Genomic DNA, 57671 nt, shown 5'->3' with positions numbered 1-57671 from the left:
CACGCCGGGTGTGCGTCTGTATCTTGGCCACTGCGCCATGTGCCACGGCGCGGATGGCGCCGGCACTCAGGATGGCTACTACCCGTCCCTGTTCCACAACAGCGTGACCGGCAGTGTCTATCCGGACAATCTGGCTCAGGCGATCCTCAATGGCGTGCAGCGTGAGAACAATGGCCACAGTGTCTTCATGCCGGCTTTCGATGACAGCCTGACCGACGATGAGCTGATCAACCTGATGGACTATCTCGAGAATCGCTTCGGGGAAGGTCATCAGTCCGAAGCGCTGGCATCGCCCGACACGCGTCGTCAGCAGCTGAGCGACAAGCTCGAGGACTGGCGCAAGCACTGAGTCCAGGCACTGATGTCTCTGCTGACAGGCCTGAACAAGTGCTTTGTAACCGCGAAAAAGACAGTCCATGAAAACGGGCTGTCTTTTCCGTGACCTGCGCCATGGCGCCGAGAGTGTGGTTGCCGTGTGCGTTCAGTGCCGTCTCATCCAGCGCACAGTCTCATCCAGCGCACAGTTTCATCCGAGACTGGATCATCCGTGACTGGCGATGTCACACAGTTGGGGTAATATTGCCCCATGCAGGACCTCCGATTCACATTCATCCCGCTCGGGTTGCGCTCAAATGCAGCACAAACTGAAGAACTGCGGTAGAATGTGCGCCCAGACTTTAGCTCTTTATCAATTATTCGAGGCAACATAGCAGTATGACCGACGCTAATCTTGACGACCAGCTTGCATCCCTGTTTCAGGAGCAGGACACCAAGCAGGACCAGAACGCCCGCATCAAGGAGCTGGAGCGTCAGCTGCGTGAAGCCAGCAAGGAAGCCGACAAGCTCCGTAATGCCCGTGACAAGGCAAAGAAGGAAGTCGAAGACCTGCGTGCTCGCAACGAACGCCTGAGCGAGAAAGCCGCAGCTTCTGACAAGCACCGCAAGCAGGTCGAACACGAATTCAACCAGAAGCTGGTGCAGTACAAGGCACGTCTGGCACGCGAACAGGCCATCGCCCAGTCTCGCATGATGCCGATGGGCGCAGCCGTCGAGGAAGCGACCGAAGAAGCCGACGCGGCCTCTCTGGAAGACCTCGGCCTCAACGCTGCCGCCATCCGTGCCCTGACTGACGCTGGCTATGACGACGTCGCCAAGGTTCGCAAGGCTCACGCTGATGGCGTGATCTCTGAAGTCAAGGGCATCGGCCCGAAGGCTCAGTCCCAGATCGCTGAAGCCCTCGACGCCTGATCGTTGCCGTTGATCGAAAAAACCCGCCAATCGGCGGGTTTTTTTGTGTCTGTGATTTGCCCTGTGGCAGGCGTGACTGGTGGGGCTACTGCCGGGTCTGCTTCTGAAGATCAGGCCAGCTGACCGCGGCCTGCTGCTCACCCAGCCAGTCCTTGAGGGCGGTGCGCATATCGGCGCTCGGGATCGAGCGCCCATTCAGCGCATGTACCACCCTGGGCAGGCTCGGTGCCTCACCGGCATCCGCCGGCCAGGCCTGCTTGAGCGTGAAGGCAAGCTTCATCGGCTCCTCGCCATGCAGGCTCTGCTGCATGCGGGCGTGCTCAACGGCCAGCGACTCGAGCTCGGCCTCAAGGCTCGCATCCTCGATATCGGCGCGACTCACCAGCAGCATGCGCGGCAGGTCGAGCATGTCGGCGCGTGGCAGCCAGTCCTTGGACAGCGGATGCAAGGCCACCAGACGCGTCGCGTCATCGCCGTTGAGGAAGGCAGCGTGCATCTTGCGGCTGTTGATCAGCGCCTGGGGCGCATCCCCGACATATTCATCGCCTTCGAGCTCTTCCAGCGAGCGCGGGCTGACCAGCTGCATGCTGGAGCCGACCTTGACCTCGACCCATTGCTTCAAGGCCAGATGCGAGCGTGCATCGTCATCGCTCATCACCACTCGCACTGCACGCGTGGTGTCATTGAGGAAGCGGATCAGCAGCTCCTGCGGCTCGAACAACTCGGTGTAGCGGATCAGCTCGTCACGCGCGACCAGGCTGACATCGTCGAGATCCGCGCCATCCAGCACTCGCAGTGACATGCCGCCTTCGGCCAGTGCCTTGAGCATCTGCGGTGTCAGGTAGGCGGCGTCGAGGCTACCGTCGCTCAGCCCTTGCTCCACGGCCTCGTGGCTCGAGAACTGCTTGAGCATCAGCGGGCTGCTCAGTTGGTCATCGAGGGTGCCCTCGGCTTCGAGCATCACGGCGGGACTTACGCTGACACCGCCATCGGCAGGCATGCCGATCTCCAGCGCGCTGGCGTGCTGGGCGAGGGTCAGGCTGGCAGTGGTGAGCGACAGGGTGGCGAACATGCGCGCCAGACGCGGGCGAGATATCGGTAGCGATATTGTAAGACAGGACAGCGCAGGGGAAAGCAGGGACATCTGGCACTCCGGCAACGGTAACAGGGTGATGGCGTACGGCAGCAATGACAGCGCTCGCGCGTGGGCGCCAATGGTAGCCGTTTGGCCTGTGGGTGTCAGGCACGGCGCGGCGTCATGTCTCACCTCGCCGCCATGCCCGCCATCATGCAGCGCGATTGCGGACATGAAAAAGCCCCGCCTCCGAAAGGAGGCGGGGCTTTTGGTGATTGCCAGCACGTCTCGTATCAATCAAGAGGCGTCTGACTGACAGGGCGAACGGCCCAGCTCACGGCTGTGAGCGTGCCACCGGGGCTTCACCGGTCGCGGCATCCGGCTCCGGCGTGGCCACTACACCATCGCGGCGTGCGAAGTGATCGACCCACAGCGCGATCACGCCATCGCCGGTGACGTTGGTGGCGGTGCCGAAGCTGTCCTGGGCTAGATACAGCGCGATCATCAGGCCAAGTTCCGCCTCGCCGAAGCCAAGCATGCTGCCCAGCACGCCAAGCGCCGCCATCACCGCGCCGCCCGGTGCTCCGGGCGCGGCGATCATGGTCAGGCCCAGCATGATCAGAAACGGAATCACTTCGCCGAGGCTTGCGAGTGCCAGGTTGTGGCTCATCATCATCACGGCGGTGGCACAGGTGACGATGGTGATGGTGGAACCGGACAGGTGGATGGTGGCGCACAGCGGCACGCTGAAGTTGGCCACTTCATCGCTGACGCCGTTGGCCTTGGTCTGACGCAGGCTGACCGGAATGGTCGCCGCCGACGACATGGTACCCAGCGCCGTCAGGTAGGCTGGCAGCATGTTGCGCAGGAGGCCCAGCGGAGAACGACGCTGGATCAGGCCGGTGATCAGGTAGGCCGTGCTCAGCCAGATCCAGTGCATCACGATCGCCAGCACCAGCACCTTCCAGAAGGTATCTAGAGTCGATAGCGCCTTGCCCTCGTAGGCCATCTCGGCAAAGGTGCCGGCGATGAACAGGGGCAGCAGCGGGATGATGACGCGATTGAGGAACACCTCGACCACTTCACGCGATTCGAAGACGGCGCTTTTCAGGGTCGGCAGTTCGCGGCGGCTGATGACCACGCCGAACACGAAGGCCAGCACCAGGGCCGTCATCACCGGCAGTGCCGCGGGGATTTCGAGATCGAGAAAGGGAGTCAGGGCATCGCGGCCTTCAGCGACCGGCGCCATGCCGGACAGCATGCCGGGCAGCAGGTTGCTGGCCACCAGAAAGGCGAAGATGCCGGCCAGAATCGTCGACCCGTAGGCCATGCCGACGGTACGACCCAGCATGGCGCCGGAATTCTTCGGCAGCGACGCGATGCCGCTCATGACGTAGAACAGGATGATCAACGGGATGGTGAAGTTGATCAGCTGGCCGATGATGACCTTGGCGGTCAGCGCGGCACGTACGAGGGCATCCGGGGCCATCAGGCCGATCAGCAGGCCGGCAATGATGCCGAGGATAAGTTTGACGATGAGCTTCATGTGGATCTCGAGGGTTTGACGGGTTCTTGCCCCGATAACGGGTCGTGAATCGCGTACCACGTCGGCGACGCACCGAAATGGCGCGCAGAGTTTACCTGAATTGCGCCACCATTTCAGGCGCCTGGCCAGCTGCCGTGGCATGGGGTGTGAATGCCCATGACTCGACGTGCTGACCAGGCGCCATCTCAGGCTCTCAGCCGTTCATCGCTTCGCTTTCATCACTTTCGCGCTTTCTCTCCTTCGCGCCTCGCTTGCCCACCCAGCGCTTCGCTTGCGCTCTCGTCTCACTGTCTTGATCTCACTGTCCTGATCTCACTGTGTTGAAGAGGCCGAGCGACGCTGCTTCACACCATGATGCACCAGTGCCACTGCTGCCAGTGCCAGCCCGAACAGCGACATGCCCTGCCAGCCATACACGCTCATCATCTTGACGCCGATGGCGGAACCGGCTGCCGCACCGAGGTAGTAGCACAGCATGTAGACGGCGTTCATGCGGCTCTGGGCCTTGGGGTCGATCGAGAACACGCGTACCTGGTTGGGAATCTGGGCCGCGAAGACGCCCAGGTCCAGCAGGATGATGCCGACGATCAGTCCGGCCAGGCTGTCACCCCAGAGGCCGAGCACCGCGAAGGACGCCGCCACCATCACCAGGGCGAAGCTGATCAGGCGCCCCGCGCCGACACGATTGACCAGCCGGCCCGCCGCCTTGGCACCGAAGATGCCTGCCAGCCCGATGATGCCGAACAGTCCCGCCTGCTGGACGCTGTAGTCAAACGGCGCATCGGTGACGTGAATGGCCAGCGTCGCCCACATGGCATTGAAGGCCGCGAACCACAGCGCGCCGGTCAGCGCGGATTCTCGCAGCAGGGCATGTTGCTTGAACAGCGTGCCCATCGAGGCGATCAGTCTGGGGTAGGCCATCTGCACGGCTGGCGCACGGCTGGGCAGGTGGCGATGCAGCAGCACACCGATGATGACGGTGATGATGGCGGCGACCAGGAAGACGCTGCGCCAGCCCCAGTATTCACCGATGCTGCCGCTCAGGGTGCGTGACAGCAGTATGCCGATGGTCAGCCCCGTCATCAGGGTGGCGATGTTCTTGCCGCGGGCCTCGGGGGTGGACAGCGAGGCGGTCAGCGGAATCAGCTGCTGGGTGATGTTGGCGCCCAGCCCGGCCACGAAGCTTGCCAGCAACAGCGGCCAGAAGCTGGGGGCCAGGAAGATGCCCAGTGAGGCCAGTGCCAGGGTGATGGACAGATTGCGGATCAGCTGGCGCCTGTCCATGGTGTCGCCCAGCGGCGAGATCAGCAGGATGGCGGCGGCGTAGCCGAATTGGGTTGCGGAGGGAATCAGGCCGACCATGCCATGGCTCACACCCAGTGAGCTGGCCATCTCTGCCAGCAGCGGCTGGTTGTAGTACAGATTGGCGGCGGTCGCGGCGACCGCGATCGCCATCAGCAACAGCAAGCCGCGGCCAATGGCGGGCGTACTGTCGGCGTCTGGTACCGATGTCGGCGTGTCAGTGCCTGCCTGGACAGTATCTGTTCGCGCAGTGCCCGAAGGGAAAGTGCTCGAAGGGGAAGTGCCTGTCACTAGCGTGTCCTCATGTTCGTGCTGCCAGTCGTGGCAGCGGTGTTTCATGAGAGGCAGAGTAGGCAGTGTTCACCTATAAGAGAAATGTTGTTGTTTGATATGTTTGATGCTGATCCGGTATGGATGCTGTCCTCTATTCTGGCCGCGCGACACTGTCGCGTTCCACCAGTCTCGGGGCCAGTTGGGTCTGGCCCGGGAAAGGAGTGCCCTCCAGGCGCGCGATCAGCTGATCGACTGCCGTGGTGCCCAGCGTATAGATCGGCTGGCGGATGGTGGTCAGCGCGGGTGAGAGGTAGGCACTGATCTCGATATCGTCGTAGCCGATGATCGAGAGTTGCTGCGGTACTTCAATGCCCAGGTCCTGGGCGGCGCGCAGACAGCCCAGCGCCAGCAGGTCATTGAAGGCGAAGATGGCATCGGGCCTGTCGGCCGGATTGGCCAGCAGCAGGTGGGCCGCGCGATGACCGTCGGCCAGCATCAATTGGGTCGCGATCTGCCAGTCCTCCGGTACGCCCAGGCCGGCAGCCTTGAGTGCCCCGAGTGCTCCGCTCAGGCGTTCTCGGGAACGGGCATGATCACGAGGCCCGGTCAGCAGGGCGATGCGCTCGATCCCGCGGCCCAGCAGATGCTCAATGGCAAGCCTGCCCCCCAGGCGTGAATCATCATTGACCACCGTCATGTCCCAGCCCGGCTGGGGCTCGGCGTCCATCATCACCGTGGGCAGCGGCAGGGCGCTGAGCGCCTCGAGAAAGCCGGCACCGTTCTCGGCAGTCATCACCACCAGGCCATCGATGCGGCGGTCCCGCAGCGTCTCGAGATAGCTGAGCTGCTTGGCATCGATATCGTCGCTGTTGCACAGAATCAGGCTGTAGCCCGCCTGGTAGCAGCGGTCCTCGACGCCGCGGATCACTTCGGCGAAGAAGGGGTTGTGCGCGCTGGTGACGATCATCCCCAGGGTGCGACTGCGGTTGGATTTCAGCGCGCGGGCGACGCTGTCCGGTCGATAGCCGAGCGCGGCGATCGATTCGCGTACCCGGGCCTCGGTCGCTCTGGCCACCGGGCGGGTGGCATTCACGACATGCGACACCGTGGTCACCGAAACCCCGGCGTGTGCCGCCACATCCTTGAGTCGAATCACTTTTCTATCCCTGGTGGTGAGCCTGATGGTGAAAGTCGAGCGGGCGTCACTGGCCCTGCGAGTCGAGCAAGATACGCCCTTGATGGAAAGACGCAAAAGACGGAAAAACGCCGGCCAGTGGCCGGCGTCCTGTTTCGCGATGCAGGCGGCGTGAGCCGTGGGATCGCTTATTCGGTGATCAGCTTGAGCGGCACCGAGATGGTCTTCTCGACGTCTTCGCCCTTGAGCAGCTTGTCGGCGGTGTCGACGCCGAGGCTACCGATCAATGCCGGTTGCTGGGCGACGGTGGCATCCATCTTGCCGGCCTGCACGGCCTTGATGCCTTCATCGGTGCCATCGAAGCCGACCAGCAGGATGTCCTTGCCGGCGGCCTGCAGGGCACGCTGCGCCCCGAGCGCCATTTCATCGTTCTGGGCAAAGACGGCATTCACGCCCGGATGCGCCTGCAGCAAGTTCTCCATCACGTTCAGGCCCTGGGTACGGTTGAAGTTGGCCGGCTGGGTGGCGACCAGGCTGAGGCCTGACTGACCGTCGATGGCCTTCATGAAGCCCTCACCGCGATCACGCGTGGCCGAGGCGCCGGCGACGCCTTCCAGCTGCACGATCTCGCCCTTGCCTGCGAGTTTCTCGGCGATGAAATTGCCCGCCAGTTCGCCACCGGCGACGTTGTCGGAGGCGACGTGCGCCGCGACACGACCGCCATTGGCGCTGCGATCCAGTGTCACTACCGGCACATCACGGCCATTGGCGGTGCGCACGCTGGAGACCACGGCATCGGAGTCGGTCGGATTGATCAGCAGCAGATCGACACCGCGGGACAGGGCGTCCTCGACGTTGGACAGCTCACGCGCGGCGTCATCGCCGGAATCCAGCACGATCAGTTCGTGGCCCAGTTCCTCGGCCTTGTCCTTGGCACCCTGCTGGAGGCTGACGAAGAACGGGTTGTTCAGCGTCGAGACCACCAGCGCGATCTTGTCGGCCATGGCGGATTGTACCGGCATCATGCTCAGGCCTGCGGCAGTGATGGCGGTCGTCAGCGTGGAGGTGAGCAGTTTTTTCATGGCGATGGTCCTTTCGTTGTTGTCGGCGACCCGCTGGAGGGCCCCCGTGGTTGGCGCACGGGGGCGAGGGTCTTCGATGCTGCCGGGAATGAAACCGTGTCGTGTCTTACTTACTTGCTCTTCTATTTCTGCGCGCGGCTGTCGATCAGTACCGCGAGCAGTATGACGGCGCCCTTGGCGATCATCTGGTAGTAGCTGGAAACGCCCATGATGTTCAGCGCATTGTTGAGCACGCCGATCACCAGTGCCCCGATCAAGGTGCCGAAGATGCGCCCACGGCCACCCATCAGGCTGGTGCCGCCGATGACGACCGCCGCGATGGCGTCCAGCTCATAGCCGGTACCGGCATTCGGCTGTGCCGAGCCCAGACGCGCGGCGAGGATGGCACCGGCCAGTGCCGCGAAGGCACCCGCGATGGCATAGACGCTGATCTTGATGCGATTGACGTTGATGCCGGACAGGCGCGCGACCTTCTCACCACCGCCGACCGCATAGACGTGACGCCCGAAGCGGGTGTGATGCAGCACGCCCCAGCACAGCACGTAGACGAAGAACATCATGTAGATCGGGATCGGCACGCCGAGCCAGTAGCCGCCGCCCAGATTCCAGAAGCTGTCGGCGGCCTCGCTGACGCCGATGGAAACCGGACGGCCATCGGTGTAGACGAGCGTGGCACCGCGCAGCACCGTCATCGCCACCAGCGTGACGATGAAGGCCTGGATACGACCGAAGGCGACGAACAGACCGGAAATGGCGCCCAGGCCGGCACCGGCGATGATGGTGCCCGGTACGCTCAACCAGGGGGAGAGACCGGCGGCGGTCATCGAGGCCGCGAAGGCCCCGGTCAGCGCCAGTACCGCACCGACGGACAGATCGATGCCCGCGGTGAGAATGACGAAGGTCACGCCCATGGCGATGATGGCATTGATGCTGGTCTGGCGGAGCACGTTGAGCAGGTTGTCAGACGACAGGAAGTTGTCGGACAGGCCGGCACTCACGGCGATCAGCAGGGCCAGCGCGATCAGTGCCTTGTTGTCGACCAGCAGGCGCATGACGTCGAGGCGGCGGCCGCTGGCGGCAGAGGAAGAAGGAGTAGACATCAGTTCGGCATCTCGTGGCGGGAAGCGGAGGAATCGGGGGTAGAAGACGGGCGGACGGTATCGCGTGATGCTGCGCTGGACATTGATGTGCCATTCGCGGCGTCGTTGCCACTGCTCAGGGGGCTCTCGAGGCCCGAGGCCGCGGTCATGATCGCTTCCTGGGTCGCGTTCTCACGGCTGAATTCGCCGGAGATTCGCCCATCGGCGACCACCAGAATGCGATCGGCCAGACCCAGCAGTTCGGGCATCTCGGAGGAGATCAGCAGCACGCACTTGCCCTGGCGCTTGAGTTCATTGATCAGCAGGTAGATCTCGCGCTTGGCGCCGACATCCACGCCACGGGTCGGTTCGTCGAGAATCACCAGCTCCGGCGCCGGCATCAGTGCCTTGGCCAGCGACACCTTCTGCTGGTTGCCGCCGGACAGGGTATCGACCGGCTGGTCGGTATTGCTGACCTTGATCTGCATGCTCTTGACGAAGCTTTCGACGGCGGCGGCTTCCTCGCCATGGCGAATGCGCCCGAACGCGCCACAGAAGCTCGGCAGGGCGCTCAACGACATGTTGCTGGCCACCGAGTGGGCCAGAATCAGGCCCGCCTGCTTGCGATCTTCCGGCACATACACCAGGCCCGCGGCCAATGCCTCGGCCGGCGAGGAAAACCGCACCGGCTGACCATGCAGCTGCACGCTGCCGGCGCTGATGCGGGTATCGCCGCACAGGGCGCGGGCCAGTTCGGTGCGCCCGGCGCCCATCAGGCCGCCAAAGCCGAGCACTTCTCCGCGGCGTGCCGAGAAGCTGATGCCCTTGACGCCCGGCGCCTCGAGATCCTTCACCTCGAGCATCACTTCGCCATCAGGGCTGGCGGGCGTGTAAGGGTAGCGTTCTGCCAGCTCGCGACCGACCATCAGGCGGATCAAGCCATCTTCATCCAGCTCTGCCGTCGGTCCCTGGTGGATCATCTGGCCATCGCGCAGCACGGCGACTTCATCGCACATGCTGAATATCTCGTTCAGGCGATGGGTGATCAACACCAGCGAGCGACCTTCCGCGCGCAGCTCGGCCACGACCTCGGCGAGAATCTCGGTCTCGATGTCGGTCAGCGCATCGGTGGGCTCATCCATGATGATGATCTCGGCGTCCAGCGACAGGGCGCGGGCGATCTCGACCATCTGCTGCTGACCGATACTCAGCTCGCTGACGGCGGTGCGGGAGTCCAGCGATTGGCGCAGGCGATCCAGCAGCTGGCGGGCATCACGATGCAAGCGCTTCCAGTCGACGGTGCCGATTGCCGTACGCGGTTCGCGGCCGAGGAAGATGTTCTCGCCGGCGGACAGGCCCGGCACCAGATTGAGTTCCTGGTGGATGATGGCGATGCGAGAGTCCATCGCCTGGCGCGGGGTGGTGAAGACCACTTCCTCGTCACGCAGCCACAGCGTGCCGGCATCATAGCGATAGACGCCGGAGAGAATCTTCATCAGCGTCGACTTGCCGGCGCCATTCTCGCCGGCCAGCGCATGCACGCGCCCCGCGCGCAGGGTCAGGTCGACACCCTTGAGCACGCTGACCCCGGAGAAGCCCTTGTCGATGCCCTTGAGTGCCATCAGCACCCGCGGTTGTGCATGGCTCTGCATCAGAAGGGCACTCCACAGTGCAGGATCACGTTGGCGTACGGCGTGCACTCGCCCGTGCGCACGATGACGCTCGCCTCGGGCAGCGCCGCCTTCAAGGCTTCATGACTGAGCTGCTGGCGGGTAATCGGTGCCATGGACAGGCGGTCCAGGGTGTCCAGACGTTCGACGATGGCGTCATGGAAGGAGGGGCTCTTGACCGGCAGCTCCTCGGCCAGGGTCGTGGCCTCGATGCACAGCTCGGCCAGCAGGGCGTCCAGCACCGGCAGCATGGCGGGCAGGCCGGGAATCACCGCGAGATCGACACAGGGCACGCCCTCGGGAATCGGCAGGCCGGCGTCGGCGATCACCACAGTGTGGGTATGGCCGAGACGGGCGAGGTGGCCACTGAGAGGTCCGTTCAAGATGCCGTGTCGTTTCACGTCGCAGTCCTTGGGTAAAGCAGGAATGAGTCGATCCAGTGTCTGAATCCGCTGGTTCACAATGGCGCCAATTATGAACCGCAAACGTTTGCGGTGCGGTAAGCGATACGTCGTAGGCGCTGTAGGGTGACTACCTTTCTGTAGTCTGAGGTCGAGCGCGGGGTGCGCTCGGGGAGGGGCAAATCAAAGGTGATCGAAAAGGAGACGATCGAAAAAGAAGGTGATCGAAAGATGAAGGTGCTCACATAGAAAACATCTGAACAAGAAATCCCTCAAGTTCACGAATCCTGTGCCGATAGCCCCAACACTCAGACAGACAAATACGCCCGGTATGCGTGCTTTTTCGCCTGATGGCGGTCCAGCGGGCATGTGAGAATACCTTCACCCTATCGAGAGGTGCATATGGCGACGATTTCATCGCTGGGGATTGGCTCTGGGCTCGACCTCAACAGTCTGCTGACGGATCTGGAAACGGCAGAGCGTCAGAAGCTCACGCCAATCGAGAATCAGCAGGCAAGTTACGAGGCCGAGCTGTCGGCCTGGGGCACGATTCAAAGTCGCCTGGAATCGCTGGATACCGCCGCCGCGGCGCTGGCCGATGCCGAGACCTATGCCGGCATGACGACCACCGCCAGTGGCTCGGGTGTCAGTGCCACGGCAACCTCGGAAGTGAGTGCGGGCAGTTATTCGGTGGCTGTCACCCAACTGGCGCAGGCGCAGAGTCTGGCGACGGCTGGGCAGGCGAGTCGTGATGAGGCCATCGGTGATGGCACCGCGACCACGCTGACGCTGTCATTGGGCACGCTGGCCAGTGATGGCAGCTATACGGCGGACGCCGAGCGCAGTGCCAGCATCGTCATCGACGAGAGCAACAACACCCTGGAAGGCATTCGCGATGCCATCAATGAGGCGGGCCTCGGGGTCACGGCCTCGATCGTCAATGATGGCTCCGACACGCCGTATCGCCTGGTGATGACCTCGGATGAGACGGGCAACGAGGCGGTGATGAGCCTCTCGACCAGTGGCGAGGTGGCAGAACTCGATAGCCTGCTCAGCCATGATCCGGCGAGCTACGCCACGACGGGCAGTGACCCGGCTGCCGGCGGGATGGAGCAAGTCGTCGCGGCGCGCAATGCCGAGTTCAGCGTCAATGGCATCAGCATGCAAGCCACCTCCAATGTGATCGATGATGCCGTGGACGGGCTGTCCCTGACCCTGAGCGAGACGAACACGATAGCCAGCGTGGTCACCGTCAAGGAGAACGTCGAGTCGGTCAGCAAGGCGATGCAGACCTTCGTCAATGCCTACAACGATCTCCAGGACACCATCGACAATTACACCGCCTTCAATGCCGATGAAGGGACGGCGGGGGAATTGCTGGGCGATTCGACGCTGCGCACCATCGAGAGTCGCCTGACCTCGGCGCTGAATTTCACCAGTGAGGGCGATTTCTATGCGCTCTCCTCGCTGGGGGTGAGCCGTACCAACGATGGCAAGCTCGAATTCGACAGCGCCGTGATCGAGGCGGCCGACAGTGAGCAGCTGGCGGCGATGTCGGGGTTCTTCATCTCCGATGATGAGGCGGGCACCAGCGGCTTCGCCAGCCAGATGTCCAGTCTGCTGGAAGAGGTGGTCGGGGAAGATGGCACGCTGGAAAGCACGACGGAGGGCATCGAGGGGTCGCTTGAAAGTCTCGCCAGTCAGTATGAGCAGACCGAAGACACCATCGAGGCCACCATCGAGCGTTATCGGGAACAGTTCACGGAACTCGACATCCTGGTGGCCAACCTGACTTCCACCAGTGACTACCTGACCAGTCAGCTGGAAACGCTGGAAAACAGCTGGGACATGACGGGCTGATCGGGGGGCTGAGACCCTGAGACATTGATCACTTACCCAGGCCTAGGCCATCCGTTTGCGAGATTCGATGCGTCCGGCAATGCCCGCTGTCGAGTCGGCATGCCGATGACGGCTCCATATCTGACAGAGATACTGACAAACGCCATGAACAAGGGAACCCAATCACCATGAGTCGCTATCGTGGCGCCAATGCCTATGCCCGTGTCGGCGTGGAATCCGGTGTGCTTTCCGCCAGCCCACACCAGTTGATCGTGATGTTGTTCGAGGGAGCGGACCGCGCGCTGGCTGCGGCGCGTCTGCAGATGGAGGCCGGCGACGTGGTCGCCAAGGGACAGTCGCTGGCCAAGGCGACCAGCATCGTCACCGAAGGTCTGCGTGCCTGCCTGGACCATGAGCAGGGCAACGAGGTCGCGACCAATCTTGATCGCATGTATGACTACATCGCGCGCCTGATCATGCAGGCCAACCTGGGCAACAGCCCGGAAAAGCTCGACGAGGCGCGTCGTCTGCTCAACGAGCTGGGAGACGCCTGGCGTCAGATTGCCGTACACGACAAGGGAATGGGCTGACCATGGACAGCAATGCACTGCTCGCCGATGACACCTTCAAGCAATGCGATGAGCTGCTGGAGCAGATGAATGCCATGTTGCGCTCAGCACGTCTGGGTGACTGGCCCGCGGTACTTGGCGGGCAGGCCAGCTATATCGAGAAGATGCAGCAGCTGCGCATGCCGCGAGGTGGCAACGCCGAGACGCGCAAAGCGCTCGAACAACGCCTGCGTACGCTGACCACACTGGAGTCAGAGCTGACCGTCCAGCTCAAGGCGCGCCAGAGCCAGTTGCAGGAAGTGCTCGGGGACGTGAGTACGCGCCGCAAGCTGGCACGCAGCTATGGCCAGAATAGTTGTACTCAGGGCAGCTACGGTCAGAACAGCTGAGGCCAGAATAGCCAGGGCCAATCAGGGAAGTCACGATCACGACGGCTATTATCACGGCGGCTACGATCACTGCTGATACGGACAAGGCAGCAAGAGTCTTGATCGCACGCGCCGTGAGTCGAGTCTCCAGGACGTCGCGCATGACTGTCTGGCGGCCTCCTTGGCAATGAGGATTGCACGACATGAGCGGCATCAATCCCTTGATCGATAGTCTGCTCCATCAGGTGTTGGGGAGGGCGGCACAACGCCCGCCGCCGGCGGACTCCGGTGTTGTCTTCCCGACCTCCGCTCTCCAGTCGCGTCAGGGGCTGGGGGCGGAAGACGCCAAGGGCAGTGGCGGCCAGAGTGGCACCAATCTGCTCTTCCAGACAGGCGCGGGAACTGGAATAGGAGCAGGCGCAAGGCCTGCGGCCCCTTCATTGGATGCTGGCGCAGCGTTGCAGACAGCCTCGCAAGCCTCCACTTCTCCAACCGGCGTCCCCGCGTCACCTTCCTCTTTCCTCCCACCGTCCGGTGCTTCCGTCGAACTGACGACACAGACACAGACGATGTCACGTCTGCTCGATGCCCTGTCGCAGCTGGTGGCCAGCGGCTCCGCATCTGCGCGGGTCGGGTTGGCGCTGCCGGAGGGGCAGTCGCTTGTTTCTCTGCTGGTGCGTGGCCAGCCCTTGCCCGGTATTCTGGCCCCCATGGCATTGTCCAGCGCATCACTTCTGAGTCTGTCGGCGGCCTTGAGTCAGCAGATCCACCAGAGTGGGCTTTTCTATGAAGCCGATCTGCTCGCCTGGGTCGAGAATCGCCTGGGCTTGGCCGACCTCGCCGGCCATCCGCAGCTCGCCAATGCCAGATTGGAGGCTCTGTTGGCCTGGCGGCAATGGCCGGTGCTGGCGGAGGCGCGCTTCATCCCCTGGGAAGCGGCACGCGAGGACGCCTTTGTCTGGCGCCTGCGAGACATGCGAGCAGAGCTGCGCCGAGAGGCACGCGCAGGCATCGTTCGCCCGAGCGGTGACAGCTTATTGCCGCCGGATGGCATTGACGCGGCCCGACAGGGCGCGGGTTCCCGTGAAGCCAGTGCGTTGAGCGCCTATCGCGCCAACATGCAATTGGGCGTCGTACAACCTGCCGCCTCTGACGCGTTTCGCTCTGCGTATGATTCGGGCTCCCAGGTCAGCGGGCTGGTACAGCAACAGCTGTTGTTGATACTGGGTCAGCCCTTGCTTTGGCAGGGCCTGTTGATGCCCGGTCTGCATGTCTTCTTCAGCCTCTATTTCCCTGGGCCGCCTTATCGGCATCGCACGCGGGATGAGGAGGAGCGACGTGCAGCGTCATTGGCCGTGACACCCGTGGCTGAGCAGGACGCCACACCCGACAGTCGTCGCAGTGATCACGGCGAGGCTCAGCAGTGGAAGATGTCGCTGACATTGGTGGCGGGCTACGGCGATAGTGATAGTGAGGAGGGTAACGATCGCAAGCCACAGGTGGCTTCCGAGTCGGAGGATCTTGCCGCCAAGGGCAGTGCGGAGCAGGGCGAAGAGAAGATTCAAGCCCCAGTCAGTGCGGAAAGTGGGGATGGTGAACATGAAGATGTTGAGAAAAGCAGGAGCCGTGAGAGCCGTGATGCTGCCGTGCGGGCAACGCTTGCAGTGAAACTGACCTGGTATCAGCTCGATGCGCCTGTGGCGTTGGTGGTCGAGATAGAGCGACTGACGCAACCTGCCAGCAACGCAGGCCAGCGTGATACGGCCCTGCGCGAGATGCAGCATGCGCTGGCGCAGGGCCTGGCCGGGATAGCGCCCAGGGTCCACGTACGCCACGTCGATGCCGTGCGTGACCATGAGGCGCCCGCGCTTTCTGATGGCATATCTGTCGATGCCCCCCGGGCCACGGCAGGGCAAGCGACGGATTTCATGCATACCCAAGGGGAGAGACTAGGGCTGCGTATCCAGCAGCGGGCCAATTCGCTGGGGCTGAGCGTGCATGAAATGCCCGAACTGGTCGAAATGCTGGCTACCGGCTTGCCGGCACGCAAGGAATTGCCCACAGCCTTGATGCAGGTCGTCGTCAAGATCGCCGAGCTATGGGCAGAGAGACATCGCTCATAGAGGAAGTCTTGCGAATAAATCCTCACGTGTCCTGTCCTGCAGGATGATGTTACATCCTTGTACGATTCTTGCTCATTGAGCCCTGGCGAATATTTTTTTGGCATGCCTGGGCGCGGCGTCAGAGGGAGTGTGAAATGACACCTCAGGCGGCACGCCATATGGCATGATATTGAAAAATATAATTTATTTATAATATTCAAATAAATCGCGACTCAATTGTACTGCTTGCGTGGAGACGGTAATGAAACTCCGCCGAGACTTGCCCTCAAGATACGCCCCGATCCTGCATGCTGTTTGTGCCAGGAGCCTTAGGTGCAGTGCTTTATCCTGGTGAAGCGCAGAGAAACGCCCATTTTATGTGAGCTGCTGGCGGATCTTCTTGCTGCGTTGAAATAGCAGATACCCCAGCCTGGACAAGTCCTGACATCGTCTTGTCTCTCGCCTTTATGAATGGCTAATTTGCTGCCTGTTGTCGACCCGTTCGAGACGATTGCTCGATATTGTACAAGGTATGCTCTGGTGGCCAAGAAAGGGGCAGGGCTGCCTTTCACGAAAATGCAACACACTGTGCGCACCATCCGTTTGCTATTGCTTTGTATGACAAATCTGGTGCATCGTGATTATGCAAGTCGTCTTGAAGACAAGATTGAGGGCTTTTCTGGCGCAGATTGCTGCCATTTCGGCTGCTTGATGCAGATTTTGTGCATATAGCGTAGCGGTATGTAAAAAAATGTTGATGAAGAGTCTGGTCCATTACTTGATTAAGTATTAGACTTGCCATCTTAAAGTGGGTGGCTCATTTGGTCATGATGCCTCTAGCCCGCTCGGCGCCATTGGTCCGGCGCCGTTGAGTATTTCGTTTCATTACATCAAAACCATAAGGAATGACGGTCGAGCGCCAGGGTTGGCGGTAGCTCGGGACGATCAGACCACTCAGGGAATCATGATGTCCTCACTGCTCAATGATATACAGAGTGTCAATCTGTCGTATCTTCTGCTTGTGCAGCGCTTGTTGGTCGAAGATACGGAAATGGCGCTGGTGCGCCTGGGTCTCGATCAAGAGATGGCAGATCTATTGTCTGGCATGAGCGTCAGTCAGCTGGTGTCGTTGTCGTCCTGCAATCAACTGTTGTGCGAGCTGGCGTTGGACGATGCCTCGCAGCTGAAGGGGGTATTGCAGGGTGGACGCGACCAGGATTTCAGCGCGATGCACACTGCCATGCTGCTGAATGCGCGCCAGAACGATGCTGGACTTCGCCAGGGAGGAGTCAGCGGATGACCCAGAAAAGTCTCGTCGATGAGCTGCAACAGCTGCAGTTGGCAGTAGAGTTGATCGAACTGGGGGCGCGCTTGCAGGTGCTCGAGACGGAAACGGAGATCAGCCGCGCGCGTCTGGTCAAGCTGTACAAGGAAGTTCGGGGCGTCTCGCCGCCCAAGGGCATGCTGCCGTTTTCCACCGACTGGTTCATGACCTGGCAGCCCAATCTGCATGCATCGCTGTTCCACGGTTTCTATCGTCGACTCAAGGCGCAGGGCGCGTCGCGCATGAATGCCTTCGTCAAGGCGTACCGCTTCTATCTGGAGCATGTCGGCGAGGACGAGCCGGTGCTGGCGCTTACGCGCGCCTGGACGCTGGTACGTTTCTTCGAAAGTGACCTGCTGGAAGTGGCTAGCTGCAAGACCTGCAGTGGCCATTTCGTGGTGCACGCCCATACTCCATCACACGATTACGTGTGTGGCATCTGCCAGCCGCCATCGCGAGCCGGCAAGACGGCAGCCCGCCGCAAGGCCAGAGAAGAGCTGGCATTGGAGCAGTCGGCAGCCGTCGCTAGCCTCGGCTGATAGCTGTCTCGTGTCAGTGAAGGCGCCAGGATTGCGCCAGGCGAACGAGCAAGACGAGCGTGCCAAGATCAGAAGGCTTGCCCATCCCCGGGCAAGCCTTCTTGCGTTGTGCCGCAGTGATCTGACGTCTGTCTCATTGCTGACTGTTTGACCATGGCACTTTGGACAACGACTGTTTCGACCATGGCTCATTCGGCCATTGTGCTTTCCACAACGACTGCCCCAACGAATATTCCGCCGTGACCCTAAAGACGTGCTCAGCGACGCCGATAGTCAGATTCATGCGACGTTGACCGAATGCCAAGGGGGTTATTGTGTTGTTGTTCATAGGCTATCTAGTGGTCATCGGGTCCACCCTGGGCGGGTATCTGATGGTGGGCGGGCACCTGGCGGTGCTGCTGCAGCCCGCGGAATTGCTCATCATCTGTGGCTCTGCCGTCGGCGCCTTTCTGGCGGGCAACAACGGCAAGGCCATCAAGGCTACCGGCAAGGCATTCTCGAAGTTGAAGCGTACGCGTGGCTACAACAAGTCTCTGTACATGGAAGTCATCGGGCTGCTGTATCTGCTGCTGTCGCGTGCCCGTCAGCAAGGCATGCTGGCGATCGAGCAGGACATCGACAACCCGCAGGAAAGCGCCTTGTTCGTCGAGTATCCTCGCCTGCTCTCCGACCCCATTCTGATGAACTTCATCACCGACTACCTGCGCCTGATGGTCAGCGGCAACATGGACCCCTTCGAGCTCGAATCACTGATGGAGCACGAGATCGAGACCTTCAAGCACGAGACCGAGATTCCGGTGCATTCCCTCTCGGCAGTGGCCGATGGTCTGCCGGCCTTCGGGATCGTTGCCGCCGTGATGGGGGTGGTGCATGCGCTGGCCTCGGCGGACCAGGGCGCCGCTCAGCTTGGCGTGTTGATCGCCAATGCCATGGTCGGCACCTTCCTCGGCATCCTGCTGGCCTATGGCTTCGTCACGCCGGTCGCCAACAAGATCCAGCACGAGGTGCATGAAGCCGTGAAGATGATGCAGTGCATCCGCGTCATCCTGATGGCCTCGCTCAATGGTTACGCCCCGCAGGTCGCGGTGGAATTCGGCCGCAAGGCGCTGTTCACCGCCGAGCGCCCCAGCTTCAACGAGCTGGAAGAGCATGTGCGCGAGATCAAGAACAAGGGTGCGGGCTGATATGGCGATGCTGTCACTCGCAAGTGCGTCAGTCGCAAGCGTGTCTGTCACCCGCATGTCAGCGACGCAGTTGTCGCTGGCGTTGGTGGTAGAGCCCGTGGGTGTCTCTGGGGTGAAGGCCGGAGGTCTCGATGAGTGAAGAGCGCAGACCCATCGTCATCAAGCGGCCGCGCATCGTCAAAGGCCATCATGGCGGTGGCTGGAAGATCGCCTACGCCGACTTCATGACCGCGATGATGGCTTTCTTCCTGGTGATGTGGGTGATCTCGAATGCCTCGGATGAGGACCTGCGGGAAATCTCCGATTACTTCGGTGCGCCGCTGGAAGTCTCGCTGCTGGGGGGCGATCGCAATTCGGCCTCCAGCAGTGCCATTCCCGGCGGCGGCTTCATGGCCGAGCAGACCCAGGGCGAGAAGGGCGCTGATCTGCAACGCCTGCAGCGCCAGGCGCTGGCCGATGATTCCCGCATGGCCGCCATTCGCGACGAGATCGATACCACCATGACGCAGCGCATGGCCGATGATGCGGACCTGGCCGAGCTGCGCGAGCAACTGCAGATCGAGCTGACCTCCGAAGGCTTGCGTATCCAGATCACCGATAGCGATCAGCACCCGATGTTCGCGCTGGGCAGCAAGCAACCCTCGCCACAGCTCTCGCAGCTGCTTGGCTTGCTGGCGCCGATTCTCAAGCGGCTGCCCAATCATCTGAGCATCACCGGGCATACCGACAATCGTCCCTTCGTCGGCGAAGGCGGCTATGGCAACTGGGAGCTCTCCACCGATCGCGCCAATGCTGCGCGCCGCGTGCTGGGCAACAGTGGGCTGCCCTATGAGCGCATCGTGCGTGTGGTCGGGATGGGCTCGCGCATCAGCCTCGACAGCCAGAACCCCGAGGCCGCCATCAATCGTCGCATCAGCCTGATGGTGCTCAGCCAGTCGGCCTATCGCGATATCACTGACAGCAATGGCGTCAATCCCCAGCCCGCCGAGGATATTGACAGCCTGCGCGAGCGTCTCGAGCAGCTGGCAAGCCCGGTGCGTGTGACGAATCCCGTCGCTGGCAGTCCCGTCACCGACAGCCCCGTCGCCTCCGGGCTGGACAGCTAAGTGCGCTCAAGGCGCCTCGCGTGAGAACTGAAGCGGCGCCACTTGCCGTGTGATAGCGCAATGACAGCCAGCGAGAACATGCATGGATATCAGTGAGTTTTATGACACCTTCTTCGAGGAGGCGCAGGAGCTGCTGGCCGAGATGGAGCGCCTGCTGCTGGCGCTGGATGTCGAGGCGCCGGATGCCGAGCGGCTCAATGCCATCTTTCGCGCGGCCCATTCCATCAAGGGCGGTGCCGCGACCTTCGGCTTCACGGTCTTGCAGGACACCACACACCACCTCGAGAACCTGCTGGATCGTGCCCGCCGTGGCGAGTTGCGGTTGAGCATTCAGCATATCGATCGCTTTCTGGAGACAAAGGACATGCTCGACGACCAGTTGGCGGCCTATCGCAATGCCCAGTCCCCCGACCCCGAGGCCTACGCGCATATCGTCGCGGTGCTCAAGCAGCTGGGAGAGGAGTCGTCGGTGATGGATGACCCGAGCGCATCAGTGCCATCTGACATTGATGGCTCGGACGCTCCAGGGCCGTCAGGCGAAGAATCTGCGCTAGTCGACAGCGATATGGCCCCGCCGTCTGCGCTCGAGCCACAGCCCCGCGCCGACGCCAGCCTGCCGCTGCTCTCGGTCACTCTGATGTTCGTCGCCGATCGCGAGCGTGAACTGCTGATCGAAGAGCTGGCCAACCTCGGGGAGGTCATCTCCAGCAGCGGTGACGAGCAGGTATGTCGCGTCATCGTGAGTACCACGGTCAGCGCTGAGGATATCGAGGCGGTGCTGTGCTTCGTCATCGAGCCGGAGCAGATTCTGATCGAGCCCGCGACACCTGCTCCACCAGCGGAGGTTGATGAGGTAGTTGATGACGTAGTTGATGGCGTAGTGGGTGGACAGGTTGAAGCACTGGCTGAAGAGCTGACTGAAAAGCAGGTCGAGGACGTCGCCGACGGCATGGCTGACGACGCAGCAAACGAACTTGCTGGCATGCAGCCAGCGCCCGCTGAAGCGACAGTCGATGCAGGCTCTTCGGCAGATGTCTCTTCCACTGGCGCGGCAGAATCGACCTCCGCTGGCATGGAAGAGTCGTCCCCCGCTGCCCCGGCGAGTGGCGAGCGACGCAGCCAGCCGGGGCGGCGCGCCACTGATGCGCCTGCCGAGCAGGGCTCTATCCGTGTCGGCGTCGACAAGGTCGATACCATCATCAACCTGGTCGGCGAGCTGATCATCACCCAGTCGATGCTGGAGCAGACGGCATCGGCGACCACGCCGCCGGATCAGGCGGCGCTGGTCAGTGGCATCAGTCAGCTGCAGCGCAATGCACGCGATCTGCAGGAGGCGGTGATGTCGGTGCGCATGATGCCGATGGACTACGTGTTCTCGCGGTTTCCGCGCCTGATTCGCGACCTTGCCTCGCGGCTGGGCAAGCACGTCGAGCTGGTCAGTCAGGGGCATGACACCGAGCTGGACAAGAGCCTGATCGAGCGCATCATCGATCCGCTGACCCATCTGGTGCGCAACAGCCTCGATCATGGCATCGAATCGCCCAGCGAGCGTGTGGCCAGCGGCAAGAGCGCCCACGGCACCCTGACACTGTCTGCCCGTCATCAGGGCGGCAATATCGTCATCGAGGTGATGGATGACGGCGCCGGTCTCGATCGCGCGCGCATTCTTGCCAAGGCGCGCAGCAACGGCCTGGCGGTCAGCGATGGCATGAGCGACGACGAGGTCTGGCAGCTGATCTTCGCCCCCGGCTTCTCGACGGCCGAGCAGGTCAGTGACGTCTCGGGACGTGGAGTCGGCATGGATGTGGTCAAGCGCAACATCCAGGCGCTGGGCGGGCATGTGGAGCTTGCCTCCGTGACCGGGCAGGGCACCACCACGCGTATCGTGCTGCCGCTGACGCTGGCGATCCTCGAGGGCATGGCCATTCGCGTCGGCGAGGAAATCTACATCCTGCCGCTGTCGGTGGTGGTGGAGTCGTTGCAGCCGCAGGCCGACATGCTGTTCAGCATGGTCGGCAATGATCGTCTGCTGAAGGTGCGAGACGAATACCTGAGCCTGGTTGCCTTGCATGAGGTGTTCGCGGTGCCTGGCGCGAAGACGCAGCCCGAGCAGGGAATCGTGGTGGTAGTGCAGGGCAAGGGGCGCCACTACGCCCTGCTGGTGGATGAGCTGATCGGTCAGCAGCAGGTGGTGGTCAAGAATCTGGAAAGGAATTATCGCAAGGTGCCGGGTGTCTCTTCGGCGACGATTCTGGGCGATGGTCGGGTGTCGCTGATTCTGGATGTCTCGGACCTGCATCGTCTCGCCAATCAGATGCCAGTGAAGCAGAGGCAGCCAGAGGTCGTCGCTGAGTCCGCCATGCCCCAGGGTGCCATCATGCCCGAGGGCGCCGTTGTCAGCTGAGGCGATGGCCGTTCAACGGTCGCATCCTCGCCCCTTGCGCCTTGGCGCGAAGCTCCACCCCATCACAGACAGGAGATGAGCATGTCTCACACGCAAGTTGCCACGGCGCAGACGTCCAATGTCGGCCTGGCGCAGGACCACGCCTCCAAGGTCAATGACGGCGGCGAATACCTGGTGTTCAGCCTCGGCGAGGAGCACTACGCCGTGGATATCCTCAAGGTGCAGGAGATCCGTGGTTACGAGAACGTCACGCGTATCGCCAATGCGCCGGCCTTCATCAAGGGCGTGACCAACCTGCGTGGCGTCATCGTGCCGATCGTCGATCTGCGGCTGAAGTTTCAACTGGGCCAGGCCGAATACACGCAGCAGACGGTGGTGATCGTGATCAATATCGGTGAGCGTGTGGTCGGCATCGTCGTCGATGGCGTCTCCGATGTCATCAGTCTTGCGGCCGATCAGGTGCTGCCGCCGCCGGAATTCGGTGCACGCATGAACAGTGACTTCCTGGCGGGGCTGGCGACCGTCAATGATCACATGCTGCTGATCATGGATATCGAGCACATGATGACCAGTGATGAAATGGCGCTGATGGAGCCCGCGGCACAGCCGGCATGACCTGCTGTCTCACGGCATGAGTCAGGCGCAATGCGCGACAAGTTGGCTGCGGCGTGCGCTCGCCTGATCTCGCAAGCTTTTTCGCCCCTATCGTCTCGAGCGCCGCTGGCCTGCTGGTCAGCGGCGTTCTTGCATTCAAGAACTGCCGACAGCGGCCGATAAGGTGTGCACCACAAGGTCGTGGGCGGCTGTGCCGGGCAATGACGGTCATGCTGTCGGTCAGTGGTCTCGCCGGGTCAATGATGATCACGCTGTGACGAGTACGAGGCTAAGCAAAGGCAATGCGAAACAATCAGCCGGTGACGGCACGGGAATACCCCATTGGTGAGCATGATTACCTGATCTCGCGTACCGATCTCAAGGGACGCATCACCTACGCCAACTCTGTGTTCATCGAGGTCAGTGGCTTTTCGCGTGATGCCTTGATCGGTGCGCCGCACAACCTGGTGCGCCATCCCGACATGCCAGAGGCCGCCTTCGAGAATCTGTGGTCGACGCTCAAGCAAGGCGAAAGCTGGCAGGGACTGGTCAAGAACCGACGCGAGAACGGTGACTATTACTGGGTCGACGCCTGTGTGACGCCGCTGATCGAGCAGGGCGAGGTGATGGGGTTTGCCTCGGTGCGCGTCAAGGCCAGTCGCGAGCAGATCGCCCAGGCCGAGCAGGTCTACGCGGGCCTCAAGCAGGGCAAGCGGGACTATCGCTTGAGCAAGGGCCGCATCGTGCCTGCCGGCCTTGCCGGGGCCTTCAAGCGCCTCACCCAGTGGCGCATGGCGCCGCGCATCGCGCTGCTGGCCGCACTGCCGCTGGTGGTCGGAGCCTTCGTGGGGGGGGAGCTGCTGCAGGTGCTGGCCGATAGCCAGGCGCATGCGCGTACCGTGCTGACCCAGCTTGCCGCCGAGCTACCCGCGTCGCAACTGGCGACGCTTGAGCAGCGCCAGCAAGTGCTTGAGGCGAGCCACGCGCGCCTGCAGTGGGGGCTGTGGGCCGCCTTCGCTGGCGTGGGCGTGGTATCGCTGTGGTTGGCGCTGCGCACCTACCGCAGTCTGGTTCGTCCGCTGCGCAGCACCCTGGATTTCGCGCGCCAGATCGCCGCGGGCAATCTTTCCCAGTCGATGACGCTGGCGGGCAATGATGAGATGGCACGTCTGGTACGAGCGCTGGACAGCATGCGCAAGTCGCTGGTCGGCATCGTCAGCGAGGTCAATGCGGGGATCAATGTGGTCAGGCCTGCCGCTGGCGACATGGCACACGGCAATCAGGAATTCTCGGCGCGGGTCGAGCAGCAGGCGGCATCGCTTGAGGAAACAGCGGCCAGCATGGAGCAGATGACCGGCACCGTGCGCCAGAATGCCGACAATGCCATCCAGGTCTCGCAACTGGCTGATCAGGCCACGCGCTCCTCCAACGAAGGTGGTGAGGCGATGCAGGCGGTGGTGGTGCGCATGCAGGGGATTACCGCCACCTCTGAAAAGATGGCCGACATCATCAAGGTGATCGACTCCATCGCCTTCCAGACCAACCTGCTGGCCCTCAATGCCTCGGTGGAGGCCGCGCGCGCCGGTGAACATGGTCGCGGCTTTGCCGTGGTGGCCGGTGAGGTGCGCAATCTGGCCTCTCGCAGTGCCGAGGCGGCGCGCGAGATCAAGACCCTGATCGACACCACCCAGCGGGAAATCAGCGACGGCGGGGATCAGGTCGAGGCGGCGCGCGGCACCATGGAGGCGATCGTGACCGGCATCTCGCGGGTCAATGATCTGATTGCCGAGATCTCCTCGGCCTCGCGTGAGCAGAGCGGCGGTATCGAGCAGATCAACACCGCCATCAACGAGATGGAGCAGGCCACCCAGCAGAACGCCCAGCGTGTGATGAGCAGCGCCCATCTGGCGCAGGATCTCGAGCGTTCGGTCGCGGGACTGTCGCACGCGGTCAATGTCTTCCGCTTTGGCGGCGAAGGTCCGGAGCAGATTCCCGCGCGCCTGCCGGGGGACGCAGCAGCCGAGCAGTCTTCTTCTGAGCCCGCGAAGGCCGCGACCCGAGCGCATGTGCCTGGCGGTACCCAGGGTCCGCGACGGTGACAGGGCTCACGCCGCCACCCGCCTGGGCCGCCCCGTCACCGGCCTCCCATTCCCTCGGGCGGGACCTGGTGATGACCGATGACGACTTCGAGCGCATCGCGCGACTCATCTATCAGCGCGCGGGTATCGTGCTGGCGCGTCACAAGCGTGAGATGGTCTACAGCCGTCTGTCACGCCGGCTAAGAGTGCATGGTCTGACGCGTTTCCATGACTATCTGACCATGCTGGAGGCCAGCCTGAGCCGCAGTGATCACGACGAGTGGCCTGCCTTCATCAATGCGCTGACCACCAATCTGACCGCGTTCTTTCGCGAGCCTCATCACTTCGTGATGCTCGAGAACTTCCTGCGCGAGCGCCTTCAGCGCCAGGCGTCGGGGCAGCGAGCGCCGCTGCGTATCTGGTGTGCAGCCGCCTCGACCGGGGAAGAGCCCTATTCCATCGCGATGGTGCTGCGCGAGGTGCTTGGGGCCGCGGCCAATCAGGTCGAGCTGATCGCCACCGACATCGACACGGACGCGCTGCGGGAAGCCGAACTCGGCATCTATCCCTTTGAGCGCATCGCCAAACTGGGTGAGCAGCGCTGCAAGCGCTTCATGCTGCGTGGCAGCGGCAGTCGCCAGGGACTGGTGAGGGTGCGCCCGGAGATCAAGCAGCTGGTGCGCTTTCGCCACCTGAATCTGCTGGATAGCCACTGGGACCTCGGTAGCGGCTTTGACGTGATCTTCTGTCGCAACGTGATGATCTATTTCGACAAGCAGACCCAGTCACGCCTGCTGGACCGCTTCGCACTGATGCTCAAGCCCGATGGACTGCTGTTTGCCGGTCATTCCGAGAATTTCTCATGGCTCAATGATGCCTTCACGCTGCGCGGCCAGACGGTCTATACCCTGTCTCGCCGCCGGACGGAGGGCGCGTGATGCGTCGTGATGGTTGGTGTTGATTCCCTTACCCTTACCCACTCTCCAGGAGTGTCTGGATGCCTACCCCCGCTTCATCGTCATGCTCGGTCTCAAGATCACATGCAGGTTCAAGGCCAGATTCGAACTCAAGTGCAGCTGCTGGCGCAGGCATGCCCCGGGGCGGGGCGGGGCGGGGCGCATGATCCGTGTGCTGTGTGTCGATGACTCCGCTCTGATTCGTGAGTTGATGGTCGAGATCATCAATGCCCAGCCTGACATGCAGGTCGTGGCCACCGCGCCGGACCCGCTGGTCGCGCGAGACCTGATCAAGCGTCACGATCCGGATGTGCTGACGCTGGATGTGGAAATGCCGCGCATGGATGGGCTGGATTTCCTCGAGCGCCTGATGCGTCTGCGGCCGATGCCGGTGGTGATGGTGTCTTCGCTGACCGAGCGCGGCGGAGAAATCACGTTGCGTGCGCTGGAGTTGGGCGCGGTGGATTTCGTCTCCAAGCCGCGCCTGGGCATACGTGGCGGCATGCTTGAGTATGCCGAGACGATTGCCGACAAGATTCGCGCCGCCGCGCGGGCCCGTATCCGGCCTGCGCGGCGCGCCGTGACGTCGCCATCGGCTGGTGGTGCACAGGCCTGCTCGGTTCTGTCCAATTCGGCCCTGTCCACTTCGGTCCAGTCCAGTCAGGCCCTGTCCAATCCGGCTCAGTCCAGCCTGTCTCAGTCCAATTCGGCTCAGTTCAATCCGTATTCATCCAGTCTGGCAGACAGATCAGTCGCCGCTTCGGTCAGTCACGACACGGTCGGTCAGGACACGGTCAGTCCGCCTGCGACCGCTGCTGCCAGCCGCCGGCCATTGCTGTCGAGCGAGAAGTTGATCGCGGTGGGGGCCTCGACCGGCGGGACCGAGGCGATACGCGCGGTGTTGCAGTCGTTGCCGGCGGATGCGCCGGCCATTCTGGTGACTCAGCACATGCCGCCGGGCTTCACGCGCTCGTTCGCCGAGCGCCTCAATGGACTGTGTCGTATCGCCGTCAAGGAAGCTGCGCACGGTGAGCGCATCCTGCCGGGGCATGCCTATATCGCGCCTGGCGACGCCCACCTGACGCTGTCGCGCAGCGGGGCCAACTATGTGGTCACCCTCGATCAGCGTCCGCCGGTCAATCGTCACCGCCCATCGGTGGATGTGCTGTTCGATTCCGTGGCGCGGGTGGCCGGTCGCAACGCCGTGGGCGTGATCCTGACCGGCATGGGCCGCGATGGCGCGCGGGGGTTGTTGCAGATGCGCGAAGCCGGCGCCCACACCATCGCCCAGGACGAGCAAAGCTGCGTGGTCTACGGCATGCCGCGGGAAGCCGTCGAGCTCGGGGCCGCAGAAAGCGTATTGCCGTTGAGTCGCATCAGCGGGCATCTGCTCCATCAGGTACAGCTGGCCGGGCGTTCGCAACGTGTCTAGACCGCCTCGATCTGCCAGAGCGCGGGTGTGAGTCGCCGACAACGAGAAGATGGGCGCAGAGGGTAAAGTCTGCCGGCTTGTGGCCGATAACCTCCTCACAAGGCTGGAATTTTCAGCCGTTCCCTCATGTGATTCTGGAAGAGAGCCCGACCGCTGATGGCCGACAAGAACCTGCGAATCCTCGTCGTCGATGACTTCCCCACCATGCGTCGGATCGTGCGCAACCTGCTCAAGGAACTCGGCTTCACCAATGTGGAGGAAGCTGAAGATGGGCAACAGGCCCTGGAGTTCCTTAATCAGGGCAGCTTCGAGCTGGTGATCTCCGACTGGAACATGCCCAACCTCGATGGGCTCGAGATGCTCAGGCGCGTGCGTGCCAATCCCGCCACGGCCACGTTGCCGGTGCTGATGGTCACCGCGGAGGCCAAGAAGGAAAACATCATTGCCGCCGCCCAGACCGGTGCCAGTGGCTATGTGGTCAAGCCCTTCACGGCGGCGGTGCTGGAAGAGAAGCTGGGCAAGGTCTTCGAGAAACACGGCCTCTGAGCCATCGGGCCACGCTGGCCGGGCCACGCTGGCCGCGTGGTTGGTCACATCAAGGAGGGTGTCATGAGTCAACTGGAATCATCATCTGAACCCCAGTCATCTTCGGGCGCTGATCCTGGTGTGATGGCGCGTGATGGGACAGCCAGCCTCGCCAGGTCGGGGGATAGCAGCGAAGACCTGATTCGGCGTATCGGCCAGCTGACACGCATGCTGCGCGACAACATGCGTGAGCTGGGGCTGGATCGGGAGATCGAACGTGCTGCCGAGGCGATTCCCGATGCTCGTGATCGCCTCAATTACGTGGCCAGCAAGACGGAACAGGCGGCAGATCGTGCCCTCAATGCCTGTGAGCGGGCCCAGCCGCTGCAGGATGCTCTGGCCAGTGAGGCGAAGTCTCTCAGCGGGCGCTGGGATGCCTGGTTCGCCGAGCCGGTGGCCCTGGATCAGGCGCGTGAACTGGTGATCGACACGCGTGCCTATCTGGCCGTGGTACCTGATCAGACCAGCGCCACCAGCAGTGAACTGCTCGAGATCATGATGGCGCAGGACTTCCAGGACCTTACCGGCCAGGTGATCAAGCGCATGATGGATGTCATCCAGCAGATCGAGATGCAGCTGTTGCAGTTGCTGCTCGACAATGCCCCCGAGAGTCATGCACGTTCGGCGATGGCGTCTTCCGGGCAGGCTGCCACCACGGCGGCCACTGCAGGGCTTTCTGCAGTAGAGCTTTCACCCTCGGCGCTGGTTGAGCAGGCAACCCCCAGCGCTGAGGAAGTCCAGTCTGGCGCCTTGCTCAATGGCCCCCAGGTGCGAGCCGATGCACCCGGGGTGGTGGCCAGTCAGGATGAGGTCGATGACCTGCTGGACAGCCTCGGCTTCTAGCGACTTTCTTGTTGCTAGCATCTGCTGGGCCTTGCGCTTCGTATCCTTGCCCTTCAACTCTTGTCCGTCATGCCCTTGCCCGTCACGCCCTGCGTGGCGGGCAAGGGCGTTTTTGGGCGCTATTCCGCGCTTTGATCCCTACTGTGCTTGGCACAATGAGGCCCATTCTCGGCATGATGCCTTCGCCGTGCGCGCCAGTGTGAGCGAGAGTCATGCTCCTCGGCCGGTCCAGGCAGATGCGATCAGAGGCGATCAGAGGCAAGCGGAGTAGCCGGTGGCTGACGAGCAGAGCAGCGACGACAAGACGGAAGAGGCCACGCCCCACCGGATACAGAAGGCCCGCGAGGAAGGGCAGGTGCCCCGCTCACGAGAGCTGGCGACCTTTCTGTTGCTCGGCGGAGGCGCGGCAGGCCTGTGGCTGTTGGCGGGGCCGCTTGGCGATACCCTGGAGCGTGTGCTGGGTGCCTCGTTCGGCTTTGATCGCGCTCAGGCACTCGACAGTCGCGTGATGCTCGCCAACGCCTTGATGCTTGGCCAGGAGGCCTTGCTGGCACTGTTGCCGTTGTTCGCCCTGCTGATGGTGCTGGCGCTGGTCGGCCCGGTGCTGCTGGGCGGCTGGATGTTCTCCACCAAGTCGCTGGCGCCATCGCTGGGCAAGCTCAATCCCGTCAAGGGGCTGGGCCGGATGGTGTCCTCCCAGGCGCTGGCCGAACTGCTCAAGACCATTGCCAAGTCGATACTGGTCGGTGGCGTGGTGGTGATGTATCTGCATGCCCAGCGTCAGGAATTGATGGCGCTGATGATGATGCCGCTGGGCAACGCCATGGCGGATGCGCTGGCGATCGTGGCGCGCTGTACGGCGCTGGCGATATTGATGCTGATCGTGCCGACCCTGATGGATGTGCCCTATCAGCTGTGGAGCCACGCCAAGAAGCTGCGCATGAGCCTCGAGGAGATCAAGCGTGAGCACAAGGAGACGGATGGTGACCCGCAGATCAAGGCGCGCATTCGTCAGCAGCAGCAGGCGATGGCGCGCGCGCGCATGATGAGCGCCGTGCCCACTGCCGATGTCATCGTCAACAACCCGACACACTACTCGGTGGCGCTGGTCTATCACGAGGGCGACATGCGCGCACCGCGGGTGGTGGCCAAGGGCCGTGATGAGGTGGCGCTGCGCATTCGCGAAGTGGGCGAGGCGAACGGCGTGCCGATGCTGAGTGCGCCGCCCTTGGCGCGTGCCCTGCACACCCATGTCGATCTCGAGCAGGAAATTCCCATTGCGCTCTATCAGGTGATCGCCGAGGTGCTGGCCTGGGCGATGCGACTCAAGCGAGCCCGCAACCAGGGTGGCCTGCGCCCGAGTCTGCCGACAGATCTGTCCGTTCCCGATGAGTATCAGGTGCCCGAGGAGGCGCAAGGGGCGGGTGAGGAGGCTGGTCCGCCTGGCGCCGTGCGTGATGGCGGGAAGCCGGCAGCCGAACTTGAGGTTTCAGCCGCAGGCGCGCCGCCCTCTGACGCAATGTCTTCTGATCATGATTCTGATGATGCCGATGCCGATGCCGGGGCGGTCTTCCAGCCCAGCGCCAAGCCTGAACCGGACGCTGACGCGACGACGGATCCTCGTGCCGGAAGTTGAAGACTGCAGTCGATGACCGACGCAGATGACCGAACTTGATAGCCGATCTTGATGACCGTGCCTGGCAGCTGATGCTGCAAGCCGAATTCCATGACTGACCGCCATTTCCGCTCCCCAAGCCCGGGCCGCTGCGCGGCACGCGCAACGTCCTTCACGATCGATGAGCCGCTTGCATGAATACCTTGCTGACACTGTTTGACCGCGTGGGGCTCAACACCTCCAGCCAGCTGAAGGTGCTGGCCGGACCGCTGCTGATCATGATGATCCTGTCGATGATGGTGTTGCCGCTGGCGCCTTTCATCCTCGACCTGTTGTTCACCTTCAATATCGCGCTGTCGATCATGATTCTGATGGTCAGCATGTTTGCGCAGAAGCCGCTGGATTTCTCGGCCTTCCCCGCGGTGCTGCTGTTCTCGACCTTGCTGCGCCTGTCGCTCAATGTCGCCTCGACGCGGGTGGTGCTGATGGAGGGTCACAACGGCGGTGACTCGGCGGGCAAGGTCATCGAGGCCTTCGGGCAGTTTCTGGTCGGCGGCAACTTCGCCGTCGGTCTGGTGGTGTTCTCGATTCTGGTCATCATCAACTTCATGGTCATCACCAAGGGTGCCGGGCGTATCGCCGAGGTCGGCGCACGCTTCACGCTGGATGCCATGCCCGGCAAGCAGATGGCGATCGATGCCGACCTCAACGCTGGCCTGATCGGCGAGGACCAGGCGCGCGAGCGCCGCCGGGAAGTGTCGCAGGAATCCGATTTCTTCGGCTCGATGGACGGTGCCAGCAAGTTCGTGCGCGGCGATGCGGTGGCGGGGCTGGTGATCATGGTGGTCAATATCATCGGCGGGCTGATCATCGGGGTCGGTCAGCACGACCTGAGCATGTCCGATGCGGCGCGTACCTATACGCTGTTGACCATCGGCGATGGTCTGGTGGCCCAGATTCCGTCGCTGGTCATCTCGACCGCCGCGGGCGTGATGGTGTCGCGGGTCAATACCAATGAAGACGTCGGTCAGCAGATGATCGGCCAGCTGTTCAAGAGCTCGCAGGTGCTGTGGTTGGCGGCTGGCGTCATGGGGCTGCTGGGTCTGGTGCCGGGCATGCCCAACATGGTCTTCATTCTCTTCACCTTGCTGCTGACGGGGCTTGGGTGGTGGGCCGCCCAGCGCGAGAAGGAGGTCAGCAGCGAGACGAAGGAAGAGGCGGCGCCCGCGCCTGCCGCGGCCGTGCAGGAAGTCAGTGAGGCCAGCTGGGATGACGTGCGACTGGTGGAGCCGCTGGCGATGGAGGTCGGTCATCGCCTGATCGCGATGGTCGACATGCGCCAAGGCGGTGAGTTGCTGGCGCGCATCAAGGGAGTGCGTCGCAAGTACGCCCAGGAGATCGGATTCCTGCCGCCGGTGGTGCATATCCGCGATAACCTCGAACTTGGGCCCAATCAGTATGTCATCAGCCTCAAGGGTGCCGAGGTCGGGCGAGGCGAGGCCTATCCGGGCCGCTGGCTGGCGATCAATCCGGGCAAGGTGTCCGGCAAGCTGCCGGGCGTGGCCACCACCGAGCCGGCCTTCGGCCTGGCCGCCACCTGGATCGAGCCGGAAACCCGCGAGCAGGCGCAGGTCTATGGCTACACGGTGGTCGACACCCCGACCGTGATCACGACCCACCTCAATCATCTGATGACCCGCCATGCCGATCAGCTGCTCGGGCGCAGTGAGGTCAGCAAGCTGCTCGAGAAGCTGGGCCCGCAGGATGGCGGCCTGGTGGAGGAAGTGGTGCCGGCCTTGATCAGTCAGGGCACCCTGCAGCGCATCCTGCACAACCTGCTGGATGAGGAGGTCTCGATCCGTGACATGCGTACCATCCTCGAGGCGCTTGCAGAGCATGCCCCGCACAGCAAGGACCCCAATGACCTGACGGCCATGGTGCGCGTCGCGCTTGGGCGCGCCATCACCCAGTACTGGTTCGGCGCCGAACGCGTCCTGCGCGTGATCGGCCTGGAAGCGCAGCTCGAGCAGGTGCTGATGCAGGCCTTGAGTAGCGGCAATGCGCTGGAGCCCGGTCTTGCCGATACCTTGATGCAGCATGCCGAGAATGCCGTCGCCGCGCAGGATGCCAATGGCGAGCCCAGCGTACTGGTGGTCGGGCATGCGCTTCGACCCTTGGTGGGGCGTTTCCTGCGTCGTCGCTTCAAGAGTCTGGCAGTGTTGTCCCAGGCAGAGATTCCCGATGACCGCGAGCTGCGGGTCACCCAGATGATCGGGGGTCGTGCGGCGTGACGCCAGGGCCGCGCGACTCACTACCGAGCAAGACAACAACACGCCGCAAAGGCAGACAAGTGCGACAGGGAGGGCGCCGGCAAGGGGAGTGTCGAGCGTCTGCAGCAAGATGGATCTGAAGGAGTCAGCGGTGCAGAGAAGAACGCGAGTGGTGACAGGGTGGAGGACACTCAGGGCGGGAATAGTGTCGAGAGCGAAGCTGAGAGCGGAGCCGGGAAGCAGGACAGCACCGATGGCGGCCTTGATGACAGCAGCAGCGCTGGGGGCAGCGACGCTGGCCGCGCCGGCGCAGGCAGCCAGCGCGGCGGTGATGATGTCCGTCGAGTCGCTGACCATCGCTCAGCGGGGGCATTGGTATATGCGCCCTCTGGCAGTGGCAGATGCTGTGCGCGATTCCGGGCTGATGGCGCCAGACAGGACGCGCGTCACGGCGATTCACTGGCGCTATTCGCTCACGCGTGCGCCGGGGGAATGGCAGGTCATGCTCTGTTTGGAAGAGCGCTGCGCCATGCTCGCGGCGCGGCGTGGCAAGTTGACCCTGCCCACCCGGGAGCTGGCGACGGCGCCTTTCTCGTTGAAGGTCTATCGCAATGGGCGTGGCGTACTCAAGCCGGCGGCACATCTGGATGACATCCAGCTGGTGATCGATGTCGAGAGTCTGGCAGGCGCATGACAGGTAGTCGTTGGCAGCGAAAGGGGAATGACTTCGGCTGGCTGGCGATGAATGACTGGTATGAGGCGCTGAATATCGCTGGCTGATTGGCTGGCGAGTGGCATGAATCAGCAGTCTCTGGAGGCTCGGCAGAATGCCGGGCCTCGCGTGTTTCTGGGTCAATAAAGGGAAAGGCAGTCGAGGTGTGCAGCCCGCGGGCCTCACGCCTCGGGTACTCAAGTCAGGACGCTCAGGCCAGGACAGTCTGGCCAGGATAGTCTGGTCAGAACAGTCAGGCCGAGACGTTCAGGCGTGAGGTCCCCGCTGCCGGCCGTCCATCGGCGCCGTAATGGCCGGGCGCACGTTGATGCAGGCTGTCGAGAATCTTGCTGTGCAGTGCCATGCGCTGACCGATCAGTTCACCATTCAGACGATTGCGTGCCTGGGCGCGGCGCGTCAGCGTCACCAGATGCCACCACTGGGTGGCCAGTACCGGCTGGCTGGCGAGCACCGTATGCAGTTCCAGTGGGTCATTGCTGAGCCCGGCGCTGCTCAGCCAGCCGCGACGGCGGCTCTCCAGCGCTTCCAGGCGGGCGGCGTTGGCCAGCTTGGCTTCGCGTGAGGCATCAAGGTCTGTCGCGCTCGGCAGGCGCTGGCCCAGCAGGCGCTGTTCTTCCTCGAGCAGGGCGATGAAGTCATTCAGCTCCTGCTCGAGGCCAGAAAAGATCTCACCCAGCAAGGCTGTCGAGGCGTCATCGAGCGTCATGCGTCACCTTCGAAGGCATCGATCAGCCCTTGTGCGATGCGGTCGACATCGATCTTGATGCTGCCATCGGCAATGGCCTGCTTGAGACTGTCGACGCGCGCCTGGTCGATGTCCTGGCCTGCATCGATCGCGCTGCTGGAAAGCTCGACCTGGGTGGAGTCGGCCGTGGAGGTCGCCGCCGTGGTGGCGGCGGTGTCCTTGGCTGTCTCGGGACGCAGTTCGCGCGGGGCTTGGGTGTCGCTGCGCTGTATCGGGCCGCCATGTTCAATCTTCATTGACTGTCCTCTCTGGCCGTCGGGCCGGGCTCGACGGAGCCTGTCATGGATGGGTTGCGTGCGTCATCTGCGCGCTTGAATCGACTATCGGCCATGCCAGCACAAGCTTTACCCCACACAGGCAATATGGTGCCTCAAGGATGAGGTATCTGGTGCGGGTGGCGGCTTGTCAGTAGCAGGCATTTCGGCCTTTGAGCGTCAGTGTCTCGTTCCGGTACGTCAGCGTGTCGTGGCTGGCCGCGCGCAGTCAATGGACTGGCTCGGGGTTGGCCCGGCTCATCTCAACTCAACTCAACAGAAGTCATCATGGCGCTACCCGCCGTGGCCCGATGACGCGGGCGCGCACCCAGTCGCCTGGAGCGAGTTCGATACGGATGCGCTCATCGAGCCCCCCGGCCTCCAGTGCCCGTGCACTGCGCTGCATGCTGAAACCCGTGCCGCTGACCTGATAGGTCACGGTATCGCCGAAGTTTACCAGCGGGATGGCGCGCACGCTGTTGCGGGTGATGACCTCGCCGGCGCGCAGGCGACGGCGTACCTCGAAGCCTGACAGTGCCGCGGCGCTCTCGAAACCATTGCCACGTAGCTTGCCCAGTGGCGTCAGTACCGGCGTCAATCTCGCGGGTGCCAGCGGGGTGCCGCTCGCGAGCGGCTGTGGCGTGCTCAAACGCCAGGCGTAGCGTTTCATGCGAACGCTGATGATATGTTGCTGGCCGTTGGCGCACAGTAGCTGCAGGCGTTTGAGGCCCGGTGTATGGCGGTCACTGCGCGCGGCATTGAGGCTCAGCTGGGGTGCCGAGCAATCTTTCAGGCGGGCGGGCAGGCGACGCAGCTCGAGTTGTACTGAGGCCTCGCCGGGCGCGCTCAGTGGCGGCTCGCCGGGCATGCGCACCCTGACGGGGCCGCTGTCCTCGGCGGTGAAGAAGTCGCTCAATTGCCAGCGCAGGGTCTCGACGGCGCGTGTCTGCGCGTCTTTGTCTGAAGGTGCTGTTGTTGAGGCTGATGCTGATGCCTGGGCGGCAGACGGCTGAATGGCAGAGCCGATCGCGTCTGAGGTGTTGGCATGCACAGCGGCGCCCACGGGCAGCAGGACCAATAGCCCGGTGCTGGCGATGGTGCGCCACAGACCTTTCGCTACGCTGATTTTCGGCATGCTGTCTCTCATCGCGAGTGGCGTCCGGGGCGGAAGGCGGGGTCAAGCGCCCCTGGTCCAGAGCGCAGGTTCTGGGCGCCAGTTCAGAGCGCAGGTTCAGGGTGCTGGATCAGTACCGCGAGAGATTGTAAGCCGCCCCTGACACCGGCATGGCCAGAAATAGCCGCGATAAAGTGGCTTGTTCTTACCTTCATCCTGGCGCTGGCTGACTATTCTCAGTCCTGCTTTCCGTCATGCTCCCCTACGCGTGAGCTGATCGATGGATGTTCCCTCGCTCACATCAGGGCGAGGGGCCGACAGCGGGGCACTTCCATGTTTGATCGACTTGATTCCCTCATGAGCTTTCACCAGCAGGCGCTGGGCCTTCGTGCCGAGCGTCAGCAGGTGCTGGCCACCAATATCGCCAATGCTGACACGCCGGGCTATCTGGCACGCGATATCGACTTCTCCGCCACCCTGGCCAAGGCGACGGCGGGCAATGCCGCGCCGGGACCGCTTGCACTGAACACGACCCAGGCTGGCCACCAGGCCGCCAGCGGGGCGGGACTGTCGCTGGGCGCGGACCTGCTCTATCGCGTGCCGACACAGCCGAGTCTGGACGGCAATACCGTCGACATGGATGTGGAGCGGGTCAATTTCGCGGACAACAGTCTGCATTACGAGACCAGCCTTGAGCTTCTGACCGGCAAGATCCAGGGCCTGCGTCTGGCCATGCAATCGGAGAACAGCTGATGGCAGCGTTCAGTATCTTCAATGTCGCGGGTTCCGCGATGGCGGCCCAGTCGCAGCGCATCAATGCCGTGGCCAGCAACATGGCCAACGCCGACAGCGTGGCGGGCCCGGATGGCAAGCCCTATCAGGCGCGTCAGGTGGTGTTCGAGTACGCGCCCCTCGCGCGTCAGGCCAATGCGTCGCTTGCGACGGCCAACCTGGCCGGTGGCGGTCTGGCGACACAGATGGCATCGCGCAGTGCAGGCCTCGGGGGTGTCAGGGTCAGCTCGGTGGAGCTGAGCGATGCCCCGGCGCGCCAGGAGTATCGCCCCGATCATCCCCTCGCCGACGAGCAGGGCTATGTGACCTTCTCCAATGTCGATCCGGTCGCCGAGATGGTCGACATGATCGCGGCTTCCAAGTCCTACGAGGCCAATGTCGAGGTCTTCAATACCTCCAAGTCCCTGTTGCGCAAGACGCTGACACTGGGGGAATGACCCTCGCTCGGGGCCTTGGCCTCATGACCGCTTCTTCTGATTTCGGGTAACCGCATGGCGACGCTAGACACCAGTGTGCTCAACAGCATCAACCAGACCACCACCACCTCCGGTGTCACCGACAGCACGCAGTCGGTGAGCAGTACCGAGGAGCTCAATGATCAGTTCATGACCCTGCTGGTGGCGCAGATGCAGAACCAGGACCCGATGGATCCGGTGTCGAATTCCGACCTGACCGCACAGCTGGCCCAGATCAGCACCGTCAGTGGTATCGAAGAACTCAACACCACGCTTGAGGGCATCACGGCGCAGATTTCCAGCAGTGAAGCGCTGCAGGCGGCCAGTCTGCTCAATCAGGGCGTGCTGGTCGGCGGCAATGCGGTGCTGGTGGGCAACGCGACCTCGACACCCTTCGGCCTTGAGCTGGCTGACGATGTCGACAATGCCACCGTCGAGGTGCTGGGCGCGGATGGCAGTGTGGTCAAGACCTTCGAGTTGGGCGCATTGGAGGCGGGTATTCATGGCTTCGTCTGGGACGGTTTGCTGGATGATGGCACTGAAGCCGCCGATGGCTCCTACCAGCTGGCCGTGACGGCCGAGCGGGCAGGCGAGCGCTATGACGACCTGCAGACGCTGAGTTATGGCGTGGTCAGTGGCGTCAATCAGACCGACAGCGGGGCTCAGCTGGACCTGGGTCCGGCGCTAGGTGTCGTCAGTCTGGACGCCGTACGTCAGGTGCTTTGACCTGAGGCGTCGGGATAGCGCCAGCGAGCCCGCCGGACGGGCCACCAGTTTCAGGCCGTTTGGCCGCCCCCGAGCTCGCTGACAGGTCTCGGGCTTTCATCTTCATCGCGATCAAAGGGACAGACCATGGCGTTTTCACAGGCATTGAGCGGTTTGAGTGCGGCGGCAACCAATCTGGATGTGATCGGCAACAACATCGCCAACTCGGAAACGGTGGGCTTCAAGTCCTCCGAGACCCAGTTCGCGGATCTTTACGCCAGTTCCCAGGCGGCGGGTATCGGGGTCCAGGTTGCCTCCATCTCCCAGGACTTCTCGACCGGTTCGCTGGAAACCACCGGGCGGGATCTCGATATCGCGATTTCCGGCGAAGGCTTCCTGCGCTTTGCCGACAGCACCGGTCAGGTGGTCTATTCGCGCAATGGCCAGCTCAATGTCGATGCCGATGGCTATATCGTCAATACGCAGGGTGCCCAGCTGACGGGCTATGCCGGTGAACGGGTCACTGGCGAACCCGTCGTGCTGCAGGTGCCGACCGCGCCCCTGGCGGCCAGTCAGACCCAGGACAACCTTGCCAACAGCATCTATGGCGCGCAGATATCCATCAATCTGGATTCCGAAGCCGAGCCGACCACCACGACCTTCGATCCGATGGATCCGACCAGCTATGACTATGCGTCGTCGATGACCGTGTATGACAGTCTGGGCAGCGAGCATGTCGTGACATCGTTCTATACCAAGACCGGCAGCAACACCTGGGATGTTCAGCACGTGATGGACTTCGCCGGCAAGTCGGCCGAATACCAGTCGGATGTGAATGCCGGCATCACCCCGACGGTGGATTTCGATGTCCAGGCGGAGCAGATCAGCTTCGGCACCAATGGCCAGCTGAGCAGTGACTATACCCAGTCAGCCAAGACCTACGCCCTCACGAACGGTGCCGAAGACATGAACTTCAGCATCGATCTGACAGGCAGCACCCAGTACGCCAACGACTACGAAGTCACCTCGCTATCCCAGAACGGCTACACCTCGGGCAGCCTGGTGGGCATCTCCATCGACGGTGACGGGCGGGTGATCGGCAGCTACTCCAATGAACTGACCCAGACGCTGGGCACCATTTCGCTGGCCAACTTCGCCAATGATCAGGGCCTCAAGCCCAACGGCGACAACAGCTGGCTGGCGACCGCGGAATCCGGTGAGCCGCTGGTCGGCGTGCCGGGTGAGGGAGTGTTCGGTGATGTGGTCTCGGGTGCGGTGGAAGCCTCCAACGTCGACCTGACCACTGAGCTGGTCGATCTGATCATTGCCCAGCGCAACTACCAGTCGAATGCCCAGACCATCTCGGTACAGGACGAAGTCCAGCAGACCGTGATCAACCTGCGTTGATCCGGGCTGACTGATGCCATGTCGCCTGACAGCGCCACCGTTGCACGCGTTATCTGACCAGATTGGAGTCGGCTGATGGACAGAATGCTCTACACCGCCATGAGCGGCGCCCAGCGCAGCCTGGCGGCTCAGGATGTCGCCAGTCATAACCTGGCCAACCTCTCGACCACCGGCTTTCGCGAGATGCTGACGCTGTCGCGGGCGGTGGATGTGCAGGGCGAAGGGCTGGCGACACGCGTCTCCAGTCAGCTGACTACCGCGGGGGCCTCGATGGCCCAGGGCACGATCCAGACCACGGATCGCGCGCTGGATGTCGCGCTGGACGGCCCCGGCATGCTGGCCGTGCAGGGCGCGAATGGCGAGGAGCTCTACACCCGCAACGGCGCGTTGCGGATCGATGCCGATGGTGTTTTGACCTCCGGCGGCTTGCCGGTGCTGGGCGATGGCGGGCCGATCGAGCTGCCGCTCAACGCTATCGTGCATATCTCCGCCGATGGCAGCGTGAGTGCGCGCTCGGCGGCGGATGCACCTGACACCATGGTGCTGCAGGCCCAGCTCAAGCTGGTCAATCCCGAGGTCATTCCCGGCAGCCCGGCGCTTGTGCGCGGCGAGGACGGCTATTTCCGTCAGCCGCCGACTGCGGCGGGAGAGGCCGCGCCACCGCTGGCTGCCGACCCGCTGGTGCGGGTCGTCTCCGGCGCCCTGGAGAGCAGCAACGTCTCGGCGACCGATGCGATGGTCGCCATGATCAACAACGCGCGCAGTTTCGAGATGCAGATGAAGAGCATCGATACGGCAGAGCGCATGGCCGAGCGTGGCAACAGCCTGCTTGGTACCGACTGACCCCGTAATCACGGCGGAGCCCCCTGATGATTCGTGCCCTATGGACAGCCAAGAGCGGCCTTGAAGCTCAGCAGATGCAGATGGACGTCACGGCCAACAACCTGGCCAACGTCTCGACCAATGGTTTCAAGCAGTCGCGCGCGGTGTTTGAAGATCTGCTCTATCAGAACATGCGCCAGCCCGGCGCTGCCTCCTCTGCCACCACCGAGCTGCCCTCGGGGCTGCAGGTGGGCACCGGGGTGCGCACCGTGGCCACCGAGCGTCTGCACATCCAGGGCAATCTGGAGCAGACCGAGAACTCCAAGGATGTCGCGATCAACGGTCAGGGCTTCTTCGCGGTGATGCTGCCGGATGGCACCAATGCCTATACCCGCGATGGCTCCTTCCAGCTCGACAGCACTGGCCAGATGGTCACCGCCAGTGGCTACCCGCTGGACCCGGCGATCGTCATTCCGGCCAATGCCCTGAGTGTCGATATCGCCTCCGATGGCGTGGTCAGCGTCACCCAGCCCGGCTCCACCAACAGCACCGAGGTGGGGCAGCTGCAGCTGTCCACCTTCATCAACCCGACGGGCCTGTTCAGTCGCGGCGAGAATCTGTATTCCGAGACCGATGCCTCGGGACCGCGCAGTGACAACGTGCCCGGGTTCAATGGTGCGGGCACTCTCTATCAGGGCTTCGTCGAGACCTCCAACGTCAACGTGGTGGAAGAGATGGTGGGCATGATCCAGAACCAGCGTGCCTACGAGATCAATTCCAAGGCCGTGACCACCACCGATCAGATGCTGGAGCGTCTGGTCCAGATGTAAGGGTTGTCGCATGTCGCTTTCGCGTGATCTCCCGGTGGTGGCATTGCCATCCCCGTCAGCTGTCTGCCCACGCCAGAATGGCTTGAAGTTGCCTGGCTTGACATTGCCTGGCTGGCGCCGCGCGCTGGCCGGGTTGGCGATGCTGGCCATGACGCTGGCAGGGGCCGGGTGTGCCCATATCCCCAGCGAACCGCTGGTCGATACCACGCCAATGGAATCGACGATGCAGCCGCGCCCGGAACCGATGGCCAATGGCGCCATCTTCCAGCCGCTGTATGGCAACCAGCCGCTGTTCGAGGATCGCCGTCCGCGTGCCATCGGCGACATCATCACCATCCTGCTCGACGAGAATGTCAGCGCCAGCAAGAGCTCGGCCAGCAATGCCAGCCGTGACGGCAGCCTCGGTTTCTCGCTGACCGCCATCCCCGATTTCATGACGGGGCTGCTGGATGGCACCGATGCCGATATCGAGGGCGAGAATGACTTCACCGGCAGTGGTGGCGCGAATGCCAACAACAGTTTCACCGGCACCATCACCGTGACGGTCAGTCAGGTGCAACCCAACGGCAATCTGGAGGTGCGCGGCGAGAAGCGCATCGCGATCAATCAGGGCACCGAGTCGATTCGCTTCTCCGGGGTGGTCAATCCGCGCACGATTTCCTCGGCCAATACAGTGCAATCCACCCAGGTGGCCAGTGCACGCATCGAATATGTCGGTGATGGCTATATCAACGAGGCGCAGAACATGGGCTGGATGCAGCGCTTCTTCCTCAATCTGGCGCCGTTCTGAGTCTGACGTGCTGATTGCTGCAACCTGTTCTGCAGAACATTGCCTCGCCCTGAATGGCTCGTCCCGATTTCTCACCACGCTGTCCCATCATGAGTCGCTATCCGATGCTTGAGATGCTCCCCAATCCCCGCTGGCGCGCTGCGCTGGCCGCCTGCCTGATGCTGGTGAGCTGCCTGACCTTGACGCTGCAATCGGCGCAGGCCGATCGCATCAAGGACCTCGCCCAGGTGCGCGGCGTGCGCGACAACCCGTTGGTCGGCTACGGCCTGGTGGTGGGGCTGGATGGCAGTGGGGACCAGACCACCCAGGCGCCGTTCACCGGCCAGAGTCTGACCAACATGCTCTCCCAGCTGGGTGTGACGGTGCCGTCGGGCACCAACATGCAGCTCAAGAACGTGGCGGCGGTCATGGTCACCGCCAGCCTGCCGGCCTTTGCAAGCTCCGGTCAGCCCATCGATGTCGTGGTGTCGTCGCTGGGCAATGCCAAGAGTCTGCGCGGTGGCACCCTGTTGATGACGCCGCTCAAGGGCGTGGATGGCCAGGTCTACGCGCTGGCGCAGGGCAATCTGATCATCGGTGGTGCCGGTGCCCAGGCCGGCGGTTCCAGCGTGCAGGTCAACCAGCTGACCGCCGGTCGCATCCCCAGTGGCGCCACGGTGGAACGCGGCGTGCCGACGCGTCTCGGGGATGAGAATGGCGTGATCCATCTCGACCTGTTCGAGGGCGATTTCAATCATGCCCAGAATGTCGCCAGCGCCATCAATCGAAATTTCGGCGGTTCGCTGGCCTCACCGCTCAGCAGCCGCGATATCGTGGTGCAGGCGCCGCGTGATCTCAGTCAGCGTGTCGGGTTCATCGCCAGGCTCGAGAACATCGAGGTCGCCCTGGGCGTGCCGCGTGCGCGTGTGGTGGTCAATGCGCGGACCGGCTCGGTGGTGATGAATTCCGAAGTGCGCCTGGCGCGCGCGGCGGTCACCCACGGCAACCTGTCGGTGGTGATCGATGCCAATCCGGTGATCAGTCAGCCCGCGCCGCTGTCCCAGGGGCAGACGGCAGTGGTCAACGACCCCGATATCAGCGTGAACCAGCAGGGCGGTGCGCTGCGCATGGTCGAGGGGACTGCCAGTCTGCAGGAAGTCGTCGATGGCCTGAATGCGCTGGGTGCCACGCCGCAGGACCTGGTCTCGATTCTGGAAGCGCTCAAGGCAGCCGGTGCGCTGCGTGCTGATCTCGAGGTGATCTGATGAGTGTGCTGGGTAGCGGTACCAACGTGGATGCCGGTCGGCTGGCCTTCGACATCCAGGGGCTGGCGAGCCTCAAGGGGGCGGCCACCAGTGGTGGCGAGCGTCAGCAGGAGGCGCTGAAGGAGAGTGCACGCCAATTCGAGGCCTTGATGCTCAACATGATGCTCAAGCAGATGCGCTCGGCCACCGAGAATTCAGCGCTGACCGGCTCGCAGCAGCAAGAGATGATGACCTCGATGCTGGACCAGCAGCTCTCCCAGCAACTGGCCAGTGTCGGCGACGGTGTCGGCCTGTCGAAGATCCTGATTCAGCAGTTGTCTTCGAGCACCAGCAATGTCGCCTCGACAAGCGCAGCGTCACTCGTGACGACTTCTTCCGCGACAGTTGCCAGCCCCACGAACTCTATTGAGAAGCAGGATGACTGGCTATCGGCCGCGCAGGTAGCACCCGCACAGGACTGGCATGCCTCAGTGGAGGCACTTGCCGAGAATGAGGATACGGGCTTCATGGCGATGCTTGATGCGGTCGCGGCCAGTGGGGAGTTCCAGGGCGTCTATGCCGAAATCTCTCGGACGACGGCAGGGCCAGGAGCGAGCGAGCCCGATAGCGGCGTACAGGGTTCAGTGACGGGTACAGCGATGCTCAGTGAGCCACTACGTCGTCAGCCGAACAATGTGCAGCGCTTCGTGGCGGAATTTGGCCCCGCTGCACAGGCGGCCAGTCGTGAAAGCGGGCTGCCCGCAGAATTGATTCTGGCCCAGGCCGCGCTGGAGACGGGCTGGGGTGAGCGCCGCATTCACACCGAGGCCGGCACCGACAGCCATAACCTGTTCGGCATCAAGGCCGGCGGCAGCTGGCAGGGCGACAGCACCACGGTGCTGACCACCGAATACCGCGACGGGCGCCGCATGCGTCTCGAAGACAGTTTCCGCGTCTATCCCGATCAGGCCAGCGCGCTGTGTGATCATGCCGCGCTCCTGACCGGCGCCCAGCGTTATGCCCACGTGACCCGGTCGCCGGACGCCGAGAGTGCGGCGCGCGCCTTGCAGGCGGCGGGCTACGCCACTGACCCGCACTATGCCGACAAGCTGATCTCGATCATGAGTCGTGTCGGCCCGCTGGAGGCCAGCGGACCGCTCGAGACACCGGAAACCCGCCTGGCGTCACGCGATGCCATGCCTGCGTCATCGTCTATCGCAACCGCCGACTCAAGCTCAAATTTCAACTCCCCGCGCGGGCTGCTTGATGACTCAGCGCCGCTGTTTGCCCTCGATGCGCGTGATGCTGAGCCGCTGGTTCAGATGGCGTCTGCAGCGGATGCGGTGTCTGCGACGGGTGTGGCGTCTGTGGCGTCTGCGACGAATAAAGAGATCGGTATTGGCAGTGAAAGTGCTGCATCAGGCGCCATCCAGCTGGCGATGGGGCGTTCAGAGCCGCTGTTCCGCTGAGCTGCTGATCCGCTGATGATTCACTGTCGATGAACTGCTGTGACAAGCCGACAACGATTGTGGTTTACGCCCTCAAGTTGGCGTCTGGTACGCCGATATTCACAGCATCCGTACGCCGATGTGGCGTCATCCACCTTCTCCCTCTATCCATTGTTCCTTTCAGGTAAACGCCATGGCCAGCAGCATGTTGAGTATCGGTGTCAGTGGTCTGCAAGCCGCCCAGACGGCGCTTGCCACCAACAGCAACAACATCGCCAACGTCTACACGCCGGGCTATAGCCGTGAAACGGTCGAACTGAGTGGTAGCAGTGGTGGCGGGGTCAGCGTGGCGTCGATCAGCCGTCAGACCGACAGCTATCTCTCGGCGCAGCTGGACAGCGCCATGAGCGCCAGCACGGCGCTTGAGACCCACGAAGCCAACATCAGTCAGATCGACAATCTCCTCGCCGATGACGAGGCGGGCCTGGCGCCGTTGATGCAGGAGTTCTTCGGCGCCATCGAAGGCGTGGCCAGTCAGCCGAGTGATCCGGCGGCGCGCGAGAGCCTGCTGGGCAGCGCCGAGAGCCTGGCCGGGCAGATCAATGCCTTCTCCGCCTATCTGGATGACATGGACTCTGCGGTCAATTCACGGCTCGGCGATGTGGTCGGCGACATCAACACTGCCACCAGCCAGATCGCCTCGCTCAACGAGCAGATTTCCCTGACGCGTGCACGTACCGGCGAAGAGCCACTCGGCCTGCTGGACCAGCGCGATCAGGCGGTGACCGACCTGCAGACGCTGGTCGGCGTCGAGGTGCAGGAACAGGATGGTCGGCTGAGCGTCAGCCTCGGCAATGGCCAGCTGCTGGTCAACGGCAGCAGCAATCACGAACTGGCCGTGGAGCCAGACCCGCAGGACATGAGCCGTTCGGTGGTCACCTACAGCGTGGCGCCGGGCGTCACCAGCGCCATCGATGAGGCGCAGCTCGAAGGCGGCACCCTGGGCGGGCTGTTGAGCTTCCGCGCCGACAGTCTCGAGCCGACCCAGAATCAGCTCGGCCAGTTGGCCGCGGGTCTGGCGTTGACCTTCAATGCCCAGCACGCCGACGGTGTCGACGCCAATGGCAACGTGGGGGGCGACTTCTTCACCCTCGGCGATCCGGAAGTGCTGCCGGCCAGCGGCAATGCCGCCGGCGCGGGCCTTGAGGTGACATTCGCCCCCGCCACCCAGCAGGAAGGTGACGACTTCTACAGCGTCGCGTTGACCGGTGATGACTACCGCCTGAGTCTTGAGGGCGGCACCTACCAGCTGGAAAACCTCAGCAGCGGCGCCGTTCAGACCCTGACCCCGGACAGCGAAGGCGTGATGCGCCAGTACGGCCTGGTGTTCACCGCCACCGGCATGGCGGACGGAGACAGCTTCACCATCCAGCCGACGCGCAATATCGCCGACACCTTCAACGTCGCGATCGACGAGGGCGCCGAGATTGCCGCGGGTTCCAGTGACGCCAGCCTCGACAACCGCAACATTCTCGCCCTGCAGTCGCTGCAGAGCAGCGACGCTCTGGGCAGCGCCGGCAGCTTCAATGATCACTACGCGTCACTGGTCAGCCAGGTCGGCAACCAGACACGTCAGGTGCAGGTCAACCTAGAGGCTCAGCAGGGCCTGACCGAGCAGCTGTCGGCGGCAGACCAGTCTATCTCGGGGGGCAATCTGGATGAAGAAGCCGCGGACCTGATCCGTTATCAGCAGTATTACCAGGCCAACGCCCAGGTCATCCAGACCGCGTCGACAGTGCTGGATACCATTCTGAACATCCGCTAACGAGGCCGTGATGCGCATCAGTACCCAAACCCTCTATGCCCAGGGCGTCACCTCGATGCTGGATCAGCAGGCGGCGTTCTCCAAGGTGTCCGAGCAGCTGGCCACCGGCAAGCGCGTGGTCAATCCCTCGGATGACCCGAGTGCGGCCAGCCAGGCGGTGACGATCTCGCAGTCCCAGGCCGTCAATGAGCAGTTCAGCGACAGCCGCACCACGGCGCGCAACAACCTCTCCATCGAGGAAAGCGCGCTCAATCAGGTCACTGACACCATCACGCGTGTCCAGAGCCTGATCGTGCAGGCGGGCAACGGCACTCTCAGTGACAGCGACCGCGATGCGCTGGCCACCGAGATTGAAGGCAGTCGCGAAGTGCTGCTGGGACTGGCCAACAGCACCGACGGCAATGGCAACTATCTGTTCGGCGGCATGAGCGGTGACACGGCGCCCTTTGGCGAGGATGGCACCTATCGCGGCGATGATCAGCAGCGCCAGCAACGCGTCGACAGCTCGCGCCTGATGGAGGTCAATCATACCGGCAGCCAGATCTTTGGCGGCGTGGCATCCGGCAATCAGCAGCTGGCCCGCCAGACCAGCGAGAGCGAGTCGTCACTGCCGATCACCTTCAAGGGGCCGGAAGTCATCGACGCCTCGGTGCGGGTCGATGGCGCGGCCTACAGCGTCAGCATCGATGCCACCGGTGTCACGATCAGCGGCACCGATGCCGAAGGCAATGATCTCCAGGTCCTGGATGGCGAAGGCGAGCCGCTGCCATCACCCGTGGCGTTCAGCGATGGCATGACCCTTGCGTTCAATGGCCTGTCGATGACGCTGTCCGGTGATGAGCAGCAGGTACTTGAAGCTCAGGCAGAAGGCAAGGCAACGCAGCTGGTGGTCGAGGAGGGCGAGGCCAGTGCCGATGTGTTCGCCAATCTGGATGGGCTGATCACTGCGCTGAGCACGCCGATCGAGAGCGAGGCCGATCAGGCCGCCTTCAACAACGCCATCTCGACCGCCAGTCGCCAGTTCAGCAACAGTCTCGACAATGTGCTGACGGTGCGTGCCGATGTCGGCACCAAGCTCAACGAGCTGGATTCACTGGATATCATCGGGGATGACCGTGAGCTCAACTATGCCTCGACCCGCTCGGACCTGATCGATCTGGATTACAACGAGGCGATCTCCGACTACTCGCTGACCCAGGTGGGACTGCAGGCCTCACAGCAGGCGTTCTCGGATATCTCGGGCATGTCGCTGTTCGACTATCTGCGCTGAGTGATGGCGTGACCGCGTTTGAGGAATGATGAAAAAGCCGCACTGGATACTCGCTCTCGCGATGGCATCCGGTGCGGCTCTTGCGTTCTGGTCGTTGCTTTTCAGATCTTTGCTTTTCAGGTCATTGCTTTTCAGGTCACTGCTTGCATGTCATGGCATCGTGCCCAGGCCTTCATGCACGGCCTGGAAGGCGCCCAGCGCCTGACGGAACAGCAGCGATAGCCAGTCCGTCATGCCCGGCATCATCAGCCACAGCATCGCGATACCCAGCAACAGGGTCAGCGGGAAGCCGATCGAGAACACCGACAGCTGCGGCGCCGAGCGGTTGAGTACGCCCATCGCGAGGTTGATCGCCAGCAGCGAGGCAACCAGCGGCAAGGCCAGCAGCAGGCCGGCACTGAACAGGCTGGCACTCCACAGCAACAGATTCTCGAGCCCGACAGGCCCCATGCGGCGCAGGTCGAGGGGAATCTCGTGGAAGTGGGTGACCAGGATTTCCAGCACCAGCAGATGGCCATTGAAGGCCAGAAACAGCAGCATGGCCAGCATGCCCAGCAGGCGCGACAGCACCTGGGTATTGGTGCCGGTGTCGGCCGAGAAGAAGCTGGCGAAGGCCAGCCCCATCTGCAAGCCGATGAATTCCCCCGCCGCCTCGACGATGGCGAAGGTGATGCGCATCACCAGCCCCAGTGCCAGACCGACGCCCATCTGCAAGGCCAGCTGCCAGACGGCGGCCGGGCCGAGCACATCCACAGGCGGCGGGCTATCGACCAGCGGCGCGATGATCAGCGCCAGGCCAAAGGCCATCAACAGGCGCACCGGCGTGGGCAGGCTGCGGTGACCGAACAGCGGCGCGCTGATCATGAACCCGGACAGGCGCGCGAAGGGCCACATCACGCTCAGCAGCAGGGCCTGGAGGTGCTCGGGGGACAGCAGGTCATTCGGCACGGGGACGACCTCCCGCGGGGGAAGCGACAGGCTTTATGGTGACTTGCATCGCTCATCCGATCAGGTGCGGGAAGCCGGTGAAGACGCTGTGCGTGAAGTCGATCAGCGTCTCCAGCAACCAGGGGCCGGCCAGTACCAGGGTGCCGAACACGCCGAGAATCTTGGGGATGAAGGACAGGGTCATCTCGTTGATCTGGGTCGCGGCCTGGAACAGGCTGACGATCAGGCCGATGAACAGGGCGCTGGCCAGCAGCGGGCTTGCCACCAACAGGGTGATGTACATGGCATGCGAGGCCAGGCTGGTGATGACTTCAGGGGTCATGGCGGCGCGTTCTCGATGGGAAGATGGGCAGATATGAGCTGTCGAGGCTGGCAATACCCGGTGGCGCGACACGGTTGCGCATCACGACTGGAAAGTCTGGTGACGGCGTGGCGACAGGGCCTGGCTCAATAGATGCTCTCTCAGTAGAAGCTTTCTCAGTAGAAGCTTTCTCAATAGAAGCTCTCGGCCAGCGACCCCAACAGCAGCTGCCAGCCATCGACCATCACGAACAGCATCAACTTGAAAGGCAGCGAGATGGTGGCGGGTGGCACCATCATCATCCCCAGCGCCATCAGTACGCTGGCGACCACCAGGTCGATGATCAGGAAGGGCACGAACAGGCTGAAGCCGATCTGGAAGGCCGTCTTCAGCTCGCTGGTGGCGAAGGCCGGCAGCAGCACGCGCCACGGCACGTCCTGCGGGGTCTGGATTTCCTCGACCTTGGCCAGGCGGGCGAACAGGGCAATATCCGGTTCACGCACCTGACCGAGCATGAAGTCGCGCAGCGGATCGCCGCCGCGTTCGATGGCTTCCTGCAGGCTGATGGCCTGGCTGTCATAGGGTTGCCAGGCCTCGTCGTAGATACGCTCCAGCACTGGCGACATCACGAAGAAGGTCAGAAACAGCGCGATGCCCACCAGCACCTGATTGGGCGGCGCAGACGCGGTGCCCAGCGCGGTGCGCAGCAGGCCGAGCACGATGATGATGCGAGTAAAGGCACTCATCATCAGCAAGGCCGCCGGCAGCAGGGCGAGGCCACTGAGCAGGATCAGCGTCTGGATATTCAGCGACCAGGACTCGCCGCCGTCCGGCAGTGGCTGGCTGGTCAGGCCGCTGAGCACATCGGCGTGTGCTGCCTGACTGGTCAGCAGGCAGGCCGACAATGCGATCAGGAGTCCAGTCAGCAGGCCTCCAGTCTTCAGCCCGCTTGCTCTCAAGCCCGGCGAAAGCCTTACCAGCCCCGTCATGAGCGAGGCTCCGCATCATCTGCCTTGTCTGAGGTAGTAGTTTGCGTCACATCAGAGGGCGTCGTGGCGGACGTGGCAGCCGGCGAGCGTCTGGCGAGACGGTCGCGCAGCAGCTCGGCGAAGCCGGCCGCGGCACCGCTCCCGCCTGTTGCGGAGGCAGGCGAGGCCAGCGATGCGTCGTTCGAAGTGCTGCCAGCGTGTGCGGGTACCAGGCCGCCATTCTCGGCCGTCAGCTCACCGAGGGAGGTGATACCCGCCGGCCCGACGCCCAGCAGCAATTGCTGGTTGCCCACCGCTACCACCACCAGGCTCTGCTTGTGACCCAGCGCCAGACGCGCCAGCGGGCGCAGGGCAATGCGATTGCCGCGCAGTGTCTGGGCACCCCCGAGTGTCTTCATCAACCATGCCAGCAGCAGGATCACACCGATCACGCCGGCAAGTGCCAGCCCGGTATTGACCAGGCTGGCCGCGCCCAGCGGTGAGCTTTGGCTTGTGTCGGCAGTCAGGTTTGCGTCGCTACCGAGAAAGGCCGGTGACGGCGCCTGGGTGCTGGCGTTGGTGTTGGCGCTGGCAGCGCTCAAGGGCGCTGTCTCGGCATCCGGCAGCAGGATCGCGCCATCAGGGGCATCGGAGGTCATGACAGGAACAGCCTTAGCGGTTGAGCTTCTGTACCCGCTCATTGGGGGTGATGATTTCCGTGATGCGGATACCGTACTTGTCCTCGACCACGACCACCTCGCCCTGGGCGATCAGGTAGCCGTTGATCAGGATGTCCATCGGCTCACCGGCCAGGCCATCCAGTTCGATCACCGAGCCCTGCGACAGCTCCAGCAGCTGCTTGATGGTCAGGCGCGTGCGTCCCAGCTCCACGGTCATCTTGACAGGGATGTCCATGATCATGTCCAGCTCGCGCGGGCGTGCGCCGCCACCGCTGCCATCGAGGGGCTCGAAGATGTCGCCGCCCTGGGGGGCAGCCTCACTCTGCTGTTCTTCCAGCGCCTTGGCCCACTCGTCGCCCATCTGCTCGGTCATCGCATCGGCCCAGGGGTCGTCAGTGCCGGATGTCGGGGAATTCGGGGTGGCCTTGGGCGCGGGCGCGTCTGGCGAATTGGGCTCACTCATCGCCGCTGTCCTCGCTGGCAGTGTTGATCGGATGATTGATGATGCGGGTCACGCGCAGGGCGCGGTGGCCATTGGCGCGACCGAAACCGGCTTCGAGCACCGGCACATTGTTGACGTAGGCGTTGACGCGCTCGGGCTTCTCGATGGGCAGCACATCGCCCACGGCAAGTTCGGCCAAGGCGCCCAGCGTGGTGGTGATGCTGGCAAAGTCGGCGTGCAGCTCGACATCGGTGGCGCGCACTTCCTTGCGCAGGCGCTCGCCCCAGCGGCTGTCACCCTCGGCGCTGGTTTCCTGCAGCGGGCTCGAGAGCAGCTCGCGGTGCGGCTCGATCATCGAGTAGGGCAGGCAGATCTGGAAGTCGCTGCTGTGATTGCCGACCTCCAGATGGAAGCTGGTGCACACCACGATCTCGTTGGGCGAGCTGGTGATATTGGCGAACTTGACCTGCATCTCGCTGCGCAGATAGTCGGCTTCCACGGCGTAGACCGCCGACCAGGCGTCGCGGTAGGCATTCAATGCCAGCTGCATCAGGCGCTGGATGACGCGTTGTTCGGTACGCGTGAATTCCCGTCCCTCTGACTTGGTCACGAAGCGACCATCACCGCCGAACAGGCTGTCGACGACCATGAACACGAGGCTGGGCGGAAACACCAGCATCGAGGTACCGCGCAGCGGCTTCATGGTGAACAGATTGATGTTGGTCGGCACCGGCACGTTGCGGGAAAATTCGTTGTAGCTCAGGAACTGCACCGGCCCGGCGGTGATATCGGCGCCGCGGCGGATCAGGTTGAACAACCCCATGCGGAACTGACGGCTGAAACGCGAGTTGATGATATCCAGGGCATGCAGGCGATCCCGGATGATGCGGTGCTGGCGTGCCGGGTCGAAGGGGCGAATGCGCGCTTCGGCGGGCGTGCTCGAGGCGTCAGCCGTTGCACCGCTGTCACCGTTCACGCCGGAGAGCAGAGCATCGATTTCGTCCTGTGACAGCAGATCGTCTTGAGCCATGGCCAGTTATTGCACGATGAAGTCGTTGTACAGCACGCCGGAGATGGCCAGTGGCTGGCCGCCTTCACTGTAGGGGCGCGAAAGCGCCTCGGTCAGGGTGCCTTGCAGCGCCTGCTTGCCGGCCTGGGTGATCAGCTCATCCGGGCTCTGGCCTGACAGCAACAGCAGCAGACGGCTCTTGAGTTCGGGCTTGAGTCCTTCCACGCGCGCCACCGCGTCCTGATCGGCCATCTTGAGCGTGATGCCGATATAGAGCAGGCGATTGCCGCGCGGGCTTTCCAGGTTGACCGTGAAAGGTGCCAGCGGCATGAAGACCGGCGGTGGCACGACCACGACTTCCGGCTCGGCTTCCTGTGCGGCCTTCTGATCACTGAGCATCGGCAGTGCGAAATAGACGGCCACTAGCGCCGCGATCACGGCACTCATCAGGCTGATGACCCCGATCAGCAGCCAAGAGCGACGCTGACTGGCGGGGGTGGTGATAATCGTTGACATCGTGGTGCGGTGTCCCTGGAGTCGGTAGCGGGGCCAGTATGACCGAAGGCGTGGTTATCGAACGGCGGAATAACGCCACGTGCGAGCGCTTACTTGAATGATGACGCGCCAGGCGGGCTTATCTGACAGCTCCCTGACAGAAGCTCTTGGCAAAAGCACCTGGCTAAGCACTTGGTAAAGCACCTGGTAAAAGCACTTGGTAAAACATCCGGCCCGTCATGCCTGCCATTCACGTCGTCCCCAGGCTATCTGGGATGCACTTGTGAGCTCGCCTGTGAGGTTGCTCGCGGCGAGGCTTCCCTCCATGGCGTCAGCGCTGGTGCTGGCGGCACTCGCCGGCTGACCCTCGAGGCGCTGGGCGAACTGACCCTGATTGGCCGAGTTGTCCGGCGTCTCGTCCCGAGGATCGTCCTGCTGCATGTCGTCCTGACTGCTGAAACTGATCGCCGTCAGCTCGTGCCCCTGAGATTCCAGCGCCTGACGCAGCTCGCTCAGGGATGACTCGACCGCCGAGCGCACCTGCTGGTGGCCCGCGACGAAGTGCGCGCTGGTGCCCTGCTCACCAATGTTGAGGCGAATGGTCAGCTTGCCCAGATTGGCTGGATTGAGCGCGATCTCGGCCTGTGGCGACTTGCTCAGCTGCATGCGTACCACCTGCTCGCTGAGTGCCTGTTGCCAGGCCTGAGTGCCGACGCTTGCGGGAATCAAGGCTCCCGCCTGTGATGTCATGCCCGTTGGATTGCCGGCAGCATTGCCCGTGCCATTGAGCAAGGCGCCGCTGCCTGCAGCGCTCGAACTCGATGCGCCGGCTGACACGCCAGCTGTTGACGCACCCGAGAGCTGGGACTGATCGGCACCGGCGCGTGAGCCGTTGGCATCAAGCAAAGCGCCGTCGGCCTTGGCGGTGACGCCTTCAATGGCCTCATCGGTCAGCGGGCCCAGCGCGCCATCGGTCAGCGAGGAGGGTGCCTCTGTGCTCAAGCTGCCTGCCGTTGTCGGAGAGGTCCTGTTGCTGGGCGCCTGATCCGCAATCGCGCCATCCAATCCCGCTGCCGCTGGGTTGCGCAGCGCGGCCAGCCAGTCACCTTGCAGCGCCGTGTTGCCTACCGTGTTGACCGCTGTATTGCCCGCTGTCGTGGCAGTTGTCGTGTTCAATGCTGTCTCGTCACCGCCAGAGGCGCCTTGGCCGCCTTGCGTGAGTTGCTGCAGCTGTTGCATGCGCGAGATACCGCGCTCGACGCTGCTATCCAGTCGTGAGACCTCGAGTGACTGCGCTGATGGCTGTCCTGCTGTCTGGCTTGCCGATGAGGGCTGGGCAGGCGGGAGGTTGCCGCTCTGAAGGGCGGCAGCGGCCGGGTCCGCAGTGGACGATGTCTCTGACGACGCTGCCTGAACCTGTTCGAGGTGCTGCGCATGCTTGTCTTCGGCGGCCTCGCGACGCTCGACACGCTGTTGCTGTGCCTCTTGCGTCTGCGTATGCATCGCTTGCCTATCCTGCTGGCGATCCTCGCGCTGCGCGCGGGACAGATGTGCCTCGAAGGCGCTCTCTGCGGAAGCCGAGCCGACGTCGTCGCGCGAACGAGTCGCCTCGGAGGCGACCTGGGCGCTGGTCGGTGCCCTTGTTGGCGAGATGGTTGGCGAGGTGGCCGACAACATCGAGATGCGTGCAGTGTCCGTCATGGTGTCACTCCTCAGACTGGCCGTCTTCAGCCATTGGCGCGGCGTAACCAGGCCTGGGTGGCTTGTTCATCACTCTGGCGTTGCTCGGCGGTGCGCGCCTGCAGTGCGGCGCTCAGGCTGGCGCGATCCGCCAGGCCCTGCCAGGCCGCGTGGGTCTGCTGTTCCTTCACCAGCCGCTGATGCTGATGGTGCGTCTGGGTCTGTTCCTGGGCTACCCGTACGCGACATTGGGCAATCGCCTTGTCCAGCGAGGCGATGAAGGCCTGATAGTTGTGCCAGCTGGCCGGGTCCAGCCCCTGCGTCAGGCGTGCCTGCATCTGCTGGCAGTAGTCGAGACGGTACTGCTCGAGGGTGACCAGTTGCTGGGCGGCGTTTTCCTGACGCTGACGCTGGCTGGTGAGCTGGCGCGCAGCGCCATCACGCCGGCGCTCGCTCAGCTGGGTCAGGGTGTCGAAACGTGACGATGAGATGGCCATTCAGTGAGGGTTCCCGATCAATGACAGGTGAAGGCGGCCATCATGGCTGGGCCAGCAATTGTTCGAGCATGTTCGTACTATCGGCAAGACTTGCGTGCTGTGTAGTGCCTTGTTGCAGGAAACGTCCCATCGGCTCGTGCAGGCGCACCGCGGCGTCGAGCACCTTGTCGTTGCCGGGCTGGTAGGCGCCGATAGCGATCAGGTCCTGATTGCGCTGATAACTGGAATAGAACTGCTTGAAGCGACGGGCGCGGGTGAGCTGCCGCTCCGGCGCCACCGCCGACATGGCGCGGCTGATCGAGGCTTCGATATCGATGGCCGGATAGTGGCCGCTTTCCGCAATGCGTCGCGACAGCACGATATGCCCATCCAGAATCGCGCGCGCACTATCGGCGATGGGGTCCTGCTGGTCATCGCCTTCGGTCAGCACGGTATAAAAGGCGGTGATCGACCCGCCGCCACGCCGGCCGTTGCCGGTGCGTTCCACCAGCGCCGGCAGCTTGGCGAATACCGAGGGCGGATAGCCCTTGGTGGCCGGTGGCTCGCCGATGGCCAGAGCGATCTCGCGCTGGGCCATCGCGTAGCGGGTCAGCGAATCCATGATCAGCAGCACATTTTGGCCCTTGTCGCGCAGGGACTCGGCGATGCGCGTCGCGTAGCTGGCGCCCTTGAGGCGATGCAACGGGGTCATATCGGCCGGCGTGGCCACGACCACGGCGCGCTTGAGGCCTTGTTCGCCGAGAATGTTCTCGATGAATTCCTGCACCTCGCGCCCACGCTCGCCGATCAGGCCGACCACGATCACATCGGCATCGGTGAAGCGCGCCATCATGCCCAGCAGCACACTCTTGCCGACGCCAGAACCGGCGAACAACCCCATGCGCTGACCACGGCCAACGCTCAGCAAGGCATTGATGGCACGTATGCCGACATCCAGCGGCGTGTCGATGGGTGCGCGCTCCAGCGGATTGAGCGGACGGCTCTCCAGCGGTGCATGTTCGACATCTTCCAGCGGGCCGAGGCCATCCAGCGGGCGTCCCACGCCATCGACGACCCGCCCGAGCAGCGCTTCGCCGACCGGATAGCGTCGCTCGCCGACATTGCCATGCCCGAGGGGAAATACTCGCGCGCCCGGTGCGACGCCGCTGAGTGGGTCGATGGGCATCAGGTAGAGGGTCTGATCGGCGAAGCCGACCACCTCGGCCTCGGCCGGCGGCAGGTTCGCGCCCAGCTCGACCAGACAGCTGGCGCCCACCGGCAGCCGCAGGCCGACCGCCTCCAGCACCAGGCCGGTCGCGCGTACCAGCCGGCCATTGCTGCGCTGGGGCTCGAGGCTCTCGACGCGCTCACGAATGGCGCCCAGCGCGCTGCGCCATTGCTGTGCGGAAGAGTGGCTCATGGCGTGTCACTCATGTGCGATCTCCTGCCAGCTCAGTGCGTGCCTGCTCTGGCTGTGCATGTTCTGACGCCTGGCGTTGCACGATGCGCGAGCCGCTGGCCTCGTCCTTGCCATGCAGGCTGCCATCGGCGCTGCCGCGATGGCGCAGCTGGCGTGACAGCATGTCCAGGCGGCTCTCGAGGCTGGCATCGTGACAGCCGCTGTCGGCCTCGGCGCGACACCCGCCGAGGCTCAGGCTGGCGTCCGGCAGACATTGCCAGCCCAGCCTGGCGAGCTGTTCGCCCATCGCCTGCTCGACGCGCGGCAGGTCGTCAGGATTCAGATACAGGCGCGGGCGGCCGATCAGCGGCGGGTCAGCCGCCAGCAGGCTGCGCACGCTGTCGATGATGTGCTCCGGGTGGGCACGAAATGCCTCGCGGGCCAGATGCTGACCGACGCTGATGGCCAGCGCCGCCAGCTCATCGCTGATCTGCTCATCCAGGCACGCCAGCGACTGCTGCAGGTTCTCGATCAGCGGTTCCAGCTGGGCGGCCTGTTGTTCGAGTGCCTGCTGGGCGGCCTCGGCCTGATGCGCCGCCTGCTCGGCGGCTTCCTGCCTTGCACGCGCCAGACCCGCTTCATAACCGGCTTTCTCACCCGCGGCATAGCCTTCGTCACGTGCCGCCTGTTGCTGCTCTAGCGTCTCCTGCTCGAAGGTCGAGCGAGCACGCTGTGCCATGCGCCGGATCAGACCGACATCCGGCGCCGCAGTGTGCGGCATGCCAGCTTGAAAGCCGCCACCCGACTGAGACGCTGTGGGCTTGCCATCCAGCGCGTCGAGTTCCAGCGGCTGCCATTGATGCATGTCGTCGCTGCTCGCCACGTCGTGCTCGGTCCACGGCTCAGGCGCGTCATGATGCGGATCAGAACTGGACATGGCGCTCACTAGACATAGTCCTCGCCACCGCTGTTGATCACGATCTCGCCGCTGTCGGCGAGTCGACGTACCGTCTGCAGGATGCTCTTCTGTTCGGCCTCGACCTGGCTGACACGCACCGGGCCACGCGCCTCCATGTCATCACGCAGCATCTCGGCGGCACGCTGCGACATGTTCTGCAGGAATTTCTGGATGATCGCCTCGGGGGAGCCCTTGAGCGCCGTGACCAGCGTCTCGTTGTCGATTTCCTTGAGCAGCAGCTGGATGGAGCGGTCCTCGAGCCCGACCAGATTCTCGAACACGAACATCTCGTCGATGATCTGCTGCGCCAGACTCTCGTCGTGGTGGCGCATCGCCTCGAGCACCTGCTCTTCCTGCTGCCCCGGCATCAGGTTGAGTATCTCGGCCGCGGTACGAATGCCGCCCATCTTGCTGCGCTTGAGGTTCTGGCCACTGAGCATGTTGCTCAGCACTTCGGTCAGTTCCTGCAGGGCTGCCGGCTGCACGCCACTGAAGGTGGCGATACGCAGCAGCACATCGTTGCGCAGGGTGTCGGAGAAGTGCTCGAGAATCTGCGAGGCCTGATGGCGCTCCAGGTGCACCATGATGGTGGCGATGATCTGCGGGTGCTCGTCGCGGATCATCTCGGCCACCAGCGGCGGCTCCATCAGGTTCAGCGTCTCGATGCCATTGTTCTGACCGGAGCTCTCGTAGATGTCTTCGAGCAGCGAGCTGGCACGCTCCTGACCCAGCGCCTTCACCAGCACCGAGCGGATATGGTCAGTGGAGAGCAGGTTGACGGCGCTGAACTGCTCGCTGTCGGCGTGGAATGCCTCCAGCGTCTTCGCCATCTGCTCCTGAGTGACCTGCGGCATGTTGGTCATCGTCGCGCTGAGCTGTTGGATCTCCTGGGCAGACAGGAACTTGAAGACCTCTGCGGCGCTGTCCTCGTCGAGGCTCATGATCAGGGCAGCGCTGCGTTCCATGTTCGTCAGTGTCTTACTCATGGTGACTCATCCAGTTCTTGAGGATCATGGCGACCATGCGCGGATCATCGCGGGCCATGTCACGTGCATCCTTGAGGTTCTGCTGATAGGTGGTCGGCGTGCGCGGGCCGCTGGCCGGTGCTGTCTGACTCGCCATCATGCTGCCCAGCTCACCGTTGGCCGTCGCCAGGCCTGACTCCATGCCGGCGATGCCACCCGCGGCGCTGCCGGCTGCCTGAGTGCCGGGCGGCTGACCGATGGTCTGGTAGGCCTCCTGCGGACGCAGCAGCGGGCGCAGCAACTTGCGATACAGCAGCC

55 protein-coding genes (2 of these 55 cut by a window edge) are annotated in these 57671 nt (G+C 63.2%); 31 read left to right on the top strand and 24 right to left on the bottom strand.

Translation table 11 applies throughout. The annotated features are described in order from the left end of the window. On the top strand, nt 1-349 hold the final stretch of the coding sequence (locus F8A90_RS09475; RefSeq protein WP_200016824.1) for a c-type cytochrome. It extends 1181 nt beyond the left edge of the window; 349 of the gene's 1530 nt are visible here — the last part of the coding sequence; the start codon falls outside the window, past its left edge; it ends in the stop codon at nt 347-349. Between the two features lie 365 nt (nt 350-714). Next, entirely contained in the window at nt 715-1248 is a 534-nt protein-coding gene (locus F8A90_RS09470; protein ID WP_054556587.1) for a hypothetical protein, read from the top strand. An 85-nt stretch (nt 1249-1333) separates the two neighbouring features. On the opposite strand, the gene F8A90_RS09465 is transcribed toward F8A90_RS09470, so the two are convergent. The 8 genes from F8A90_RS09465 to rbsD all read right to left on the bottom strand — a co-directional run bounded on the left by F8A90_RS09465 (nt 1334) and on the right by rbsD (nt 10811). Then, complete coding sequence (locus tag F8A90_RS09465) at nt 1334-2392, bottom strand: hypothetical protein (protein ID WP_200016823.1); 1059 nt, start codon at nt 2390-2392, stop codon at nt 1334-1336. A 265-nt stretch (nt 2393-2657) separates the two neighbouring features. Further along, a complete protein-coding gene (locus F8A90_RS09460) occupies nt 2658-3869 on the bottom strand; it encodes a dicarboxylate/amino acid:cation symporter (protein WP_054556589.1) in 1212 nt (403 codons plus the stop codon). Nucleotides 3870-4181: 312 nt separating this feature from the next. Then, nucleotides 4182-5324 (bottom strand): MFS transporter, encoded by a 1143-nt coding sequence (locus F8A90_RS09455; RefSeq protein ID WP_200016822.1) that lies wholly within the window; start codon nt 5322-5324, stop codon nt 4182-4184. A 271-nt stretch (nt 5325-5595) separates the two neighbouring features. Next, nucleotides 5596-6600, bottom strand: a complete 1005-nt coding sequence (locus tag F8A90_RS09450) for a LacI family DNA-binding transcriptional regulator (protein WP_200016821.1) — start codon at nt 6598-6600, stop codon at nt 5596-5598. 167 nt (nt 6601-6767) lie between these two features. Then, nucleotides 6768-7661, bottom strand: coding sequence for a ribose ABC transporter substrate-binding protein RbsB (gene rbsB, locus F8A90_RS09445; protein ID WP_200016820.1), 894 nt, complete (start codon nt 7659-7661; stop codon nt 6768-6770). A gap of 122 nt (nt 7662-7783) precedes the next feature. Beyond that, nucleotides 7784-8761, bottom strand: a complete 978-nt coding sequence (gene rbsC / locus F8A90_RS09440; RefSeq protein WP_107334720.1) for a ribose ABC transporter permease — start codon at nt 8759-8761, stop codon at nt 7784-7786. Further along, nucleotides 8761-10392, bottom strand: coding sequence for a sugar ABC transporter ATP-binding protein (locus F8A90_RS09435; RefSeq protein ID WP_200016819.1), 1632 nt, complete (start codon nt 10390-10392; stop codon nt 8761-8763). Before F8A90_RS09435 ends, rbsC begins: the two co-directional genes overlap by 1 nt. Further along, nucleotides 10392-10811, bottom strand: a complete 420-nt coding sequence (gene rbsD, locus F8A90_RS09430) for a D-ribose pyranase (RefSeq protein WP_200016818.1) — start codon at nt 10809-10811, stop codon at nt 10392-10394. The genes F8A90_RS09435 and rbsD overlap by 1 nt, the downstream gene beginning before the upstream one ends. A 402-nt stretch (nt 10812-11213) precedes the next feature. Here rbsD and fliD point away from each other — a divergent pair, with 402 nt between their 5' ends. From fliD to F8A90_RS09340, 18 genes are all read left to right on the top strand, one after another. Beyond that, a complete protein-coding gene (fliD, locus tag F8A90_RS09425; RefSeq protein ID WP_200016817.1) occupies nt 11214-12671 on the top strand; it encodes a flagellar filament capping protein FliD in 1458 nt (485 codons plus the stop codon). 167 nt (nt 12672-12838) lie between these two features. Then, nucleotides 12839-13240 (top strand): flagellar export chaperone FliS, encoded by a 402-nt coding sequence (gene fliS, locus F8A90_RS09420; protein ID WP_200016816.1) that lies wholly within the window; start codon nt 12839-12841, stop codon nt 13238-13240. A 2-nt stretch (nt 13241-13242) separates the two neighbouring features. Next, nucleotides 13243-13608, top strand: coding sequence for a flagellar protein FliT (locus tag F8A90_RS09415; RefSeq protein WP_200016815.1), 366 nt, complete (start codon nt 13243-13245; stop codon nt 13606-13608). A gap of 182 nt (nt 13609-13790) precedes the next feature. Beyond that, on the top strand, nt 13791-15710 hold the full coding sequence (locus F8A90_RS09410; protein WP_200016814.1) for a hypothetical protein: 1920 nt from the start codon (nt 13791-13793) through the stop codon (nt 15708-15710). A gap of 946 nt (nt 15711-16656) precedes the next feature. Continuing rightward, nucleotides 16657-16989, top strand: a complete 333-nt coding sequence (gene flhD / locus F8A90_RS09405; protein WP_166018115.1) for a flagellar transcriptional regulator FlhD — start codon at nt 16657-16659, stop codon at nt 16987-16989. Beyond that, complete coding sequence (gene flhC, locus F8A90_RS09400; RefSeq protein WP_054556600.1) at nt 16986-17552, top strand: flagellar transcriptional regulator FlhC; 567 nt, start codon at nt 16986-16988, stop codon at nt 17550-17552. Before flhD ends, flhC begins: the two co-directional genes overlap by 4 nt. Nucleotides 17553-17866: 314 nt before the next feature. Next, nucleotides 17867-18736 (top strand): flagellar motor stator protein MotA, encoded by an 870-nt coding sequence (motA, locus tag F8A90_RS09395; protein ID WP_200016813.1) that lies wholly within the window; start codon nt 17867-17869, stop codon nt 18734-18736. Nucleotides 18737-18867: 131 nt separating this feature from the next. After that, a complete protein-coding gene (motB, locus tag F8A90_RS09390; RefSeq protein WP_166018114.1) occupies nt 18868-19842 on the top strand; it encodes a flagellar motor protein MotB in 975 nt (324 codons plus the stop codon). A gap of 82 nt (nt 19843-19924) precedes the next feature. Next, nucleotides 19925-22246, top strand: a complete 2322-nt coding sequence (gene cheA / locus F8A90_RS09385) for a chemotaxis protein CheA (RefSeq protein ID WP_200016812.1) — start codon at nt 19925-19927, stop codon at nt 22244-22246. Between the two features lie 75 nt (nt 22247-22321). Further along, nucleotides 22322-22861: a chemotaxis protein CheW gene (locus F8A90_RS09380; RefSeq protein ID WP_200016811.1), complete on the top strand. Its 540-nt coding sequence runs from the start codon at nt 22322-22324 to the stop codon at nt 22859-22861. 281 nt (nt 22862-23142) lie between these two features. Next, on the top strand, nt 23143-24939 hold the full coding sequence (locus tag F8A90_RS09375; protein WP_200016810.1) for a methyl-accepting chemotaxis protein: 1797 nt from the start codon (nt 23143-23145) through the stop codon (nt 24937-24939). Between the two features lie 71 nt (nt 24940-25010). Then, nucleotides 25011-25856, top strand: coding sequence for a CheR family methyltransferase (locus F8A90_RS09370; protein WP_200016809.1), 846 nt, complete (start codon nt 25011-25013; stop codon nt 25854-25856). 181 nt (nt 25857-26037) lie between these two features. Further along, nucleotides 26038-27306 carry a protein-glutamate methylesterase/protein-glutamine glutaminase gene (locus tag F8A90_RS09365; protein WP_200016808.1) on the top strand — a complete coding sequence of 423 codons (1269 nt, stop codon included), beginning with the start codon at nt 26038-26040 and terminating at the stop codon, nt 27304-27306. Nucleotides 27307-27462: 156 nt separating this feature from the next. Further along, nucleotides 27463-27852: a chemotaxis response regulator CheY gene (gene cheY / locus F8A90_RS09360; RefSeq protein WP_200016807.1), complete on the top strand. Its 390-nt coding sequence runs from the start codon at nt 27463-27465 to the stop codon at nt 27850-27852. Between the two features lie 123 nt (nt 27853-27975). Further along, nucleotides 27976-28734: a protein phosphatase CheZ gene (gene cheZ, locus F8A90_RS09355; RefSeq protein ID WP_200019965.1), complete on the top strand. Its 759-nt coding sequence runs from the start codon at nt 27976-27978 to the stop codon at nt 28732-28734. 274 nt (nt 28735-29008) lie between these two features. Beyond that, on the top strand, nt 29009-30370 hold the full coding sequence (flhB, locus tag F8A90_RS09350) for a flagellar biosynthesis protein FlhB (protein WP_200016806.1): 1362 nt from the start codon (nt 29009-29011) through the stop codon (nt 30368-30370). 173 nt (nt 30371-30543) lie between these two features. Next, nucleotides 30544-32640, top strand: a complete 2097-nt coding sequence (flhA, locus tag F8A90_RS09345; protein WP_200016805.1) for a flagellar biosynthesis protein FlhA — start codon at nt 30544-30546, stop codon at nt 32638-32640. A gap of 232 nt (nt 32641-32872) precedes the next feature. Next, nucleotides 32873-33313, top strand: a complete 441-nt coding sequence (locus tag F8A90_RS09340; RefSeq protein ID WP_200016804.1) for a flagellar protein FlhE — start codon at nt 32873-32875, stop codon at nt 33311-33313. A gap of 271 nt (nt 33314-33584) precedes the next feature. On the opposite strand, the gene F8A90_RS09335 is transcribed toward F8A90_RS09340, so the two are convergent. The 3 genes from F8A90_RS09335 to flgA form a co-directional block, all read right to left on the bottom strand. Next, on the bottom strand, nt 33585-34058 hold the full coding sequence (locus F8A90_RS09335; protein WP_200016803.1) for a flagella synthesis protein FlgN: 474 nt from the start codon (nt 34056-34058) through the stop codon (nt 33585-33587). Next, nucleotides 34055-34333: a flagellar biosynthesis anti-sigma factor FlgM gene (flgM, locus tag F8A90_RS09330; RefSeq protein ID WP_200016802.1), complete on the bottom strand. Its 279-nt coding sequence runs from the start codon at nt 34331-34333 to the stop codon at nt 34055-34057. Before flgM ends, F8A90_RS09335 begins: the two co-directional genes overlap by 4 nt. Nucleotides 34334-34637: 304 nt before the next feature. Further along, on the bottom strand, nt 34638-35486 hold the full coding sequence (gene flgA / locus F8A90_RS09325; protein ID WP_200016801.1) for a flagellar basal body P-ring formation chaperone FlgA: 849 nt from the start codon (nt 35484-35486) through the stop codon (nt 34638-34640). 336 nt (nt 35487-35822) lie between these two features. Here flgA and flgB point away from each other — a divergent pair, with 336 nt between their 5' ends. The 11 genes from flgB to flgL all read left to right on the top strand — a co-directional run bounded on the left by flgB (nt 35823) and on the right by flgL (nt 47032). Then, nucleotides 35823-36218 carry a flagellar basal body rod protein FlgB gene (flgB, locus tag F8A90_RS09320; protein ID WP_325096908.1) on the top strand — a complete coding sequence of 132 codons (396 nt, stop codon included), beginning with the start codon at nt 35823-35825 and terminating at the stop codon, nt 36216-36218. Further along, the gene (gene flgC / locus F8A90_RS09315; protein ID WP_054556609.1) at nt 36218-36694 is read left to right on the top strand and encodes a flagellar basal body rod protein FlgC; all 477 of its coding nucleotides are present in this window, start codon (nt 36218-36220) and stop codon (nt 36692-36694) included. Before flgB ends, flgC begins: the two co-directional genes overlap by 1 nt. A 54-nt stretch (nt 36695-36748) precedes the next feature. Further along, nucleotides 36749-37438, top strand: coding sequence for a flagellar hook assembly protein FlgD (locus F8A90_RS09310; RefSeq protein ID WP_200016800.1), 690 nt, complete (start codon nt 36749-36751; stop codon nt 37436-37438). Between the two features lie 126 nt (nt 37439-37564). After that, nucleotides 37565-38824: a flagellar hook protein FlgE gene (flgE, locus tag F8A90_RS09305; RefSeq protein WP_200016799.1), complete on the top strand. Its 1260-nt coding sequence runs from the start codon at nt 37565-37567 to the stop codon at nt 38822-38824. Nucleotides 38825-38899: 75 nt separating this feature from the next. Further along, entirely contained in the window at nt 38900-39667 is a 768-nt protein-coding gene (locus tag F8A90_RS09300) for a flagellar basal body rod protein FlgF (protein WP_200016798.1), read from the top strand. A 26-nt stretch (nt 39668-39693) separates the two neighbouring features. Further along, nucleotides 39694-40476 carry a flagellar basal-body rod protein FlgG gene (gene flgG / locus F8A90_RS09295; RefSeq protein WP_054556613.1) on the top strand — a complete coding sequence of 261 codons (783 nt, stop codon included), beginning with the start codon at nt 39694-39696 and terminating at the stop codon, nt 40474-40476. 139 nt (nt 40477-40615) lie between these two features. Further along, a complete protein-coding gene (locus F8A90_RS09290) occupies nt 40616-41266 on the top strand; it encodes a flagellar basal body L-ring protein FlgH (RefSeq protein WP_200019964.1) in 651 nt (216 codons plus the stop codon). Between the two features lie 104 nt (nt 41267-41370). After that, on the top strand, nt 41371-42510 hold the full coding sequence (locus tag F8A90_RS09285) for a flagellar basal body P-ring protein FlgI (protein WP_373996125.1): 1140 nt from the start codon (nt 41371-41373) through the stop codon (nt 42508-42510). Beyond that, complete coding sequence (flgJ, locus tag F8A90_RS09280; protein WP_200016797.1) at nt 42510-43958, top strand: flagellar assembly peptidoglycan hydrolase FlgJ; 1449 nt, start codon at nt 42510-42512, stop codon at nt 43956-43958. Before F8A90_RS09285 ends, flgJ begins: the two co-directional genes overlap by 1 nt. 172 nt (nt 43959-44130) lie before the next feature. Beyond that, on the top strand, nt 44131-45762 hold the full coding sequence (flgK, locus tag F8A90_RS09275; protein WP_200016796.1) for a flagellar hook-associated protein FlgK: 1632 nt from the start codon (nt 44131-44133) through the stop codon (nt 45760-45762). A 10-nt stretch (nt 45763-45772) separates the two neighbouring features. After that, nucleotides 45773-47032: a flagellar hook-associated protein FlgL gene (gene flgL, locus F8A90_RS09270; RefSeq protein ID WP_200016795.1), complete on the top strand. Its 1260-nt coding sequence runs from the start codon at nt 45773-45775 to the stop codon at nt 47030-47032. 150 nt (nt 47033-47182) lie between these two features. On the opposite strand, the gene fliR is transcribed toward flgL, so the two are convergent. The 13 genes from fliR to fliF form a co-directional block, all read right to left on the bottom strand. Beyond that, entirely contained in the window at nt 47183-47980 is a 798-nt protein-coding gene (gene fliR, locus F8A90_RS09265) for a flagellar biosynthetic protein FliR (protein WP_233593262.1), read from the bottom strand. A 52-nt stretch (nt 47981-48032) separates the two neighbouring features. Continuing rightward, complete coding sequence (fliQ, locus tag F8A90_RS09260) at nt 48033-48302, bottom strand: flagellar biosynthesis protein FliQ (RefSeq protein WP_200016794.1); 270 nt, start codon at nt 48300-48302, stop codon at nt 48033-48035. A 170-nt stretch (nt 48303-48472) separates the two neighbouring features. Next, on the bottom strand, nt 48473-49270 hold the full coding sequence (gene fliP / locus F8A90_RS09255; protein ID WP_325096907.1) for a flagellar type III secretion system pore protein FliP: 798 nt from the start codon (nt 49268-49270) through the stop codon (nt 48473-48475). After that, nucleotides 49267-49908, bottom strand: a complete 642-nt coding sequence (gene fliO / locus F8A90_RS09250; protein ID WP_200016793.1) for a flagellar biosynthetic protein FliO — start codon at nt 49906-49908, stop codon at nt 49267-49269. Before fliO ends, fliP begins: the two co-directional genes overlap by 4 nt. A gap of 13 nt (nt 49909-49921) precedes the next feature. Beyond that, a complete protein-coding gene (gene fliN, locus F8A90_RS09245) occupies nt 49922-50392 on the bottom strand; it encodes a flagellar motor switch protein FliN (protein ID WP_107334750.1) in 471 nt (156 codons plus the stop codon). Next, nucleotides 50385-51401, bottom strand: a complete 1017-nt coding sequence (gene fliM / locus F8A90_RS09240; protein ID WP_200016792.1) for a flagellar motor switch protein FliM — start codon at nt 51399-51401, stop codon at nt 50385-50387. The genes fliN and fliM overlap by 8 nt, the downstream gene beginning before the upstream one ends. Nucleotides 51402-51407: 6 nt before the next feature. Then, a complete protein-coding gene (locus F8A90_RS09235; RefSeq protein ID WP_200016791.1) occupies nt 51408-51896 on the bottom strand; it encodes a flagellar basal body-associated FliL family protein in 489 nt (162 codons plus the stop codon). Nucleotides 51897-52112: 216 nt separating this feature from the next. Continuing rightward, nucleotides 52113-53576, bottom strand: coding sequence for a flagellar hook-length control protein FliK (locus F8A90_RS09230; protein WP_200016790.1), 1464 nt, complete (start codon nt 53574-53576; stop codon nt 52113-52115). A 26-nt stretch (nt 53577-53602) separates the two neighbouring features. Further along, nucleotides 53603-54052 carry a flagellar export protein FliJ gene (fliJ, locus tag F8A90_RS09225; protein WP_200016789.1) on the bottom strand — a complete coding sequence of 150 codons (450 nt, stop codon included), beginning with the start codon at nt 54050-54052 and terminating at the stop codon, nt 53603-53605. Nucleotides 54053-54092: 40 nt separating this feature from the next. Then, nucleotides 54093-55451, bottom strand: a complete 1359-nt coding sequence (gene fliI / locus F8A90_RS09220) for a flagellar protein export ATPase FliI (protein WP_200016788.1) — start codon at nt 55449-55451, stop codon at nt 54093-54095. 10 nt (nt 55452-55461) lie between these two features. Then, the gene (locus tag F8A90_RS09215) at nt 55462-56367 is read right to left on the bottom strand and encodes a FliH/SctL family protein (RefSeq protein ID WP_200016787.1); all 906 of its coding nucleotides are present in this window, start codon (nt 56365-56367) and stop codon (nt 55462-55464) included. Nucleotides 56368-56375: 8 nt separating this feature from the next. Next, complete coding sequence (gene fliG, locus F8A90_RS09210) at nt 56376-57374, bottom strand: flagellar motor switch protein FliG (protein ID WP_153635809.1); 999 nt, start codon at nt 57372-57374, stop codon at nt 56376-56378. Then, nucleotides 57367-57671: the end of a flagellar basal-body MS-ring/collar protein FliF gene (gene fliF / locus F8A90_RS09205; protein WP_200016786.1), read on the bottom strand. 1462 nt of this gene lie beyond the right edge of the window; the window shows 305 of its 1767 coding nt (coding positions 1463-1767); its start codon lies off the right edge, out of view — the gene reads right to left on this strand; the stop codon is at nt 57367-57369. Before fliF ends, fliG begins: the two co-directional genes overlap by 8 nt.

Source organism: Cobetia sp. cqz5-12, from assembly GCF_016495405.1.
Lineage (GTDB): Bacteria > Pseudomonadota > Gammaproteobacteria > Pseudomonadales > Halomonadaceae > Cobetia.
Note: the sequence above shows the minus strand (reverse complement) of the source record. Positions and strands in the feature narration are given on the sequence as shown.

Excerpts from the sequence above, each read along its gene's own strand:
- fliQ (WP_200016794.1), bottom strand. The coding sequence starts at position 48,302 with ATGACCCCTGAAGTCATCACCAGCCTGGCCTCGCATGCCATGTACATC.
- flgK (WP_200016796.1), top strand. The coding sequence starts at position 44,131 with ATGGCCAGCAGCATGTTGAGTATCGGTGTCAGTGGTCTGCAAGCCGCC.
- F8A90_RS09335 (WP_200016803.1), bottom strand. The coding sequence starts at position 34,058 with ATGACGCTCGATGACGCCTCGACAGCCTTGCTGGGTGAGATCTTTTCT.
- flgL (WP_200016795.1), top strand. The coding sequence starts at position 45,773 with ATGCGCATCAGTACCCAAACCCTCTATGCCCAGGGCGTCACCTCGATG.
- F8A90_RS09340 (WP_200016804.1), top strand. The coding sequence starts at position 32,873 with ATGGCGGCCTTGATGACAGCAGCAGCGCTGGGGGCAGCGACGCTGGCC.
- F8A90_RS09375 (WP_200016810.1), top strand. The coding sequence starts at position 23,143 with ATGCGAAACAATCAGCCGGTGACGGCACGGGAATACCCCATTGGTGAG.
- rbsB (WP_200016820.1), bottom strand. The coding sequence starts at position 7,661 with ATGAAAAAACTGCTCACCTCCACGCTGACGACCGCCATCACTGCCGCA.
- F8A90_RS09235 (WP_200016791.1), bottom strand. The coding sequence starts at position 51,896 with ATGTCAACGATTATCACCACCCCCGCCAGTCAGCGTCGCTCTTGGCTG.
- fliS (WP_200016816.1), top strand. The coding sequence starts at position 12,839 with ATGAGTCGCTATCGTGGCGCCAATGCCTATGCCCGTGTCGGCGTGGAA.
- fliM (WP_200016792.1), bottom strand. The coding sequence starts at position 51,401 with ATGGCTCAAGACGATCTGCTGTCACAGGACGAAATCGATGCTCTGCTC.
- fliD (WP_200016817.1), top strand. The coding sequence starts at position 11,214 with ATGGCGACGATTTCATCGCTGGGGATTGGCTCTGGGCTCGACCTCAAC.
- F8A90_RS09460 (WP_054556589.1), bottom strand. The coding sequence starts at position 3,869 with ATGAAGCTCATCGTCAAACTTATCCTCGGCATCATTGCCGGCCTGCTG.
- flgJ (WP_200016797.1), top strand. The coding sequence starts at position 42,510 with ATGAGTGTGCTGGGTAGCGGTACCAACGTGGATGCCGGTCGGCTGGCC.
- F8A90_RS09215 (WP_200016787.1), bottom strand. The coding sequence starts at position 56,367 with ATGTCCAGTTCTGATCCGCATCATGACGCGCCTGAGCCGTGGACCGAG.
- rbsC (WP_107334720.1), bottom strand. The coding sequence starts at position 8,761 with ATGTCTACTCCTTCTTCCTCTGCCGCCAGCGGCCGCCGCCTCGACGTC.
- flhC (WP_054556600.1), top strand. The coding sequence starts at position 16,986 with ATGACCCAGAAAAGTCTCGTCGATGAGCTGCAACAGCTGCAGTTGGCA.
- cheY (WP_200016807.1), top strand. The coding sequence starts at position 27,463 with ATGGCCGACAAGAACCTGCGAATCCTCGTCGTCGATGACTTCCCCACC.
- F8A90_RS09300 (WP_200016798.1), top strand. The coding sequence starts at position 38,900 with ATGGACAGAATGCTCTACACCGCCATGAGCGGCGCCCAGCGCAGCCTG.
- fliI (WP_200016788.1), bottom strand. The coding sequence starts at position 55,451 with ATGAGCCACTCTTCCGCACAGCAATGGCGCAGCGCGCTGGGCGCCATT.
- fliJ (WP_200016789.1), bottom strand. The coding sequence starts at position 54,052 with ATGGCCATCTCATCGTCACGTTTCGACACCCTGACCCAGCTGAGCGAG.
- F8A90_RS09310 (WP_200016800.1), top strand. The coding sequence starts at position 36,749 with ATGGCGACGCTAGACACCAGTGTGCTCAACAGCATCAACCAGACCACC.
- flgM (WP_200016802.1), bottom strand. The coding sequence starts at position 34,333 with ATGAAGATTGAACATGGCGGCCCGATACAGCGCAGCGACACCCAAGCC.
- flgB (WP_325096908.1), top strand. The coding sequence starts at position 35,823 with ATGAGCTTTCACCAGCAGGCGCTGGGCCTTCGTGCCGAGCGTCAGCAG.
- motB (WP_166018114.1), top strand. The coding sequence starts at position 18,868 with ATGAGTGAAGAGCGCAGACCCATCGTCATCAAGCGGCCGCGCATCGTC.
- F8A90_RS09415 (WP_200016815.1), top strand. The coding sequence starts at position 13,243 with ATGGACAGCAATGCACTGCTCGCCGATGACACCTTCAAGCAATGCGAT.
- flhD (WP_166018115.1), top strand. The coding sequence starts at position 16,657 with ATGTCCTCACTGCTCAATGATATACAGAGTGTCAATCTGTCGTATCTT.
- flgG (WP_054556613.1), top strand. The coding sequence starts at position 39,694 with ATGATTCGTGCCCTATGGACAGCCAAGAGCGGCCTTGAAGCTCAGCAG.
- fliO (WP_200016793.1), bottom strand. The coding sequence starts at position 49,908 with ATGACCTCCGATGCCCCTGATGGCGCGATCCTGCTGCCGGATGCCGAG.
- fliN (WP_107334750.1), bottom strand. The coding sequence starts at position 50,392 with ATGAGTGAGCCCAATTCGCCAGACGCGCCCGCGCCCAAGGCCACCCCG.
- cheZ (WP_200019965.1), top strand. The coding sequence starts at position 27,976 with ATGGCGCGTGATGGGACAGCCAGCCTCGCCAGGTCGGGGGATAGCAGC.
- flgA (WP_200016801.1), bottom strand. The coding sequence starts at position 35,486 with ATGCCGAAAATCAGCGTAGCGAAAGGTCTGTGGCGCACCATCGCCAGC.
- flgE (WP_200016799.1), top strand. The coding sequence starts at position 37,565 with ATGGCGTTTTCACAGGCATTGAGCGGTTTGAGTGCGGCGGCAACCAAT.
- F8A90_RS09370 (WP_200016809.1), top strand. The coding sequence starts at position 25,011 with ATGACCGATGACGACTTCGAGCGCATCGCGCGACTCATCTATCAGCGC.
- fliP (WP_325096907.1), bottom strand. The coding sequence starts at position 49,270 with ATGACGGGGCTGGTAAGGCTTTCGCCGGGCTTGAGAGCAAGCGGGCTG.
- flgC (WP_054556609.1), top strand. The coding sequence starts at position 36,218 with ATGGCAGCGTTCAGTATCTTCAATGTCGCGGGTTCCGCGATGGCGGCC.
- F8A90_RS09290 (WP_200019964.1), top strand. The coding sequence starts at position 40,616 with ATGCTGGCCATGACGCTGGCAGGGGCCGGGTGTGCCCATATCCCCAGC.
- cheA (WP_200016812.1), top strand. The coding sequence starts at position 19,925 with ATGGATATCAGTGAGTTTTATGACACCTTCTTCGAGGAGGCGCAGGAG.
- F8A90_RS09380 (WP_200016811.1), top strand. The coding sequence starts at position 22,322 with ATGAGCATGTCTCACACGCAAGTTGCCACGGCGCAGACGTCCAATGTC.
- F8A90_RS09455 (WP_200016822.1), bottom strand. The coding sequence starts at position 5,324 with ATGGCGATCGCGGTCGCCGCGACCGCCGCCAATCTGTACTACAACCAG.
- F8A90_RS09465 (WP_200016823.1), bottom strand. The coding sequence starts at position 2,392 with ATGTCCCTGCTTTCCCCTGCGCTGTCCTGTCTTACAATATCGCTACCG.
- flhA (WP_200016805.1), top strand. The coding sequence starts at position 30,544 with ATGAATACCTTGCTGACACTGTTTGACCGCGTGGGGCTCAACACCTCC.
- F8A90_RS09285 (WP_373996125.1), top strand. The coding sequence starts at position 41,371 with ATGCTTGAGATGCTCCCCAATCCCCGCTGGCGCGCTGCGCTGGCCGCC.
- F8A90_RS09230 (WP_200016790.1), bottom strand. The coding sequence starts at position 53,576 with ATGACGGACACTGCACGCATCTCGATGTTGTCGGCCACCTCGCCAACC.
- F8A90_RS09410 (WP_200016814.1), top strand. The coding sequence starts at position 13,791 with ATGAGCGGCATCAATCCCTTGATCGATAGTCTGCTCCATCAGGTGTTG.
- F8A90_RS09435 (WP_200016819.1), bottom strand. The coding sequence starts at position 10,392 with ATGCAGAGCCATGCACAACCGCGGGTGCTGATGGCACTCAAGGGCATC.
- F8A90_RS09365 (WP_200016808.1), top strand. The coding sequence starts at position 26,038 with ATGATCCGTGTGCTGTGTGTCGATGACTCCGCTCTGATTCGTGAGTTG.
- fliG (WP_153635809.1), bottom strand. The coding sequence starts at position 57,374 with ATGAGTAAGACACTGACGAACATGGAACGCAGCGCTGCCCTGATCATG.
- F8A90_RS09470 (WP_054556587.1), top strand. The coding sequence starts at position 715 with ATGACCGACGCTAATCTTGACGACCAGCTTGCATCCCTGTTTCAGGAG.